Annotated in this window: 40 protein-coding genes, 1 tRNA gene and 10 pseudogenes; 32 read left to right on the forward strand and 19 right to left on the reverse strand. The window is 60.4% G+C overall.

Annotated features, from left to right (window positions below):
• Positions 1-229, reverse strand: a pseudogene (locus tag GIW02_RS15620) (hypothetical protein); the annotation flags it as partial.
• A 262-nt stretch (positions 230-491) separates the two neighbouring features.
• On the opposite strand from GIW02_RS15620, the gene GIW02_RS15625 reads away from it, so the two are divergent.
• The 3 genes from GIW02_RS15625 (at position 492) to GIW02_RS15635 (ending at position 3,894) form a co-directional block, all read left to right on the forward strand.
• Complete coding sequence (locus tag GIW02_RS15625) at positions 492-1,340, forward strand: hypothetical protein (RefSeq protein ID WP_236418884.1); 849 nt, start codon at positions 492-494, stop codon at positions 1,338-1,340.
• The gene (locus GIW02_RS15630; protein ID WP_236418880.1) at positions 1,340-2,770 is read left to right on the forward strand and encodes a hypothetical protein; all 1,431 of its coding nucleotides are present in this window, start codon (positions 1,340-1,342) and stop codon (positions 2,768-2,770) included. Before GIW02_RS15625 ends, GIW02_RS15630 begins: the two co-directional genes overlap by 1 nt.
• A 191-nt stretch (positions 2,771-2,961) precedes the next feature.
• Complete coding sequence (locus tag GIW02_RS15635; protein ID WP_236418878.1) at positions 2,962-3,894, forward strand: hypothetical protein; 933 nt, start codon at positions 2,962-2,964, stop codon at positions 3,892-3,894.
• Between the two features lie 211 nt (positions 3,895-4,105).
• Here GIW02_RS15635 and umuC read toward each other — a convergent pair whose 3' ends face one another.
• Positions 4,106-5,383, reverse strand: a complete 1,278-nt coding sequence (gene umuC, locus GIW02_RS15640; protein WP_236418875.1) for a translesion error-prone DNA polymerase V subunit UmuC — start codon at positions 5,381-5,383, stop codon at positions 4,106-4,108.
• Complete coding sequence (locus tag GIW02_RS15645) at positions 5,376-5,801, reverse strand: S24 family peptidase (protein WP_236418874.1); 426 nt, start codon at positions 5,799-5,801, stop codon at positions 5,376-5,378. Before GIW02_RS15645 ends, umuC begins: the two co-directional genes overlap by 8 nt.
• A 341-nt stretch (positions 5,802-6,142) precedes the next feature.
• Between GIW02_RS15645 and GIW02_RS15650 the strand changes: the two genes are divergently transcribed.
• On the forward strand, positions 6,143-6,769 hold the full coding sequence (locus tag GIW02_RS15650; RefSeq protein ID WP_236418873.1) for a hypothetical protein: 627 nt from the start codon (positions 6,143-6,145) through the stop codon (positions 6,767-6,769).
• A gap of 73 nt (positions 6,770-6,842) precedes the next feature.
• Here the strand turns inward: GIW02_RS15650 and GIW02_RS15655 are convergent.
• The 9 genes and pseudogenes from GIW02_RS15655 to GIW02_RS15695 form a co-directional block, all read right to left on the reverse strand.
• Positions 6,843-7,631 (reverse strand): annotated as a pseudogene (locus GIW02_RS15655) (DNA adenine methylase); the annotation flags it as partial.
• A pseudogene (locus tag GIW02_RS15660) lies at positions 7,595-7,723 on the reverse strand (phage late control D family protein); the annotation flags it as partial. The pseudogenes GIW02_RS15655 and GIW02_RS15660, both read right to left, overlap by 37 nt.
• Before the next feature lie 80 nt (positions 7,724-7,803).
• On the reverse strand, positions 7,804-8,010 hold the full coding sequence (locus tag GIW02_RS15665) for a tail protein X (RefSeq protein WP_236418872.1): 207 nt from the start codon (positions 8,008-8,010) through the stop codon (positions 7,804-7,806).
• A pseudogene (locus tag GIW02_RS15670) lies at positions 7,985-8,299 on the reverse strand (phage tail protein); the annotation flags it as partial. The gene GIW02_RS15665 and the pseudogene GIW02_RS15670, both read right to left, overlap by 26 nt.
• Positions 8,277-8,975: pseudogene (locus GIW02_RS15675) on the reverse strand (phage tail sheath subtilisin-like domain-containing protein); the annotation flags it as partial. The pseudogenes GIW02_RS15675 and GIW02_RS15670, both read right to left, overlap by 23 nt.
• Positions 8,976-9,081: 106 nt before the next feature.
• Positions 9,082-9,543 (reverse strand): phage tail assembly chaperone, encoded by a 462-nt coding sequence (locus GIW02_RS15680; protein WP_236418991.1) that lies wholly within the window; start codon positions 9,541-9,543, stop codon positions 9,082-9,084.
• Position 9,544: 1 nt separating this feature from the next.
• Positions 9,545-11,155 carry a phage tail protein gene (locus GIW02_RS15685; RefSeq protein ID WP_236418988.1) on the reverse strand — a complete coding sequence of 537 codons (1,611 nt, stop codon included), beginning with the start codon at positions 11,153-11,155 and terminating at the stop codon, positions 9,545-9,547.
• Between the two features lie 55 nt (positions 11,156-11,210).
• Positions 11,211-11,354, reverse strand: a pseudogene (locus GIW02_RS15690) (GPW/gp25 family protein); the annotation flags it as partial.
• Between the two features lie 5 nt (positions 11,355-11,359).
• Positions 11,360-11,566, reverse strand: coding sequence for a hypothetical protein (locus GIW02_RS15695; RefSeq protein ID WP_236418986.1), 207 nt, complete (start codon positions 11,564-11,566; stop codon positions 11,360-11,362).
• Between the two features lie 165 nt (positions 11,567-11,731).
• Here GIW02_RS15695 and GIW02_RS27340 point away from each other — a divergent pair.
• Together GIW02_RS27340 and GIW02_RS15705 are read left to right on the forward strand one after the other, a co-directional pair.
• Positions 11,732-11,857, forward strand: a pseudogene (locus tag GIW02_RS27340) (DUF4224 domain-containing protein); the annotation flags it as partial.
• 3 nt (positions 11,858-11,860) lie between these two features.
• Positions 11,861-12,925, forward strand: coding sequence for a phage integrase (locus GIW02_RS15705; RefSeq protein WP_236418983.1), 1,065 nt, complete (start codon positions 11,861-11,863; stop codon positions 12,923-12,925).
• A gap of 155 nt (positions 12,926-13,080) precedes the next feature.
• Here GIW02_RS15705 and GIW02_RS15710 read toward each other — a convergent pair.
• Together GIW02_RS15710 and pvdQ are read right to left on the reverse strand one after the other, a co-directional pair.
• Positions 13,081-13,154 (reverse strand) — tRNA-Cys (locus GIW02_RS15710).
• A gap of 212 nt (positions 13,155-13,366) precedes the next feature.
• Positions 13,367-15,655: a bifunctional acylase PvdQ gene (pvdQ, locus tag GIW02_RS15715; RefSeq protein ID WP_236418980.1), complete on the reverse strand. Its 2,289-nt coding sequence runs from the start codon at positions 15,653-15,655 to the stop codon at positions 13,367-13,369.
• Between the two features lie 250 nt (positions 15,656-15,905).
• Between pvdQ and GIW02_RS15720 the strand changes: the two genes are divergently transcribed.
• Positions 15,906-16,286: a fe2+ zn2+ uptake regulation protein gene (locus tag GIW02_RS15720; protein ID WP_236418978.1), complete on the forward strand. Its 381-nt coding sequence runs from the start codon at positions 15,906-15,908 to the stop codon at positions 16,284-16,286.
• Here the strand turns inward: GIW02_RS15720 and GIW02_RS15725 are convergent.
• Entirely contained in the window at positions 16,283-16,471 is a 189-nt protein-coding gene (locus GIW02_RS15725) for a hypothetical protein (RefSeq protein WP_016978057.1), read from the reverse strand. The two genes, GIW02_RS15720 and GIW02_RS15725, sit on opposite strands and share 4 nt — an antisense overlap.
• 399 nt (positions 16,472-16,870) lie before the next feature.
• Between GIW02_RS15725 and GIW02_RS15730 the strand changes: the two genes are divergently transcribed.
• A complete protein-coding gene (locus tag GIW02_RS15730) occupies positions 16,871-18,325 on the forward strand; it encodes a M91 family zinc metallopeptidase (RefSeq protein WP_236419643.1) in 1,455 nt (484 codons plus the stop codon).
• 27 nt (positions 18,326-18,352) lie between these two features.
• Here the strand turns inward: GIW02_RS15730 and GIW02_RS15735 are convergent, their stop codons facing one another.
• The gene (locus GIW02_RS15735; protein ID WP_236419645.1) at positions 18,353-19,270 is read right to left on the reverse strand and encodes a LysR family transcriptional regulator; all 918 of its coding nucleotides are present in this window, start codon (positions 19,268-19,270) and stop codon (positions 18,353-18,355) included.
• A gap of 116 nt (positions 19,271-19,386) precedes the next feature.
• Here GIW02_RS15735 and GIW02_RS15740 point away from each other — a divergent pair, with 116 nt between their 5' ends.
• From GIW02_RS15740 to GIW02_RS15825, 19 genes and pseudogenes are all read left to right on the forward strand, one after another.
• Complete coding sequence (locus tag GIW02_RS15740) at positions 19,387-20,382, forward strand: aldo/keto reductase (RefSeq protein WP_236419647.1); 996 nt, start codon at positions 19,387-19,389, stop codon at positions 20,380-20,382.
• 133 nt (positions 20,383-20,515) lie between these two features.
• Positions 20,516-21,649: pseudogene (locus GIW02_RS27345) on the forward strand (cache domain-containing protein); the annotation flags it as partial.
• A gap of 342 nt (positions 21,650-21,991) precedes the next feature.
• Positions 21,992-22,510, forward strand: a pseudogene (locus GIW02_RS27350) (methyl-accepting chemotaxis protein); the annotation flags it as partial.
• A gap of 90 nt (positions 22,511-22,600) precedes the next feature.
• Positions 22,601-23,059 (forward strand): SRPBCC family protein, encoded by a 459-nt coding sequence (locus GIW02_RS15750; protein ID WP_236419265.1) that lies wholly within the window; start codon positions 22,601-22,603, stop codon positions 23,057-23,059.
• Positions 23,060-23,141: 82 nt separating this feature from the next.
• Positions 23,142-23,588, forward strand: coding sequence for a DUF411 domain-containing protein (locus tag GIW02_RS15755; RefSeq protein ID WP_236419267.1), 447 nt, complete (start codon positions 23,142-23,144; stop codon positions 23,586-23,588).
• Positions 23,589-23,591: 3 nt separating this feature from the next.
• On the forward strand, positions 23,592-24,035 hold the full coding sequence (locus GIW02_RS15760; protein WP_236419269.1) for a YqaA family protein: 444 nt from the start codon (positions 23,592-23,594) through the stop codon (positions 24,033-24,035).
• 44 nt (positions 24,036-24,079) lie between these two features.
• The gene (locus GIW02_RS15765) at positions 24,080-25,081 is read left to right on the forward strand and encodes an alpha/beta fold hydrolase (protein ID WP_236419270.1); all 1,002 of its coding nucleotides are present in this window, start codon (positions 24,080-24,082) and stop codon (positions 25,079-25,081) included.
• A 26-nt stretch (positions 25,082-25,107) separates the two neighbouring features.
• Positions 25,108-26,061: a D-2-hydroxyacid dehydrogenase family protein gene (locus GIW02_RS15770; RefSeq protein ID WP_236419272.1), complete on the forward strand. Its 954-nt coding sequence runs from the start codon at positions 25,108-25,110 to the stop codon at positions 26,059-26,061.
• Positions 26,062-26,554: 493 nt separating this feature from the next.
• The gene (glgA, locus tag GIW02_RS15775) at positions 26,555-28,108 is read left to right on the forward strand and encodes a glycogen synthase GlgA (RefSeq protein ID WP_236421933.1); all 1,554 of its coding nucleotides are present in this window, start codon (positions 26,555-26,557) and stop codon (positions 28,106-28,108) included.
• Positions 28,109-28,128: 20 nt separating this feature from the next.
• Positions 28,129-29,886 carry a malto-oligosyltrehalose trehalohydrolase gene (treZ, locus tag GIW02_RS15780; RefSeq protein ID WP_236421935.1) on the forward strand — a complete coding sequence of 586 codons (1,758 nt, stop codon included), beginning with the start codon at positions 28,129-28,131 and terminating at the stop codon, positions 29,884-29,886.
• Entirely contained in the window at positions 29,883-31,967 is a 2,085-nt protein-coding gene (gene malQ / locus GIW02_RS15785; protein ID WP_236418083.1) for a 4-alpha-glucanotransferase, read from the forward strand. Before treZ ends, malQ begins: the two co-directional genes overlap by 4 nt.
• The gene (locus tag GIW02_RS15790) at positions 31,964-34,714 is read left to right on the forward strand and encodes a malto-oligosyltrehalose synthase (protein WP_236418082.1); all 2,751 of its coding nucleotides are present in this window, start codon (positions 31,964-31,966) and stop codon (positions 34,712-34,714) included. Before malQ ends, GIW02_RS15790 begins: the two co-directional genes overlap by 4 nt.
• A gap of 24 nt (positions 34,715-34,738) precedes the next feature.
• Positions 34,739-35,008 (forward strand): DUF2934 domain-containing protein, encoded by a 270-nt coding sequence (locus tag GIW02_RS15795; protein WP_236418081.1) that lies wholly within the window; start codon positions 34,739-34,741, stop codon positions 35,006-35,008.
• 120 nt (positions 35,009-35,128) lie between these two features.
• Entirely contained in the window at positions 35,129-37,288 is a 2,160-nt protein-coding gene (gene glgX, locus GIW02_RS15800; protein WP_236418080.1) for a glycogen debranching protein GlgX, read from the forward strand.
• Between the two features lies 1 nt (position 37,289).
• A complete protein-coding gene (locus GIW02_RS15805) occupies positions 37,290-38,288 on the forward strand; it encodes an acyl-CoA dehydrogenase family protein (RefSeq protein ID WP_236418079.1) in 999 nt (332 codons plus the stop codon).
• Positions 38,285-39,043, forward strand: a complete 759-nt coding sequence (locus GIW02_RS15810) for a PIG-L family deacetylase (RefSeq protein WP_236418078.1) — start codon at positions 38,285-38,287, stop codon at positions 39,041-39,043. Before GIW02_RS15805 ends, GIW02_RS15810 begins: the two co-directional genes overlap by 4 nt.
• Positions 39,040-39,639 (forward strand): SAM-dependent methyltransferase, encoded by a 600-nt coding sequence (locus GIW02_RS15815; protein ID WP_236418076.1) that lies wholly within the window; start codon positions 39,040-39,042, stop codon positions 39,637-39,639. The genes GIW02_RS15810 and GIW02_RS15815 overlap by 4 nt, the downstream gene beginning before the upstream one ends.
• Positions 39,636-40,295, forward strand: a complete 660-nt coding sequence (locus GIW02_RS15820) for a glycosyltransferase family A protein (RefSeq protein WP_236418074.1) — start codon at positions 39,636-39,638, stop codon at positions 40,293-40,295. The genes GIW02_RS15815 and GIW02_RS15820 overlap by 4 nt, the downstream gene beginning before the upstream one ends.
• Positions 40,296-40,472: 177 nt before the next feature.
• Positions 40,473-41,237 carry a PIG-L family deacetylase gene (locus tag GIW02_RS15825; RefSeq protein ID WP_236418072.1) on the forward strand — a complete coding sequence of 255 codons (765 nt, stop codon included), beginning with the start codon at positions 40,473-40,475 and terminating at the stop codon, positions 41,235-41,237.
• 24 nt (positions 41,238-41,261) lie between these two features.
• On the opposite strand, the pseudogene GIW02_RS15830 reads toward GIW02_RS15825, so the two are convergent.
• Positions 41,262-42,655, reverse strand: a pseudogene (locus GIW02_RS15830) (amino acid permease).
• A 69-nt stretch (positions 42,656-42,724) separates the two neighbouring features.
• Positions 42,725-43,759 (reverse strand): histone deacetylase family protein, encoded by a 1,035-nt coding sequence (locus GIW02_RS15835; protein WP_236421937.1) that lies wholly within the window; start codon positions 43,757-43,759, stop codon positions 42,725-42,727.
• A gap of 121 nt (positions 43,760-43,880) precedes the next feature.
• Between GIW02_RS15835 and GIW02_RS15840 the strand changes: the two genes are divergently transcribed.
• From GIW02_RS15840 to GIW02_RS15860, 5 genes are all read left to right on the forward strand, one after another.
• Positions 43,881-44,372, forward strand: coding sequence for an Lrp/AsnC family transcriptional regulator (locus GIW02_RS15840; RefSeq protein ID WP_236418745.1), 492 nt, complete (start codon positions 43,881-43,883; stop codon positions 44,370-44,372).
• Positions 44,373-44,558: 186 nt separating this feature from the next.
• A complete protein-coding gene (locus tag GIW02_RS15845) occupies positions 44,559-46,727 on the forward strand; it encodes a TonB-dependent siderophore receptor (protein ID WP_236418744.1) in 2,169 nt (722 codons plus the stop codon).
• A 186-nt stretch (positions 46,728-46,913) separates the two neighbouring features.
• A complete protein-coding gene (locus tag GIW02_RS15850) occupies positions 46,914-48,407 on the forward strand; it encodes a methyl-accepting chemotaxis protein (RefSeq protein WP_236418743.1) in 1,494 nt (497 codons plus the stop codon).
• 145 nt (positions 48,408-48,552) lie between these two features.
• On the forward strand, positions 48,553-49,473 hold the full coding sequence (locus tag GIW02_RS15855) for a DMT family transporter (RefSeq protein ID WP_236418742.1): 921 nt from the start codon (positions 48,553-48,555) through the stop codon (positions 49,471-49,473).
• Positions 49,474-49,617: 144 nt separating this feature from the next.
• Positions 49,618-50,955: an MFS transporter gene (locus GIW02_RS15860; protein WP_236418741.1), complete on the forward strand. Its 1,338-nt coding sequence runs from the start codon at positions 49,618-49,620 to the stop codon at positions 50,953-50,955.
• Here the strand turns inward: GIW02_RS15860 and GIW02_RS15865 are convergent.
• Positions 50,952-51,698 carry a class I SAM-dependent methyltransferase gene (locus GIW02_RS15865; RefSeq protein ID WP_236418740.1) on the reverse strand — a complete coding sequence of 249 codons (747 nt, stop codon included), beginning with the start codon at positions 51,696-51,698 and terminating at the stop codon, positions 50,952-50,954. The genes GIW02_RS15860 and GIW02_RS15865 overlap by 4 nt on opposite strands.
• Between the last annotated feature and the right edge of the window lie 92 nt (positions 51,699-51,790).

Genomic DNA, 51,790 nt, shown 5'->3' on the forward strand with positions numbered 1-51,790 from the left:
CCACGTCCTGTGTGTGGGTGAACGGCAGGGGGCCGGTGCGAACGGCGCCGCCCGAACGTTTGCCGTTTTCGTATTGGTAAATTTCGGCGTGCTGCGTGTAGTCGACGATACGTACCCAGGCAGGGTTAGGCTCGTTTTCGGGCGCGGTAAAGTAGTTGGTATGGGGCAAAAACTGGCAGCCTGCGAACAACGGCAATACAAGCAGGCAGAGCAGAGGGCGTATCGACATGAAGCCTTTCCTTTTGCGGAGTCAGGGTGACAGACCGCAAAAGAGGAGGCGCATTGCGTAAAGGCTGAAAATTTTGTGGCTGAATCGTCGCGACGATATCGGTTTCAACCGGTCGCGACAGGCAGAAATCGGCCAAAAGCGGTCAGGAGTGTCTACGAAGTCTGGGGCGATTCAATGATCTCATCGACGAATGGCAAATTGCTATTACTGTCGAATTTATTAAGATATGGCTCTTTGCCATATTTGATAAGGAAGTCGCTGCATGTTCAACGGTGATCTGAAAAAACACGCACTGGAGCAACTCGACAAGGCTCGCAATCGGTACCAACTAGTAGCCGCCGATGTCGAAAAGGGCTGTACAGAGCTGCACGGTGTACGTCACTACGCCAGCACTGACTTGATGGCCACGGTTGAGTCATTCGTCAGTCAACTAGCCAACTCACCGAAAGAATTCGATAAATCCTACGGCACCTTCAAGGCGGAAACCCAGTCGTTCTGCGGCCTTGTGAAAAAGCTCAACTTTGAAGCGGCTAATGTCGAGTTCACCGCCGGCTCTTCGGCCGTCGCTGGCGTGGCTGCCGGAGTAGGTACCGCCGCTTTCGCACCAACTGCAGCAATGGCTGTTGCGACTACCTTCGGGACTGCGTCCACTGGCGCGGCAATTTCAGGGCTTTCCGGTGCGGCGGCTACAAACGCTGCACTCGCTTGGCTGGGCGGTGGCGCATTGGCGGCAGGCGGTGGAGGTATGACTGGCGGTTCGGCCCTGCTGGCCTTGGCCGGGCCTATTGGTTGGGGTATCGGTGGTGCTGCCATCATTGGCGGCGGGCTGTACGCCCGTAGCAAAAACAAGAAGCTGGCCGAGGAAGCACAAGCCCATCGCTCAGAGATTGAAGCCTCTACCCATACATTGGGCGTCGCCAAGGACTGGGTAACCCGGATGGTCGGCTCCACTCGACAACACGTCCAAGGCATGAGCGAGCTCCTGGGGGTGCTGATCCGCACTGCACCAAGGGACTACCAGCAGTTCAATGGGGGGCAAAAGGAAATGCTCGCCGCCCTCATCAACCACATGAACTCGCTGGCAAAACTGCTGAACAAGGCTCCTGAATAATGGCCGGAGATAAAGGCGGTACCGTCCACGACCAGATCAGCGCAGTACTGGTTGACCGTATCAACAGCATCCGCATTGATACGACCAACCAATTCCTCAACGCCCAGGACAGCGCATTTCGGCATGCAATCGCGCAGATTGACAAGGTCAGAGTCTTTATTGGTTCGCCGGAAAAGATCCTGGGCAATCCTTCCACCAAGCACGGTGAAATTGCCGAACAGGTAGAAGTAGGCATTCGCAACGCCCGCTCCTTACTTGAGCAGAAAGGCTTCGTGGCTACCTTCGAAGGCGTTGGTCGTACCGCCCCCGAAGACTACTTAGTGGACGGCATCGCCGTTCAATCGAAGTTCATCAACGGCGCCAGCAAGGGCCTTGATCATGTGTTGGAGCACATGGACAAGTACAAGAACTTCGGGCGTGACGGTTCGTACTACCAAATCCCCAAGGACCAGTACGAAACCATCACTCGCGTGATGAACGGTGACAACGGCCCGCTAAATGAAAAGTCCGTCAGGGCCATCATGGCCAAGGTCAAGGAAATTGAGCAAGCGTCCGGGCAGCCGTTTCAGAACGTGGTCAATCCCAGCATTCAAAATTACGCCGACCCTCAGCAGGGCAAAGTCGTCGAAACCCTGAACAACGAAGAAGCCCAATTAGCCGAACGCAGCAACCAGCGCAAGGAGCAGATCCTCACCGACAACGGACCATCGTTGGCCGGTGCCGCCCAGGCCGCCGCGATCGCCGGCGCTGTAGGTGGGGCGGTAGGCCTCACAACTTCGTTGTATGCCAAGTATAAGGACGGTAAAAACGTCTTCAAGGGCGACTTCACCGCCGATGACTGGGCAGACGTCGGCATCGACACAAGCGAAGCCGCAATCGGGGGCGTAATCGCAGGTGGATCAATCTACCTGATGACCAACTACGCCGACATGGCGGCCCCATTCGCTGGCGCGGTCGTCAGCGCGGCCAAAGGCGTGGGTACCCTGGTCGCGGACTATAACGCCGGCAAAATCGACTTCGATCAATTCGTCAGTCTGGGCACCGTTGTCTGCGCAGAGTCCGCCATCGTCGGCATCGCCACCGCCGCAGGCCAGGTACTCATCCCCATTCCCGTCATCGGTGCAGTGGTTGGCTCCGTTGCGGGGAAAATGCTCGCTGAGTTCCTCAAGGGCCAGTCTGCACATATCCAGGCAGAGATGGATGCGCGTATGAAAGAATACCTCGGAAAGCTTGATCACCAATGCCAAGTGGTACTGGAAGAGATAATGGGGGAGTTTGATCGTCTGGGCGACCTCATGACGGCTGCGTTCGATGTTGAGCGCAATGCGAAGCTGATGCAGAGCAGCGTGGCTTTGGCGCAGTCGTTGGGTGTTTCTCCGGCGGTGCTGATCACCGGCCATGATGATCTTGATGCGTTTATGATGGCTTGAATGGTTGGGGCGCGTGCGTCGCGACCCAACTATTTGGTCAAGTCGATGGGCTACGCTCTGTACGGAATTCATAGAAATTGCACCGCCCCCATTCCAATCCTGGGACTTTGCACAGTTCTTAGCTATCAAAGGAAAGAAAACCTGCGATCGCAAAGCCTTATGAAATCTCAAATGCGGCTTGGAATCTGGTCGTGGATTTCCTAGTAGAGACGTGTCGTATAGGCCGGTTGAATCCACAGGCGTTATCTGCCTTTCGCGAGGGGCATAAAACGGCCAGCATCGGACACTCAAAGATGTCTACGAAACTAGGGGCGATTGACCTTCCGAAAACTCTTACGAAATGCCACATTGCCATGACAAAAAATATTTTCTATGAACACGCTTTAGATCTTATGGAGAACACAGTTAATGGGTTCTCACTGCGCGTCCCTGCACCAAGACGTGCCCAGTTTAGGCATTCATTTGTTTATCGGCATGTGGAGAAGACGGTACATCAAGCGCTGGTGCAGAAGCTGGCTCGGATGGTGAGCACTCTCCGTGCCGCATGGCTGCTCTTGGATGCAGGATTTGTTCAAGAGCAGGCTGCGCTACAACGAATTCTTGATGAAATCATCGAAGATATTTCGTTTCTTTCCTTCTCGGTAGTATTGGGAAATTCAGAACCGTCACATAAGAATTACCTTGAGTGGTTCTTTCAGGAGGAATTTGATCCCAATAACGCTGTCGTTACGTCCAAACCACGGGCATCGGTTCCGAGGAAAAAGATTCAGGCTTACTTGGATCGATGCGTAAGCGGTCCCAAAGGCTCAAGCAAAGGCCTGGACGCATCCAGAACTGTGAGCAAGGCATATTCTGGTTTCGTCCATGCCGCGTCACCGCAAATCATGGATATGTATGGTGGGGTTCCACCGAGGTTCCATATGCGCGGGATGCTGGGAACCGAGAGGCAAGCGGAGCACAGTGCAGACCTTTGGAACTACTTCTATCGGAGCATTATTGCTTGCTGCTTATCAGCAAAGGCCTTCGGTGATGAAGGACTATTTGTCTCAATTCGAAAATTCGAAGCTGAATTTCTGCGTGAAACCGGTAGCGATTACCAGTCCAATGAGTGGCTACAGATATAATCACCTTAATCTGATCAGTCGTCGTCCGCTTCTGGCCCAGAGTGTGTAAAAACGCTTCACCAAAATTTAAGTGTCCGCGTCTACGTCAAATCTGAAATTTATCGGTACGTCAGCAGATGTGGATTTTGCGTAGAAGCGCGATTTTCGGTTCGGTTTTGAGTACCTGTCGCGCTCAAAAACGTTTTTCCACAGCCTCGGCCGAGAGCCGACTTTACTTGCAGGCTACTGACCAAAGCTGATCGAGCTTTGTCGTGTAACTTCGACTCATGAGCTCGCGACGCATCCCCCAAGCTGGAGTAGATGGGATACTACCTGATCGTAAAGTCCCCCTACCCCATCGTTCGTTAATCTGGTCCAGCACCGTCATCGCCCGAGTTGCCTTAGTCGGCTGCGACACTGCAAATAGGTCGTCGGTATACTCACCTGGCTGACACAGGTTGAGCAACATCACCTCTGCCTTGCTGTACTTGAAGCCGGGTCTAAATATCCGATCAAGCGCCCCCACTGCTGCCTGCGTTAGCAGCCGGACGTCATCAGTGGGATACGGCATATCCACCACCACCCCATTGGCATACTTCGCCTCCTCCGGGTTGAACATGCCAGTGCGGATGCACACACGTACCTTCTTACACAGCGAGTTTTGAGCACGGAGTTTCTCAGAGGCACGCATCATGTAGGTAGCCACCGCCTCTTTGATGGGCGCTAACTCCGTCAACCTCATGCCGAACATACGGCTGCAGCATATCTCCTGCTTTGGCGGATCCGGCTCGTCCAGCTCAAGGCAAGGCGTGCCACCCAGCTCCCTGGCCGTTTTCTCGATCACTACGCTGAACTTCTTACGGAGCGTCCACGGGTCGGCCTTTGCCAGGTCCATCGCCGACTTGATACCAATGGCATCAAGGTGGAGCTTCATCTTGCGGCCGACACCCCACACTTCCGCCACGTCTGTATTGCGTAGCACCCAGTCACGCTTAGCCGAATCGGTGATGTTGACCACCCCACCGGTTTGGGACTGCAGGCGCTTCGCGGTGTGGTTTGCCAGCTTCGCCAAAGTCTTTGTGTGAGCGATGCCAACACCGACAGGGATACCGGTGCAGCGAAGCACCTGGGCACGAATCTGCCGGCCTAACGCATCCAACCCACCGATACCAGTCAGGTCGGCGAACGCCTCGTCGATGCTGTACACCTCAACCGCCGGCACCATCGCCTCGATCAGGCTCATGACTCGCTCGCTCATATCGCCGTACAGCGCATAGTTAGAGGAGAACGGCACAATGCCGTGCTGCTTGAGCTTGTGCTTAATCTGGAAATACGGCTCGCCCATCTTGATGAACGGTTTGGCGTCGTAGCTACGGGCAATCACACAACCATCGTTGTTACTCAGCACCACGATGGGCACCTTTGCCAGATCGGGTCGGAACACCCGCTCGCAACTGGCATAGAAGCTGTTGCAGTCGATCAGTGCGAAGGTTGGCTGCTCCTTAGACATGGCTGCGCACCGTGCTGGTGATCACGCCCCAGATCGACAGCTCGTCGCCTTCGAGAACGTAGCGAGCCGGGAATTTTGGATTCTCAGAAAGCAGCACTACCTCCCGGCCGCGCTTACATAGGCGCTTGCACACGGGCTCATTGTTCAGCAGCGCCACCACCACATGCCCGTGGACCGGTTCAATGGCACGATCTACCACGGCGAGGTCACCATCGAAGATCCCGACGCCTTGCATGCTTTCACCGGTGATAGCTACCAGGTACACGTGCGGCGCACGGATGTTCAAAACTTCATCCAGCGAGATGTGCTGTTCGATGTGATCCGCTGCCGGCGATGGAAAACCGGCAGGCACCTGGAAGGAGCACAGGGGCAGCTTCGCGCCGACTTCAGCGATGGGACCTAAGATTGAGAAGCTCATGAATCGACACTCAAAGCTGTACATACATACAGTTAACGTCATGCGCGAATTGCAGTCAATTTGGGTTCAGATAAATCTGATCGGTGGGCGCGCGTACGTGCAGATTCGAGCGCTAGGGGTAGACGGCAGTTCACTTCTAAGATCTAAAAGGATGAATTGCACACTAATCCAGTGCGTTCAGGTGCCCCCCCTATGACAAGACCGAAAACAGCAACTCTCTACCTGCAAGGGTTATCTTCAACGCGACTCTGGAGTCGACAAAAATCTTAAAATACCGAATAATCACCTTTAGTTAAAAATTAGATCCAGTTACACAGACTAAAAATTTAGAGCCCACTTCAATGTCAGATATAAAATATGTAACAGAAGACTATTCAAAAACATACCTATCACTGATGAAGAGCGCGCTAGAAAACTCACTCGATTTCAACTTTGACAACAAGCCACGAATTTCAATCACTGAAAAAATAGACCAAGAATTACTAGAGTTCATCGCAGTAAAAATTGAACAAAATTTAATCCCGCACTTGCTAAGAATACATCCTACCTATTGGGGAAATAGCTGCCAACTTTTGTCCTCGCATATATTCGCATACCTAGCATCTAAAGGCATAGATGCCGAAATTGTATATGGCGAAGTAGAAATAAACGGAACGTTAGAATTCGACACTACACTGCAAGGACTAAAGCGTGAATTTCACTCTGACCCTCCCCTTGCGGGTGGTCAAGCCCTCCACGCATGGGTATCGCTCGGAGGAGACATAATTATCGATGCCGCAATCCCGGACAGAATGATAAAGCTTTACCAGCTCCCAAGCGAACGACTACCTTTATTCCTTATTGGGCGCGCCTCAGAACTTTCTCGTACATTTAGAACCAGATATCAACCTTTATTAGTAGGGACTGACTTCCTTGCAAGAACAAATCCACCAGACCCACTTAAACTAATTGACTATTACTCCGAGTAACAATCCTTGCATCTTCTAAAGCTTAGCATTCGCTATACTTGAGATCTCCGATAGTGATAATAGTGCTGCCCCATCAAATGCTAAAAAGCCCGCCTAAATCATCGGGTTCCCAACTCATGATCACCAGCTCACCGCTTACATCTGCTTTACCCTGCCGCTGATTGGCAGTGGTGTAGCGAATGTCCAGCGTCTCAAAGTGAAAGCCATCGAACACCCGCCGAATGTCCGGATGATCGTTGATGCTGACCATCACCTTCCCCTTACAACGCCGCATGAATTCGGCCATACGCTCATAGTTTTCAAAAGAAAAATCGACGCCATAGCCTGCCGTCTGCCAGTAAGGCGGGTCCATGTAGTGAAAGGTATGCGCCCGGTCGTAGCGCTCGGCGCAGTCCAACCAGGGCAGGTTCTCAACGTAGGTGCCCGACAACCGTTGCCACGCTGCAGACAGGTTCTCCTCGATCCGCAGCAGGTTGATGGCCGGGCCAGTGGTCGCGGTACCAAACGTCTGCCCCGTCACCTTGCCGGCAAAGGCATGGTGCTGCAGATAAAAGAATCGGGCGGCGCGTTGGATGTCGGTAAGGGTTTCAGGGCGAGTCATCTTCTGCCACTCGAAAACCTGGCGGGAGCTGAGCGCCCATTTGAACTGGCGCACGAATTCTTCCAGGTGGTTCTGCACGACGCGGTACAGCGTCACCAGGTCGCCGTTGATATCGTTGAGGACTTCAACCGGCGCGGCCTGGGGGCGCATGAAGTAGAGCGCGGCGCCGCCGGCAAAGACTTCGACGTAGCATTCGTGGGGTGGGAAGAGAGGGATAAGGCGGCATCGATGCGCAGCTCGAAGTCGTCCGACTCCATGCCAGGTTTGTCAGTGGTTTTCAGCAGTAACAGGCGGTCATTGATCAGCGCAGTAATGTCCTTACCGTCTGCAACGACGCGAAAGCGAGGGGTCATGGTTCACCCAGTTACCCCGCCAACGCGGGGGAATGTTGGCGGCCGTTACGCGTAACGGAAAAAAGGACAGCCAGGCCTGGCTAATCCCACAGCATCACAAGCTCTTCGGTCGGTGCCGGCATGTCCGGCAGGACAATCACCACACCAGGTCGGTACGGCTGAACCTCATCGGCAAGCCCCTGATTGGCATCGAGTACGGCCTCGACTGTGCCGCTCAGGTGACCGTAGTAGTTGTTGCAGATGGTATCCAGAAGATCCCCATCAGACGTTCTGCATGTCGTCGCCATAGCGCACAAACTCCAGGGTAAAACCTTGCTTACGCGGAATGCCGCCTGCCAGCAGCGCGCTTTGTTCTTCATCCACGCTGGTCATGCACCAGGTGCCCAGCACGTCGCCGTAACCGGTGGTCAGTGTAAGGGGCTGCAACTTGCCGCCCAGGGTTCTCAGGGTGTCCAGTTGCTTGATGCCGCCCCTGAAGCCCGGGAAGATGGCGCCCTTCAACGTCAGCTTTTCGTCACCCATACCGATAGCCTGTTGCGCCGGTCGACGCGTCAGCCGCTCCTGAGATGCCGACAAACTCCTTGTTCGACGGGGACGCCCAGAAGCCGTATTCGTTATCGGTCCACGCAAACAGGCCTGCCACCCAGGCCGATGCCGGCGCGTCCACGGTTTCGCTGAGAACGGTGTCCCAGGTCTGAACACCCGGATCGACCAGAAACACGCGCTTGCTGCCGAAGTTTTCAGCGTACGCAATGGCCGCCTCGTCGGTGGTATTCGGGCCGTCGACGATGGCCAAGCCGCGCAACTTGCCGGCGAGCGCGTCCATCGACGTAGCCACGGCCTGGGTCGCGCTATGACCCGGCGCAATCAACAAACGGGGCTGGGCATTAAACCGGCTCTTACCGTCCAACAGCGCCTGCATGCCGGTACGCTGGCCGTCTGCCAGTTCGCCACCGATGATGGCCGAGGTCTGCAATGCTGGGGTGGCCAGCTTCTCGACACCGCACGCCACGATCACCGCCTTGGCGCGCATGTAGATCGCCTTGATGGATTTGGTGATTGCCGCGTCTTCGCCCCAGGCCGCCACCGCTTCGCTTTCGCGAGTAATCAGCAGCACCTGATTAGGCTTGGCCGTCGCCTTTGGCCCCGGGGTGAAGGTGTCGCACAGACCGATGATCGAGGACGAGGGCAGCGAGATAATCCGCGCGCCGGTGTCCACATTGGTGACGGTCACACCGTGAAAGAAACTCATAGGGCAATCTCCAGAAACGAAAAAGCCCCGCATAAGCGAGGCTGTAGGTTGTAAGTGTTACGCGTAACGAGAAGCGAAAAAGAAAACGCCCCGTCAGTACGGGGCGTTATTCGGCTTGGTCTGCGATCCAGGGCGGTGCTACTGGCCGACGCTCGCTCTCAGGGAAATACGGCGATTGCGGCCAGTCGCGTAGTGCCTGCATGTAGATAAGCAGCTCAGCGAATTGAACCTGAGAGAGTGTTGTATCGCCGCCGATTTCCTGCTGATCGCGGTGCCGCTCGCGCAACCACATAACCGCCGCCAGCTCACCGTTACGCCAAGAGCGCTCAGAGCCGGCGATGTCTTCCAGGCTCGGCGCTGGCAAATCAACCCATACCGGACGCCCTCCTTCCGAGCCCAGCGATTTACCGGGCGGGGGTACCTTCCAATATGTATTTACTTCTTCTTCTGACGCCTCCACAGCGTCTGCCGGCCAAGTTTCAGCACTGTAAGTACCGTCGGTTTTCCAGTCTTTCAGAATAAACGTATTTTTCGACGCGGAGAAAAACAGCTCTTTTATTTTTCTCACATCACCACCCTATCGCAAAGTATGAAAATTGTGCGGCCCCAGCCGCACTGCCGCGACTCTGAAACTGGGTCTTACTTATTGGCTCTGCCGCCATAGCAGTCGCGCCGTTACTCACGCTTGAGTCGGAAATGAATACATGCAATGCGCCGTTTGGAAACTCGACAGGGAAGTTGTGCGTAGTGATTGAGGTGCCGTTAACGGCAAACGTCCCAAACTGCACAATAAAGCCCCCCGGCAAATCGGGTAAGCGGAGAATATCGTTTGCCTGAAACGTTCGTTTCGGAAACCACGCCGTTAGCATTGCCAAAACGCCAGCTGGATTAGCTGCAGCGTTTTTTAGCAGCCCTGCAATATGCTCAGTCAGAGTAGCGAAGCGGGCCGTACCCTGCTTAGTTTCAGTCGCCTGCGCGGCCAACAATTCCAGCGCCGCAATATCAATGTTTCCCTGATTGATTGGCGCATTCCATGCCTTTATGCAGTACATAACCGCTAAGTTTCGAGAGCGAGTTTCCGATGAGACTCTAGGAGTACCGTTAACACCATCATCAAGATAACCGGTTACACGCTGCTCGTATCGAGGCGTGTAGTTGTTTGCGGAGTTTTCAACAACTCGCCCATTGGGTGGCTCCGCCGGGGTGCCAGGCGCGCGCTGGGGGCGCTGAGATGAGCCGTTATCCGCAGTCCACCAACCAGAGTTGCGATCATGCCCCTGGAACGTGTCAAGCTGGTAGCTGCCTATCGCCCGCCCGGCATCAACTCCGCGCCCATTGTCCCAGCCCCGCAGGAACTCACCGCGCGAATCAGGCAGACGGAAGTTTCCAGCGCCCTCATCGCCCTTGTTGAACGCCCCGCCCAGGAAGGTGGCAAGGTCTGGATAAGCGCTCACGCTCTTGACGCTACCGTCCAGCACCAGAAAGCCCGGCGCTACCTTGTTCACCGGAAAACCAATCATCGAGCCCACCGGCAACGCCGAGGCCTGGGCGATCATCGCCGTGATTTGGTCCTTGGTGTAAGTGTCAGTAATGCCGTATCCCGCCAGAGTGGTGGGGTTAGATCCAGACACGAAAATGCCCCGGTCATTAACCACGACCTTGGTATAAGTGCCAGCCGGCTTATTCTTCGGCAGAAGGCCGTTAACCGCCTCGTCGACATACTGACGCGTCGCCAACACCACCGAAGGATCGATTTTCAATTGGATGTTCGAAGTGCCGTTGGTGATGATGTGCATCCGCACCACCTGATTGCGCCCCGAGCCCTGGGCCAGCACCGGTTTGTAACTCGGCGGCGCGTTGGCCACCGCAGAAAAAATACCGTCCTTGTCTTCCAGAGCCAGCTCACGCACCCACCAGCCGCCTACGTCAGGCGGCAACACCACCTCGGCAATCAGCACATTGGCGTCAGTCGGAGACACCCGCAGCTGATTGATCTGCGCGCGATAAACCTGATTGACCAGCTTGGTCTGTGAAGGGCTGGGCACGGGATCGGCGCCGTTCGCGTCGCCGATCAACATGTAACGCGGCTCCCAGGGAATACCGAGGGCATCGCAGTTGGTCTTCTTGGCCGCACCCAACGTGGTGATCATGCCGCCAAAAATAGAATTCTTATCAACCATGTGAGTACACATCCAGTTCGTCGAGGGTGTATTCGTTTACGCCCATATGGCCTTGATCCACGTAACGGCGTATCTTGCTGCCGTACTCCGGACGCTGCCGGCGACTGCCAAGCGGAGTGCTCAAAATGTCAGCGATGCTCTGTCGCAAATGCGCAATGCCTGAAATGGGCTGGCCGGTGTGGCGGTCCATTCCGATCATCTAAATCACTCCTGCAACAGTTCGAATTCCTCATGGGCCTTGAGGTATTCCAGCGCCTCGGTATCCGTAGCCGGTACCGACACCTGCGCCTTGAACACCGCCAGAGGGCGGCCGCTATCAGGCAGGATCAGGGTGCGGGAGGTGTAGAGCTTGTCGCGGAACGTTGAGCCATGCTCGATACCGTCGACGGGTTTATCAGAAGTCTTGGCCATGGTTTCCCCCGGGCACAAAAAAACCCGCACGCGGCGGGCCTGTTAAATTGAATGGCTAGTGTTTGTGGTTCGCGCTGTTACCGCCGGCGTCGAGGATCTTGCCGTCGCTGGTGATGTCTTTCACCGCATGCAAGGCGCCTTGGACGGATACGTCTTTAGTGACGGATAACAGGCGCTCGCCGCCCAGTCGTAGGCAGGGTTTATGCCCGACTAAAACTCGCTGGTGTCAGACCTTCTGCGGTCAATGCCGTGACTGAAACCTGGTCGCTCGACCTAGCGAACGTGAGCTAACTGATGCGCCAGAAAAGCATAGCCAATCGCGACCTTCCGCCTCGAATGATACGGCGCACCCGCAAGCGCAAAAGCGGCGCCATCTGGTCGTCGTACTACTACAACGGCAGGGACGCCGACGGAAATCGAAAAGAAATACCGCTGGGCAATGATCTAGACGCGGCGAAGGTCGAGTGGGCTCGGCTGGAACGCCGCGAACCACCTAAGCCCAATCATTTATTGAGTGCGCTGTTCGATAGGTACGAAAAAAAGATCATCCCGACCAAATCCATACGGACACAGTCCGACAACCGCAAGGAACTGAAACAGCTGCGGAAGGCATTTGAAAACGCGCCTCTCGACTCAGTCACCCCCCAAGTGGTTGCGCAGTATCGAGATGCCAGAACCGCTAAGGTTAGGGCCAACCGAGAGATCGCACTGCTATCACACATGTTCACACTCGCACGCGAGTGGGGACTGACTAACAATGCTAACCCTTGCTTCGGCGTGCGCCGGAACAAGGAAAAACCGCGGGACTACTACGCCGGCGAAACCGTGTGGAATGCAGTGTATGCAGAAGCCGTGCAGGAACTAAAAGATGCCATGGACCTTGCCTACCTGACCGGCCAGCGCCCTGCCGATGTGCTGAAGGTGGCAACTACCGATCTGGCCAACGGCTTTGTAGGGGTTCGCCAGGGCAAGGGCGGCAAACTTCTGCGTATTCGCCTGGACGATGCCGGCGAACAATCAGCGCTTAGTCTATTCCTAGACAACCTGCTCGAGCGCAGATCGCTAAACGGGATAAAGACCTCAACGCTTATTACGAACGCGTCCGGCCTTCGGATGAGCCAGCAGATGCTACGCAACCGCTGGGATGAAGCCCGGGAGAAAGCAGCCATCAAGGCCGGTGCCGACGGCGATCCCGCCCTGGCTGTACTAATTCGCCAGTTTCAGTTCAAAGACATCCGGCCCAAAGCCGCCAGCGAGATAGAACTTGCGCATGCAAGTCGGCTGCTCGGCCACTCCACTGAGGAAATGACAAAGAAGGTCTATCGGCGTGTCGGTGAGATCGTTAACCCCACGAAGTAACAGGCCAACCTCCACTCACCCGGCGCTGTTCTCCCCCCCTCATTGCGATCAAAAACACGTAGGGTTGCGGAACACATCCCAATAGTTGCGGAACACTTCTCAAATCACAGGCAATAAAAAACCCCGTAGATCATTGATCTACGGGGTTTTAAGAGTGGAGGCCGAGGTCGGAATCGAACCGGCGTAGGCGGATTTGCAATCCGCTGCATAACCATTTTGCTACTCGGCCTCAAACGATCAATGCCTTGACTGCTGACATTCACCGCGTAAAAACTTGACTGGGCTGTAGAACCCTGCCTCTACTCTAACTCATTGAATACATTGAAGTTTTTAATGCTTCGTTGCGTTCGATGGGCGCCATTATGTACTTATTTGCTTTTACCTGCAACCCCTTGATTTCAAAAATATTTCGCATTGGGATCAAGGGGTTGCGTGCTCGCCCTACTCCTTGATGCGTTGCTGCTGATACTGCGGGTCGGCTTCGATCTGGGATTGGGTGAACGGCAGCGGGCGCAGTTTTTTCTCGGAAAATGCCTGGGTCTGGTCCTTGGCGTATTTCGACGCGGGGTTGCTGGACAGGGAGAATGCCAGCACGCCCAGGGCCTGGGGGCCTTTGTCATCGAAGGTGACGATTTGCAGGTAGCTGCTGCCGCTGACCACTTCGCGCTTGCCGTCGGCGCGCGGCACGGTTTGCATGGCGTTGTAGATGCCGAGTGCCTGCGGGCCGCCGTGGATCGGGGTTTGGCCGCTGACCTGGATATCCGCCCATCGGCTGTCTGCACCCAGGCCCAGTTTGGCGACGCTGGCAGTCGAGGCCAGCATGGCCTCACGCAAGGCCTTCGCCACCGGCTCGCGGTCGATGGCCAGGCCGCGCGGGGTGGTCAGCGGCTGCGCAGGGTCGAAGGCGACGCGCCAGGCATCGGGAATCTGCTGCAGGTGTTCGACCAGGTTGATGAAGTGCACCAGGCCCAGGCCGCTGTCGAGGTTGGCGTGCTGATCCCAGGTTTTCAGGCTGGTGCACAGCGGTTGCAGCGCGATGGCGTCGCCCCCCAGGCGCTTGGCGCAAAACTCAAGCAGGTCCGGCATGACTTGCCCCGCGAGGTACACCTCATTGTCCATGACCATATTTTGCAGGTCGGCGACGCTGATCGGCTGTTTCTCCAGGGATTGCAGGCGCTGTACGGCAAAGCGTGCGCGCGGGCCGAGGCCGATGTGGTCCTCGCTGATCACCGGCGAGAAGCCAGTCAACGGCGCCTTGGGATTGGCCATCCAGGCCGAGTCGTTGGCGTGTTGCACGTAGTCGGTGCGCTCCAGTTGCGGCAATTGGTCGGCGGCAAAGATGCCAGCCTGCGCCGCACGCGGGTCGACGTCCCAGGCGCAGGCGCTGTGGGCGCCATCGAGCATGATCATTTGCAGGCCCGCGCGCGGGTCGCTGCATTGCGCCAGTTTGGCCGCGCTGACGTTGGGCACCACCGACAGGTTCATGTACAGGCTCTGGCCCTGGTCATCGGCGGCCAGGGTGTTGACCCACGGAATGCCTTGCAGGGTGTGCACCGAAGTTTGCAGTTCCTTGAGGCTGTTGGCGCGATTCATCGCGTACCACTGCTGCAACACGCGGTCGTTGCCCAGGTTGGCGTCGCGCAGGCTGAACGCGTATTGGCTGTCCCAATCCAGCTTGCCGGGCCACTGCACCACCGGGCCAAATTGCGAGCTATAGACCGCATGCTCCACCGCTTGAGTGGTGCCGTCAGCTTGTTTGACCTGGACGGTCACCGAGGTTTTGTCCATGGCAATGGATTTGCCGTCGAGCATATAGCGCGTGGAATCCTTGGGGTCCAGGGTCAGGCGGTACAGCGTGAAGTGCTTGGAGGTGTCCACCGTGTGGGTCCACGCCACATGCTGGTTGAACCCGATATTGATCACCGGCAGGCCCGGCAGCGCCGCGCCCATCACATCCAGCTGACCGGGGATGGTCAGGTGCATCTCATAAAACCGCATGCCGCCCACCCACGGGAAATGTGGATTGGCCAGCAACATGCCGCGACCATTGAATGAGCGATCACGCCCCACGGCCACCGCGTTACTGCCACGGTCCAGGCTGAAGCGCTGTTGCTGCACGGCGGCCAGCGCAAAGGCGTTGGCGCTGGGCTGCAGGCCGGCGGTGGCCTGGGGTGGCTTGGCGCCTACCAGGGCTTCGGCGAATTGGCCGACGCCGCCTTCCACCAGCAGCCTACGGGTCAACTTGACCAGGTCTTGCGCCACCAGCGGCCTTACCCAGGCAGCCTGGCACTGGGCCGGTGCGCCCTGCTCTTTCAGATAACGGTTATAGCCGGCCACATAGCCTTCTATACGCTGCTGGATCTGCGGGCTTTGTGCCTTCCAGAATGCGGCCACAGCCTGCGGTGTATTCAGCCAGGTGAAGAACACGTCGCTGGCCAGGTTGTTGCGTTCTTCGAGGGTCGACTGGTCGGGGCCGAAAAACTTTGCACGCTCGCCATTCACCGTGACCACTTCATTGGCCAGCAGGCAGAGGTTGTCCTGTGCGTAGGCGTAGCCAATGCCAAACCCCAGGCCACGCTCATCGGCGGCGCGAATATGCGGCACGCCGAAACTGGTCCGCCGGATATCCGCCGACGCCTGCGCTACCTGCTCCCGCGCCGATGCGGCCAGGCTCAACCCCAGCAACAGCCCCGCCACGCATACCCTGGACAACCCGTTGGAAATAATCACGCAGACTCCACAGTCAAATTGAACACCTTTGCAGGGGGTAGCTATTGCTTCGAGCTACCCCACCGTAAAGACGCACAATGCCGGGAATGATTTAGCCGCCGGGCGCATCTATTTGTGACGTCGACGTTGTGACAAAACCGATACTGACGAAATTTCTACATCGAAAACTTCATGATTTTGCTCGCTCGTACGTCTTACTAATTAAGAGCGCTCATTTTTCCTGATCAGGCTCTGATAAGGAGTTTTTTGCATGTACAACCCGCAAGTGCCCACGGATGGACATTCACCGACCGCCGATGCCGGTTTCGGCAGCGGCGCGCAAGCGTTCGGCAAGGCGCCCGAACAACAAGGCAACCAACGTATTCGTCATCTGCTCAAGTGTTTTGGCTTGCGTACCAGCCTGATACGGCTGAAAGTCATCGACGCCCTGCTCACCGCTGCCGGCAACCAGCGCACGCTGGGTGTGCGCGGCGTGCACAGCCACTTGCTGGAGCTGGGCATACCGCTGTCGTTCTTGAGTGTGCGCGAGGTGCTCAAGCGCCTGTGCAGCGAGGGCGTCATCACCCTCAATGCCGACAAAAGCTACAGCCTCCATGAAGAGGCTGCGAAGGTACTCGAAGGTCGGGCTTAAAGCTTGACCTTGCGACGCATGATGCCGTTGATCACCACCACGACCACTGCGACGGCAATGGCGATGGTCTGGAACGTCTTCTCACTGATAGCCCCGATGTTCTGCAGGTAGGACAGCCCAAACATCGTCGCCAGTACAGCCAGGGCGATCAGAATCGAGTATTTCAAACGTTGCTTTTGGGTCATGACGGGTTCCTGAACTTGAAAAATGTAGCCACTGCTGCGTGGTCGACAGGCGCACATATTACAGGCGATGGCGCACTTTGGCAGGTCAATCAGCCGGCATGCACCCGGCGCTGATGAAACCAGCGTGCAAACGGCAAACTGACGGCTTGCCGATGCAACCCTGACACGCAATATTTGGTATGAACCCCCACGCATCTGGCTGGAACTCCTTCGCATCAGTCCACCACGTACGAGAAGTCTTGGCATGCAGTCAGACACTCGACGTTCAACACGAAGGAAGCCTCGATGCTAGCGCCCCTAACTCCGTCAGCAGTTTCCACTTACTCCGTTCCGTCCAGCGAGCCGGATAAGCCCGCCCCGTCTCCCTATTCCCCACCCAGTGGCCTGGAACCGGGCGTATTGAGCACCCGCACGCACCTGCTATCAGAAAACAATGACGTGAAGTTCAGTCGCGAAATTGTGTGGGACACAACGAACCCCAAAAAAGAACCGACGATCAAATCAAACCGGCTGGTGGTTGAAACCTTTAACAAGGCCGACACCGTCCATGTGCGCAATTGGCCGGGCGACAAGCTGCAGATCACGGTCAATGGCCGGTCGAGCCTGTTCGACGCCAAAGGGCAAAACAATACGCAACAAGGCCTCCTGATCAAGACCAATGGCGGCAATGACAAGGTAATCGTTGAAGACTCTGTAAAGAATCGCTTGGACATTGAAGGCGGTGACGGGGACGACTATCTCCAGGCGGGTGGAGGCAGGTCCAGGGTTTATGGGCAAGGTGGTAACGACTTCATACAGTTAGGCAGCGGCCTGGGTTATGCCGAGGGCAATGACGGGGACGACACGATCAAAAATGGCAAGGGCAATGCCGTGATATATGGCAACAATGGCAATGATCGTCTCTACGCACGCCCTGGTGCGGCGAGCAAACAGACCTATATGGACGGTGGCAACGGCAACGATGTGCTCTTTGCCGGGAGCGGGCATACCGTTTTACACGGCGGTAATGGTGATGACCAATTGGTGGGGGCCGATCGCACAACCTTCTACACCGGGAAAGGCAACGACCGTATCTGGAATAATCAGCCTCAAGATCGCATTTACGCGGGTGCTAACGACCACTTCCAGCGTAACCAGGGCTCGACGTTTACCGAGGTTAAACCGAGCGCTGTTGGTAAAGAGGCTTATAAAGTGCTATTTCCTGCGCAATCCACTTCGCAGCAAGATACGGATTTTGACCAACGCGTAAATGACGACATCGAATTTCTGCGCAGTTCACCGGTGGGCCAGCAGGCCCTTAGAGAAATGGATAAGCTCGCAGCGTTGAATAATGCCCCGATCCACATCAGACCAGCCCAGTCCAGCGGCTCATCCTACGAGTTTGGCAGTAGAGAGCTCAATAACATGACGGATGAAGAGTTCGCCAACACCAAGGGTTCGAACTTTGGCGAAATCACTCAAGGCGTGCCCGGCTCCCGAGCTGATCTCGCCTCGATCTATTATGACAAAGCCTCTGTTCTGGAAAACGCTGAACGCACAAATACCGCAGTTCCCGTCACCGCCCTTTTTCATGAGATGTCTCATGCCTACAACGGCGCCACGGGTACGTTCGTGGCAGGTAGATCTACCGAGCATCCAAAACCGGGCGAATCGCACGAGATCGAAAATCAGGAATATCAAGCCATCGGTATACCCAATGGTGGCCAGGCTTTTGACTTCGACAATGACCCCTCGACGCCGCCGACCAACACTAATCCTAAACCATTCAACGAGAATGCCTTGAGCGAAGAAATGGGTAAACCGTTAAGGCAATTCTATAAATTCAGCAAGAGCGATCAAGGCGACGGTAACTGATACATCGGGCCAGCCTACGCCTGAGCCTCACCTCAAGCGCTGTAACCCCGTCCCCGGCTGCGCGCACAGCTCCACCAGCCAATCCACAAATACCCGTACCCGCTGCGACAGCTGGCGATGCGGCGGGTACAGCGCCGTCAGGGCCATTGTCGGCACGGCCAGCTGGGGCAGCACTTCCACCAGGGTGCCCTGGGCGAGTCGCGCCATGGCGTGATAGTACGGCGCCTGGATCAGCCCGTACCCCGCCTCGCAGGCACAGAAGTAGCCGTCGGCACTGTTCACCGCCACTACCTTTTGCAGGTTGATCGCACGCAGTTGGTTGCCCAGTTCAAATTCGAGGCCAAAGCGTTTACCGCTGGCACTGGAAACGTATTCGACCATCTGGTGCCGGGCCAAATCGTCCAGGCTTTGCGGTATGCCCATCCGCTCCAGATACCCGGGGCTGGCCAGGGTGACTTGGTCCATCATCGCCAGAGGCCGTGCCACCAGCGAGTCGTCCAGCGCCAGCCCGCCACGCAGCACGCAATCCACCCCCTCACGAATCAGGTCTACCGGGCGGTCATTAAGGCCGATTTCCAACTCGATCTGCGGGTAACGGGCCGTGAACGTTGGCAACGCCGGGATCACCAGAAAGCGCCCGATACCCGCAGGCATATCAACACTCAGCGTGCCGCGTGGGTTCTGGCGTTGAGTGGAAAACACCGCCTCGGTTTCTTCCAGATCCGTGAGCAGCTGCACGCAGCGTTGGTAGTACGCGGCGCCATCCAGGGTGGGGCTGACCTGGCGTGTGGTGCGTTGTAACAACTGCACACCGAGGTGGGCTTCCAGTTGCTTGATCAACACCGTCACCGAAGCGCGCGGCAATTGCAGGCTGTCGGCCGCCTTGGCAAACCCGCCCAATTCGACAATCCGGGTAAACACGCGCATGGCGTTGAAACGGTCCACGGGACGGCTCCTCAGAGGATTATTTAGAAATTACGAATAGTGATAGTGCTTTTAGCCGGTTTATCCCGCTTTTGTCGAGGATGACAATGGGCGCCTCATCAACAGGAGTTAACCCCATGCACATTCGTCAACTGGGCAACAACGGCCCGCAGGTTTCCGCCATCGGCCTCGGCTGCATGGGCATGAGCGATTTCTACGCGCCAGGCACCGACACCACGCAAGCCGTCGCCACCCTGCACCGCGCTCTGGAGTTGGGCGTTAACTTCCTCGATACCGCCGACATGTACGGGCCCCACACCAATGAGCAACTGATTGGCAAAGCCATCGCCGGCAAGCGTGACCAGGTGTTCCTGGCGAGCAAATTTGGCATCGTGCGCGATCCGGCCAACCCGGCACTGCGTGGGGTCAATGGCCGCCCCGAGTACATTCGCGCGGCCATCGATGGCACGCTGCAGCGTTTGGGCATAGAAACCCTGGACCTGTACTACCAGCACCGTATCGACCCCAACGTGGCCATCGAAGAAACGGTCGGCGCCATGGCGGAGTTGGTCAAGCAAGGCAAAGTGCGTTACCTGGGCCTCAGCGAAGCCAGCGCCGCCACCCTGGAGCGGGCGCACAAGGTTCATCCGATCAGCGCCCTGCAAAGCGAATACTCGCTGTGGAGCCGCGATCAGGAGGGCAACGGTTGCCTTGCGGCCTGCCAGCGGCTGGGCATCGCGTTTGTACCCTACAGCCCATTGGGTCGCGGCTTCCTGACCGGCGCGCTGAAAAGCCCCGAGGATTTCGGCGCCAATGACTACCGCCGCTTCAGCCCGCGCTTCCAGGGCGAAAACTTCGCGAAAAACCTGCAACTGGTCGAGCAGGTCAAAAGCCTGGCCGCCGACAAAGGCGTGACCGCCGGGCAACTGGCGCTGGCCTGGGTATTGGCCCAAGGCGACTACATCATCCCCATCCCCGGGACCAAGCAGCGCAAGTACCTGGAAGAAAACGTGGCGGCCGTATCGATCAACCTCAGCCCCATTGAACGCACGGCGCTGGAGGCGATCTTCCCCGCCGATGCAACGGTGGGCCTGCGCTACCCCCCGGAGGTCATGGCGATGCTGGATATCTGAGGTTGCGGCGCCGCTCAGCGGCGCCTGCACTTTCTTGCACGAACGTACCTAAAGCTCCTGCGCCCCAAGCCGATAGCCCTACGAAGCTCTAACAAAGCCGCGTCAATAATAAACGCTTCGTAAGGACGACCTCATGCCCCCACTGCGCTCCATCCAAGCCCGCTATACCCTGTTCCTGGTGCTGTTCGTCCTGGTGTTATTCGTGTTGACCGTCGTCGGTATCGGCCAGTTGGTCGCGCCCACGTTGCGCCACACCGAAGAACAGGTGGTGCTCAACCGCATTGCCGAAGTGGCCGAACAGATCAAGGGTGAACTAAACAAGGTTCAAGCCCAGCAACGCAGCATCACCCAGACTATCCCGCTGCTCGACAGCGACGCCATCGACAAGGTCCTGCCCGGCCTGGTGGACCAGTATGGCGAGCTGAAAGTCTTCGGCGGCGGCATCTGGCCACTGCCGAACCAGCGCACCCCAGGTCGCAACAAACACAGCACCTTCTGGCACCGCGATGCGTCGGGCAAGCTGGCGGTCAACACCTTCTGGAACAGCGACCCGGCCCCCAACTACTACGACCAGAGCTGGTACAAGGGCGGCCTCGCCTCGCCGCGCGGCCAATGTGCCTGGGCCGCCGCCTACAAGGACGATGCCAGCCAGGAGCCGCGCACCAACTGCGCCATGGCGATCCAGCGTGACGGCGCGGCGTACGGCGTTGCGACCATCGACGTGACGCTGGGCTTTTTCAACGAGCTGGTAGCCAGTAAAGAAAAAGACATCGGCGGGCAGATGCTGATCGTCGAGGCCGACGGCAAAATCATCAGCAACAGCACACGCCTCAGCAGCCCGGTGGTGCTGAAAAACATCAGCGAGCTGGCCGGCACTTCGGCATTTGCCGCCCAGGTCAGCAAAGCCCTCGCCCACCGCGACCAGGCCTTGCAACGCAGCGAGTTTGATAACCAGGGCGTGGCCAGCACCTTTTATATGCGCCCAATCGAAGGCACGCCGTGGTTCCTCGCCACTGCCCTGCCCACCTCGTTGATCACCGCACAGCGTGATGATGTGCTCGGCAGCCTGGCCCTGCTGCAGATCCCCATGGTGGTGCTGCTGGTGCTGCTGGCGTTCTATGCGATTCGCCAGCTGGTGCAGCGCATGAAAGCGCTGAAGAGCAATATCGATGCGCTCTCCGCCGGCGACGCCGACCTCACGCGGCGCATCACCATCCGCGCGGAAGACGAACTGGGCGCCATCGGCCATTCGGTCAACCGCTTTATCGTCTACCTGCAAAACATGATCGGCGAAGTGACCCAGGCCACCGGCGCCATGTCCTCGGGCCTTGAGCAGTTGCAGAAAACCTCGGCGCACACCAACCAGATTTTGGTGCGCCACGCCTCGGAAACCGACCAGACCGTCACCGCCATCACCGAGATGAGCTCCACCGCCGACACCGTTGCGCAAAACGCGGCGGAAACCGCATCCTTCACCCAGCGCGCCAACGAACACGCCGACCGCTCCCGCGTGGTCGTGGGCGAAGCGTCCAGCAGCGTCAGCGCCTTGATCGGCGAAGTCGCCAGCGCCACCCACACCGTGGAAAACATGCGCCAGGACGCCGCCCGCATCACCGAAACCCTCGGCGTGATCGGCGCAATTGCCGGCCAGACCAACCTGTTGGCACTCAACGCCGCGATTGAAGCCGCGCGTGCCGGCGAGCAGGGTCGTGGGTTTGCGGTGGTGGCCGACGAAGTACGCGCCCTGGCGGCGCGCACCCAGGCCAGCACCTCGCAGATCAATGAAATGCTCGCGCGCCTCACCACCGGCGTGAGTTCGTCGGTGGCGGCCATGGAGAATACCCAGGCCAGTTGCCAGTCGGCGGCGGATGCCACGGCGCGGGTCAACACCGGCCTGGACGAAATGGCCGGTTCGGTCAGCCATATCAACAACCTCAGCACCCAGATCGCCACGGCCGCCGAACAGCAAAGCGCGGTAACCGAAGAGATCAACCGCAGCATGGTGCAGATCCGACATATGGTCGACGAGCTGGTGCAAAGCGGTCACGCCACTGAAACCAATACCCAAAGCCTGCTGGATGCCAATGGCCGGGTGATTGCATTGATGGGGCGCTTCAAGGTGCGCTGATAAATTACTGAGACACTCCCGTGCAATGCGCGGGAGTGGGACTATTCTGAAAGTTCCAAGTGTAAAGCCCCGCCACACAGGAGGTCTGCCATGCGCGCTGTCGAGCAGTCGGTCCGCTTGGAGCGGATCAGTCAGGAACGCTTTATCCAGGCCCCCATCGATGCCGTTTACGACTATGTGACCCAGCCGGATCGCTGGTACGAATGGCACCCCACCTCTCTCAGTGCCGACACCGGCACCACCGGCCCGCTCCCCGCCGGTGCGCGTTTTACCGAAATGATCGACCTGCTCGGCGTGCGCGTGCCCATGAGCTACCGCGTACAGATTGCCCGGCGACCCGCAGAATTCAAGACCGTGTTCACCTCCCTGGCAGTGGATGGCTCCATTCACTACTTCCTGCAACCGTTTCGCGACGGCACGCTGTTCAAGCGCGTGTTGACCTATGAAACCGAATTGCAGCTGACCACCTTGCATGAGCGCATGAGCGAACTGTCGACCATTGCCCTTGACCAGCTCAAGCACCGGTTGGAAAACCCGCCCTTCGTATAATTTGGAAACATTACCGCCGCGCCCCATGGAAAAAAGCAGGGAGAATGCCCGGCTTATCGCCCCGCATTCACTGAGACCGCCCATGAAAAACCCATTGCGACTGGCCCTGCTTTTAACGGTTTTTGCCGCCACGTTCGCCCAGGCCGCCGACCTGATCCCCATCGACGTGCACCGCGACGCCAATTGCGGCTGCTGCAAGCAGTGGATCAGCCATCTGCAGCGCAACGGTTTCCAGGTCAACGACCATGTCGAAACCAATATGAGTGAGGTCAAGCAACGCCTCGGCGTGGCACCGCGTCTGGCCTCGTGCCACACCGCCGTGATCGACGGCAAGTTCGTCGAGGGCCATGTACCCGCCGAACACGTGCTGGCGTTGCGCAAGCGTGACGATCTGCTCGGCATCGCCGCACCCGGCATGCCGATGGGCTCGCCGGGCATGGAGATGGACGGCATGAGCGGTGCCTATCAGGTCATCGGCCTGACCCGTGACGGCAAAGACGTGGTGGTGGCCGACTACCCGGCCCGCTGATCGATGCTCGCCGGTTACCTGGGGCTGTTTTTTGCCGCATTCGGCGCCGCGACCTTATTGCCGTTGCAATCGGAAGCGGTGCTGGTCGGCCTGTTGCTCAGCGGGCATTACAGCCTCTGGCTGCTGCTGGGCATCGCTACGCTGGGCAATGTGCTGGGCTCCGTGGTGAACTGGCTGCTCGGCCGCGGCGTGGAGCGCTTCAAGCAGCGGCGCTGGTTTCCGGTCAGCGACCGGCAATTGGACAAAGCTCGTTACCATTACGCCCGTTGGGGCCATTGGACGTTACTACTCAGCTGGGTGCCGATCATTGGCGACCCGCTGACGCTGGTGGCCGGGGTGATGCGTGAACCGTTATGGCGGTTCCTGCTGCTGGTGACCGTGGCCAAAGGCCTGCGTTACGCTGTGCTGGCCGCGGTGACCGTGCAGTGGCTGTTAATTCCTGCTTAATCCCCTCGCAACAGCATCCGCACACCCTTCTCGGAGACCTGACAATGCCCCTGATCCGTGCTTTTTGCATCGCCGGCCTGCTTACGGCCAGTGCCGCCCCGGTACTCGCCGCCACCTATGGCCCCGAGCTGCAAGGCTTTCAATACCCCTACCCGGTCCAACACTTCACGTTCCAGTCCCAGGGCAAATCCCTGCAAATGGGCTATATGGATGTCCCGGCCAAAGGCAAAGCCAACGGCCGCAGCGTGGTGCTGATGCACGGCAAGAACTTCTGCGGCGCCACCTGGGAGGGTTCGATCAAGGCCCTGAGCGACGCTGGCTACCGCGTGATCGCGCCGGACCAGATCGGTTTCTGTACGTCCAGCAAGCCGGACAACTACCAATACAGCTTCCAGCAACTGGCGAACAACACCCATCAATTGCTCGAAGAACTGGGCATTAAAAAGGCCACGCTGCTGGGGCATTCCACCGGCGGCATGCTGGCCACCCGATACGCACTGATGTACCCCGCGCAAACCGAACAGCTCGGGCTGGTCAACCCGATCGGCCTGGAAGACTGGAAAGCCTTGGGCGTGCCGTATATCAACGTCGACCAGTGGTATCAGCGCGAGCTGAAAGTCAGCGCCGAGGGCATTCGTAAATACCAGCTCAACACCTATTACGTCGGGCGCTGGAAGCCGGAATACGAGCGTTGGGTCGACATGTACGCTGGCCTGAGCAACGGCCCGGGGCACACCCAGGTGGCATGGAACTCGGCGTTGATTTACGACATGATCTTCACCCAACCGGTGTACTACGAGTTCAAGGACCTGAAAATGCCTACGCTGCTGCTGATCGGCACCGCCGATAACACGGCGATCGGCAAAGACCTCGCACCGCCGGACGTCAAGGCCAAGCTCGGCAACTACGCCGTTCTGGGCAAGCAAGTGGCCAAGCTGATCCCCCACGCCACCCTGGTCGAGTTCCCGGGCCTGGGGCATGCGCCGCAGATGGAAGAGCCGGCCCGCTTTCATGCAGCGCTGTTGCAGGGTTTGAACGCCCTTTAATCCAACCTTTTTCGAGGCACTCGTGAATGTCGGTACAGATCGCAGTCATTGATGATTGGCAGAATGTGGCCAGCGGCGTGGTGGATTGGTCGGCGCTGGAAGCCGTGGGCCAGGTGCATTTCCTGCACGACTACCCGGCCGATACAGCGACCATGATTGAGCGGTTGAAGGGATTTGAGGTGATCTGCGTGATGCGCGAGCGCTCCACCTTCGACAAGGCGCTGCTGCAGGGCCTGCCCCGGCTCAAGCTGCTGGTCACCGGCGGCATGCGCAACGCCGCCATCGACATTCCCGCTGCCAAGACGTTGGGCATTCTGGTCTGCGGCACCGACAGCTATAAGCAGGCGGCGCCGGAGCTGACCTGGGCGTTGATCATGGCCAGCACCCGCAACCTGCTCGTCGAAGCCAACTCGCTACGCGCCGGCGGCTGGCAGGTTGGCCTGGGTGGCGACCTGTACGGCAAGACCCTGGGCATCCTCGGGCTGGGCAGCATCGGCCAGAAAGTCGCGCAGTTCGCCCAGGTGTTCGGCATGCGCGTGATCGCCTGGAGCGAAAACCTCACGCCCGAGCGTGCGGCGCAATCCGGGGTAACCTGGGTCAGCAAGCAAGCACTGTTCGAACAGGCTGACATCCTGACCATCCACCTGGTGCTCAGTGACCGCAGCCGGGGCCTGGTCGACGCCGAGGCGCTCGGCTGGATGAAACCCACGGCACGCCTGGTGAACACCGCGCGCGGCCCGATTGTGGATGAACAGGCGCTGGTGCAGGCGCTGGAGAGCGGCCGACTGGCCGGGGCCGCGCTGGACGTGTATGCCCAAGAGCCACTACCGCCCGAACACCCGTTCCGCCGCCTGCCGAATGTGCTGGCCACCCCCCATGTGGGGTATGTGAGCGAGCAGAATTACCGGCAGTTTTACCAGCAGATGATCGAGAATATCCATGCCTGGGCCGACGAGGCGCCCATTCGCGTGCTTGGCTGATGCACCATTAAAGGGCGCCCGCACCCTTCTGGCGAGCGGGCTGGCCCGCATTGGGCTACGCAGCAACCCTGAATAAGGGCTACTACACGGTCAAACAGAAGCTGTCTCCCTCGCCACACCCCTTCCGCCGATTCGCAGGGATCGCTGCACATTCAAACCGTGAATATCGTTACAAGTTTTTTGTCCTACAAAAAAACCTCAGAAACCCTACAGGCTCTAGGATCTGTCCTAGACTGATGACCGATGGGTCCGTTCCAAAACAAAAACCCCGCAAAAAATCGAAACTTTCGAACTCTGCCATAGGTCAGGTTTAGGGTAAGACGTACATGAGTGGTTATCCCCCGCATGCCCGTCCATCCAATCAATTTCAGCTTACCGTGCAACTGGCATAAGCCTTGCCAGATCTGTACAGCGCTTGTGCGCGTGGCCGCAGGATGCGGTCAACGGAGCTAGTGGCAGCGGGCCATTAGCCGACCAACACGTGGAGAGAACTATGATCAGTGCCGCTGCAAGTATTCAGGGAGAGCGTGTTAGTCAGCCAGTTGGCGGGTCGACCTCGTTGGTTGACCTCAACACGGTGCGGCCGGTGTCCAGTCATAATCCAAATCGTAAGAAAGTCCTGTTTGTGACGTCCGAATTCGCCGACCTGGTGAAAACCGGCGGCCTGGGTGACGTGTCTGCCGCCCTGCCCCGCGCCATGGCGCATTTGCATGATGTACGCGTGCTGATCCCCGGCTACCCGCAGGTGATGGACAGTGACAACCCGATCCATATTATTGGTGAGCTGGGCGGCCACGCTGCGCTGCCGCCGTGCAAGATCGGGCGCATGGACCTCAAGGACGGCCTGGTCATCTATGTACTGATCTGCCCCGAGCTGTACGAGCGCGAAGGCACACCCTACGGCGCCAACAACGGTCGCGACTGGCCCGATAACCACATTCGCTTCGCCCGCCTGGGTTTGGCCGCCGCCGACATGGCCGCCAACCTCGCGCAGATCCATTGGTGCCCGGACCTGGTGCACGCCCACGACTGGCCCGCCGGCCTCGCCCCTGCCTATATGCACTGGCGTGGGTCACGCACCCCGACCCTGTTCACCATCCATAACCTGGCCTACCAGGGTGTGGTCAGTCTGGCCTCGACGCCCGAGCTGGGTATCCCGCCGCATGCCCTGCAACAGGAAGGCATGGAGTTCTACGGCAAGATGTCGTTCCTCAAGGCCGGCATGGCGTATTCCAGCCATATCACCACCGTGAGCGCCACTTACGCCCAGGAAATCACCACCCCGGAATTCGGTTGCGGCCTTGATGGCTTTTTGGCCAGCAAGACCCAGCAAGGTTTGCTCAGCGGCATCCCCAACGGCATTGAAGACAGCTGGGAAACCTCCACGGACCCGCACTTGACGCACAACTTCAATATTGGTGACTGGGAAGGCAAAGCGGTCAATGCCGCACAGGTGCGCAACCTGTTTGGGCTGAACGACTCCACCGGCCCGCTGTTCGCCGTGGTATCGCGCCTGGTGTTCCAGAAAGGCCTGGACCTGACCGAAGCGGTCGCCAGTTTTATCGTCGAACAAGGTGGGCAGATCGCGATTATCGGTCGCGGTGAGCCCGAAGAAGAAAACGCCATGCGTGAATTGGCGCTGCGCTTCCCAGGCCAGATTGGCGTGCGCATTGGCTTCAACGAAACCGATGCGCGGCGCATGTTCGCCGGCAGCGACTTCCTGTTGATGCCGTCGCGCTACGAGCCGTGCGGTCTGAGCCAGATGTACGCACAGCGCTTTGGTTCGCTGCCTGTTGCGCGCAACACCGGCGGCCTGGCGGACACCATCGAAAACGGCGTGACCGGCTTTTTGTTCAATGAATCCACGGTCGACAGCTACAAAGAAGCCTTGAACCGCGCGTTCAAGGTGTTCGCCTTCCCTGGCCTGCTCAACGCCATGCGCTGCCGCGCGATGACGCAGCCGTTCAACTGGAGCCAGGCGGTAGAACCCTACGCCGAACTGTATGAGCAACTGGTGGCTAAAGCACTGGGGAAATCCGCTAAATAATCAAAGGGAGGTCTTCATAGATGCCGTTACGGACTTTGGAAACCTGGCCCCACGGCGCAATCATGCTGGACGCGCAACACACGCGTTTTGCCTTGTGGGCGCCAGACGCGTTTTATGTCAGCGTTGAATTGGAAGACGGAAAATCCATCGCCATGCTGCCGCAGGCCGATGGCTGGTTTGAAACAGAAGTGCAGTGCCGCGCAGGCACCCGCTACCGCTTTAATATCGATGGGGAAATGGATGTACCCGACCCCGCGTCCAGGGCCCAGGCCTCGGACGTGCACGGTTGGAGCCTGGTAGTCGACCCGCTTGGCTACCAGTGGCGCAACAGCAGTTGGCAAGGTCGCCCCTGGCATGAAGCAGTGATCTACGAACTGCATGTGGGCGCACTGGGGGGCTACGCCGGCGTCGAGAAACACCTGCCGCGCCTGGCCGAGCTGGGCGTCACCGCGATTGAGTTGATGCCCCTGGCGCAATTCCCCGGCGAGCGCAACTGGGGCTATGACGGCGTACTGCCGTATGCGCCGCAGTCGTCCTACGGTACCCCCGAACAACTCAAGCACCTGATCGACAGTGCCCATGAGCACGGCTTGGCCGTGATCCTCGATGTGGTCTACAACCACTTTGGCCCCGATGGCAACTACCTGGGGCAGTACGCCGGCGGGTTCTTCCAGGAAGACGTGCATACCCCGTGGGGTGCCGGGATTGATTTCGCGCGCCGTGAAGTGCGCGACTTCTTCCTGGATAACGCGCTGATGTGGTTGCTCGAGTACCGCTTCGACGGCCTGCGCCTGGACGCCGTGCACGCCATCGATAACCCCGACTTTCTCTCTCAACTGGCCCACCGCGTGCGCCAGCAAGTAGACACCGGGCGGCACGTCTGGCTGGTGCTGGAAAACGAACTGAACCAGGCGAGCCTGCTCAAGCAGGATTTCGACGCGCAATGGAATGATGACTTCCATAACGTGTTGCACGTATTGCTGACCGGCGAAACCGACGCCTACTACAGCGACTTCGCCCACGAGCCTACGGCCAAACTGGCCCGCTGCCTGAGCGAAGGGTTCATCTACCAGGGCCACACCACCCGCCATGGCCATACGCGCGGCGAGCCCAGTGGCGACCTGCCGCCGAGCGCCTTTGTTGCGTTCCTGCAGAACCACGACCAGATCGGCAACCGCGCGCTCGGCGAACGCCTGCACCAGCTTTGCCCGCCGCAAGCACTCAACGCCGCCACCGCCCTGTTGCTGTTGTCGCCGATGATCCCGCTGATGTTCATGGGCGATGAAAGCAATGCCGATGAGCCCTTTTTGTTCTTCACCGACCACCACGGCGAACTGGCCGAGGCGGTCCGCGAAGGCCGACGCAACGAATTCGCGGACTTTGCCGCGTTCAAAGACCCTGAGCGCCGCGCACACATTCCCGACCCCAACGCCCCGGCGACCTACGCGCAATCGACGCCGTCCTTCGCCGAGAACTTACAGACCCAGCTCTACCACCAGCTGCTAAGCCTGCGCCACCGCCACATCGTGCCGAACCTGCCCGGCAGCGTGGCACTCGGTGCGCACGTACTCGCCGACGGCGCCGTGACTGCTCGCTGGCGTCTTGGCGACGGCCGCGTGTTGCAGATCGACCTGAACCTGAGCACGGCAAGCCTGCCTTGCCCGACAGAGCGCCCAGCAGCCGCACACGTCCTGTACCAAACGCCTGCCGACCAAGGCGCTTCCCTGCCGCCACACAGCGCACGCGTCACCCTATCCCCTGTTGGAGAGCACCCTTGAGCGAAGCGAACCTGGAAATCCTCGCCAGCCGCGCGGGCCTGGCCGTCGATTGGATCGACGCAAACGGCCGCCCGCAACGAGTGACAGCCGACGCCCTGCGCGCCGTCCTCAAAGGCCTGGGTCACCCGGCCGATACCGATGCCGAAATCGACGCCAGCCTGCTGGAGCTTGAGCAGGTGCAACACGACAAACACCTGCCACCCTTATTGACAGTCGACAGCGGCGATGGGCTCGACCTGGCGCGCTACTTCGAGCCCGACACCCTGTGCCGGGTCAACCTGGAAAATGGCGAAACCCTGGAGTTGCGCCTCGACGGCGATGCGGTACTGCCCGGCGTGATCGCCCTCGGTTACCACCAGGTGCACATCAACGACCAGAGCTTCACCCTTGCCGTCGCACCGACCCACTGCTACAGCGTGGCCGAGGCCGTGGACAACCAACCGGCCCGCGCCTGGGGCCTGAGCGCCCAGCTGTATTCACTGCGCCGCCTGGGCGACGGTGGTTTCGGTGACACCCTGGCCCTGGAGCACCTGGCACGCTCCGCCGCCGAACGCGGCGCCGATGCCCTGGCAATCAGCCCGATGCACGCGATGTTCAGTGCCGACACGGGGCGCTATAGCCCGTATTCGCCGTCCAGCCGCTTGTTTCTCAACAGCTTGTACGCCTCACCGGGTTGCATTCTCGGCGAGCGTGAAGTGCGCAATGCCATCGAGGCCCTGGGCCTTGAGGAGGAGCTGCACACTCTGGAACAACACGACCTGATCGACTGGCCCGCCGCCGCCAAGGCCAAGCAACGCCTGCTGCGCGCGCTGTATGAAGACTTCCGCCACGGCCACCACCCGCAACACGCCGACTTCCTGAGTTTCCGCCAGGCTGGCGGCGAGGCCCTCGAAAACCATTGCCGCTTCGAGGCCGTGCAGGCCCAGCGTGCGGCTGCCGGTGAAGACCTCGACTGGCGGCATTGGCCGCAGGAATGGCGTTCGCCGCAAAGCCCGGCGCTGGTGCAGTTCGCCGAGCAAAACCGTGATGAAATCGGCTACTTCGCCTTCGCCCAATGGCTGATCGCCCGCTGCCTGGAACGCGCACAACAGGCGGCACGCGGCAGCGGCATGGGCGTCGGCCTGATCGCCGACCTCGCCGTGGGCGCCGACGGCGGTGGCAGCCAGGCCTGGAGCCGCCAGGACGAGCTGCTCGCCGACCTTACCGTGGGCGCACCACCCGACATTCTCAACCGTGCCGGCCAGGGCTGGGGTATTTCCGCGTTTTCCCCCGAAGGCCTCAAGCGCAACGGCTTTCGCGCTTTTATCGAAATGCTGCGCGCCAACTTCGCCCATGCCGGCGGCCTGCGTATCGACCATGTGATGGGGCTGCAACGCCTGTGGGTGATCCCCATGGACGCCTCCCCAAAAGAAGGCGCCTACCTGTATTACCCGGTGGATGACCTGCTGCGTCTGTTGGCCCTCGAATCCCATCGCCACCAGGCCATCGTTCTCGGTGAAGACCTCGGTACCGTGCCCGATGGCCTGCGCGAAAAGCTCAGCAGCCGTTCGATTCTCGGCATGCGCGTGCTGTTGTTCGAACAAGACCACGAAGGCCGGTTCCGACCGATCCTCGACTGGCCGGACAACGCCCTGGCGACCACCACGACCCACGATCTGCCAACCCTCAACGGTTGGTGGCACAGCCGCGATATCGACTGGAATATCCAGCTCGGCCTGATCGACGCACCCACCGTGGAGCAATGGAGCGAACACCGTCTGCGCGAACGCCAGGCCCTGCGTCAGGCCTTGAGCCAGGACCCGCAAAACTTCGTCGATGAGATCCGCAATGAAACCGACCACATGATCGACGCCAGCGTGCGTTACCTCGGCCACACCCGTGCGCCGCTGGTGCTGCTGCCGTTGGAAGATGCACTGGGCGCCGAGGAACAACCCAACCTGCCCGGCACCACCGACACCCACCCTAACTGGCGTCGCCGCCTGCCGGGCGACGCCGCGAGCCTGCTCGACAACGCCGGCGCCGCCCGCCGCCTCGAACTGCTGGCCGTCGCGCGCAACCAAGCCTATGAGCGTGACCGATGAAAGCACTGCCTCTGCGCGCTACCCAGCGCCTGCAATTCCATAAAGGTTTTACCCTCGATGATGCGGTGCCGCTGGTGCCGTATTTCGCCCAACTGGGCATCAGCCATCTCTACGCCTCGCCGCTGCTCAGCGCCCGCGCGGGCTCGATGCACGGCTACGACGTGGTCGACCCGACCCGCGTCAATCCTGAACTGGGCGGTGAAGCGGCGTTGCGGCGCCTGGTCGCGGCGTTGCGCGAGCACGATATGGGGCTGATCCTCGATATCGTCTCCAACCACATGGCCGTCGGCGGCGCGGACAACCCCTGGTGGCTGGACTTGCTGGAATGGGGGCGCCTGAGCCCCTACAGCGAGTTCTTCGATATCCAGTGGCATTCGCCCGATCCGTTGCTAAAGGGCCAATTGTTGATGCCGTTTCTGGGCAGCGACTACGGCGAAACCCTGCAGACCGGCACCCTGACCCTGCACTTTGACGCCAGCCACGGCACGTTTTACGTCGAGCATTACGAACACCGGTTCCCGATCTGCCCACGCGATTACGCCGCGATCCTGGGCGACGATGAACACCTCAAGCCGCTGGCTGATCGCTTCAGCGCCCTGGCCTATCAAGACGATGCCTACGCAGAAGCGGCCTGGCTCAAACACGCACTGAGCGAGCGCGCCACCGAAGTGCTGCCGGCCATTGAACAGCGCCTGGCCGTGTTCGATGGGCGCCAGCCTGAAGGTTTCAAACGCCTGCACCAGTTGCTCGAGCAGCAGGCGTACCGCCTGGCGAGCTGGCGCACGGCAGCGGACGATATCAACTGGCGGCGCTTCTTTGATGTCAACGAACTCGGCGGCCTGCGCGTCGAACGCAGCGCTGTGTTCGAAGCCACCCACGGCAAGATTTTCGAACTGATCAGTGAAGGCCTGGTGGATGGCCTGCGTATCGACCACATCGACGGCCTCGCCGACCCTCGCGGCTACTGCCGCAAGCTGCGGCGTCGGGTCGATGCGTTGGCACCGGACCGGCATCTGCCGATCTTTGTCGAAAAGATCCTCGGCGAAGGCGAAACCCTGCGCGACGACTGGCAAGTGGACGGCACCACCGGCTACGAATTCATGAACCAGCTGTCGCTGCTGCAACATCGCCCGGACGGTTTTGAGCCCCTGGCGGCGTTATGGACGCAACACAGTGAACGGCCTTCAGCCTTTATCGAAGAAGCTCGCCTGGCGCGTCAGCAAATCCTCAACGGCTCATTGGGCGGCGACTTTGAAAGCGTGGCCCAGGCGCTGCTGCAAGTGGCCCGCGATGACGTGATGACCCGCGACCTGACCCTGGGCGCCATCCGCCGTGCCTTGCAGGAACTGATCGTGCACTTCCCGGTGTATCGCACCTATATCAGCGCGCGGGGCCGCAGCGCGGCCGACGACAAACTGTTCCAACAGGCCCTGGAAGGTGCGCGAACCACCTTGAGCGAAGGCGACTGGCCGGTGCTCGAGCACTTGGACAACTGGCTCGGTGGCCAACCCTGGCGCAACCGCCCGGTGGGCCGCGAGCGCAAGATCCTCAAGCACGCCTGTGTGCGCTTCCAGCAATTGACCTCGCCCGCCGCTGCCAAGGCGGTGGAAGACACCGCGTTCTATCGCTCGGCGGTGCTGCTGTCGCGCAACGATGTGGGCTTCAGCACCGAGCAGTTCAGCGCGCCGTTGGCTGAGTTTCACCGGCTCAATCAACAGCGTTTGCAGGCGTTCCCGGATAACTTGCTGGCCACCGCCACCCACGACCATAAACGCGGCGAAGACAGCCGCGCCCGCCTCGCGGTGCTCAGTGAGTGCGCGCCCTGGTACGTCGAACAGGTGCAAGAGTGGCGCCGCCTGGCTGCGCCGTTGCGCAGCGATGCCAACGCGCCGTCGGCCGGTGACGAGCTGATCCTCTACCAAGTGCTGCTGGGCAGTTGGCCGCTGGACCAGGGTGATGCGTTCGAGGGCTATCAACAACGGCTCTGGCAATGGCAGCAAAAGGCCCTGCGCGAAGCCAAGTTGCAAAGCAGCTGGAGCGCGCCCAACGAAGCCTACGAGCAAGGCGTCGAAGCGTTTCTTTCGCGCCTGTTGCTCAGTGACGCGGGTGAGCCGCTACGCAGCGCTATCGGCCGCGCCGCCCAGGCCATCGCCCCCGCCGGCGCCATCAATGGGCTGGCGCAAACCTTGCTTCGCATGACGGTGCCGGGTGTGCCGGACCTGTACCAGGGTGCGGAGTTCTGGGATTTCAGCCTGGTGGACCCGGACAACCGGCGCCCGGTGGACTTCAACGCCCGGCAACAGGCGTTGGACACCCCGCCGGACATCGGCGAACTGCTGTTCAACTGGCGTGACGGGCGTATCAAGCAGGCGTTGATTGCCCAGGTGCTGGCCTTGCGCAAGGCCCATCCTGAGCTGCTGCGCAGCGGCACCTACACGCCGCTGGAAGTGGTCGGCCAACACGCCGAGCGGGTGCTCGCGTTCTGCCGCGAACACCACGGCAAACGCTTGCTGGTGGTGGTACCACGCTGGTCCCATGACCTGCTTGAAAACGGGGTGTACCCCCAGATCAATGCGCAGGTTTGGGGCGATACCCGGCTGAAATTACCGTTCGCCGCGCCAAGCGAAAACTGGAAGGGACTTTTTCATACGGGTGCAGTCACACCAAACAAGGAGCTGTTGATCAGCGCTGCCCTGGGGGATTTCCCGGTCAATGTCTTTATCAATCCTGATGATCAAGAAAGCTGAACATTTTCTGTGAGGAGCATTGCGATGAGTACTGAAGACAAACGCATACGCGAGTTAGCGCATCAGATCTGGGAGTCTGAGGGCAAGCCCCACGGCGAGGACGCGCGGCACTGGGAGATGGCGCGCAAGCTGGCCGAGGCCGAAGCGCTGACGCCAAGCAAACCCAAGGCCGCCGCCAAGCCCAAGACTGCACCCAAGCCGCCGGCCAAGGCCAAGCCGCCCGCACCGGCCGCGAGCAAGCCGGCACCACCGGCGGCTAAAAAACCACCGGCGCCGAAAAAGCCCAAGCCTTGACCTTCAAGCCTCCTGCCGGCGTTGCCGGCACGAGGCCTTTTCATTTCCCTGATTCTCAGCTGAGCCTTCTTCAGCACGGCCTCGTTCGGCCCGAAAAAAGACCCTTGCAGGAGCAACACCATGAGCAAACCCCATAAAACCCCCTCGACGCCGGGCAACGAGCCGTCGCGGATCCGTGAAGGTTTGCCCTTCCCCCTCGGCGCCACCTGGGACGGCCTGGGCGTAAACTTTGCGCTGTTTTCGGCAAACGCCACCAAGGTGGAGTTGTGCCTGTTCGACGATTCCGGCGAAGTGGAACTGGAACGCATCGAACTGCCTGAATACACCGACGAGATCTTCCACGGCTACCTGCCCGACGCCCACCCCGGGCTGATCTACGGCTATCGCGTGTACGGTGCCTACGACCCGGCCAACGGGCATCGCTTCAACCACAACAAATTGCTGATCGACCCCTATGCCAAACAGTTGGTGGGCGAACTCAAATGGTCCGAGGCGCTGTTTGGCTACACCATCGGCCACCCCGATGACGACCTCAGTTTTGACGAACGCGACAGCGCCCCCTTCGTGCCCAAGTGCAAGGTCATCGACCCGGCGCACACCTGGGGCAACGACCAGCCGGTGCGCGTGCCGTGGGACCGTACGATCATCTACGAAACCCACCTGCGCGGCATCAGCATGCGCCACCCCTCGGTCGGTGAATCGGTGCGCGGCACCTGCGCCGGGCTGATGGAAGATGACGTGCTCAAGCACATCCGCCAGTTGGGTATTTCCTCGGTAGAACTGCTGCCGGTGCACGCCTTCGTCAACGACCAGCACTTGCTGGAAAAAGGCATGACCAACTACTGGGGCTACAACAGCATTGCGTTCTTCGCCCCGGACCCGCGCTACCTGGCCAGCGGCAAGATCGCCGAGTTCAAGGAGATGGTCGCGCACCTGCACGAGCAGAAGCTCGAAGTGATCCTCGACGTGGTCTACAACCACACGGCCGAAGGCAACGAGCGCGGCCCGACCCTGTCCATGCGCGGCATCGACAACGCCTCGTACTACCGGCTGATGCCGGACGACAAGCGCTTTTACATCAACGATTCCGGTACCGGCAACACCCTCGACCTGAGCCACCCTTGCGTGCTGCAAATGGTCACCGACTCGCTGCGTTACTGGGCCAACGAGATGCATGTCGACGGCTTCCGCTTCGACTTGGCAACCATCCTCGGCCGTTATCGCGATGGCTTCGATGAACGCCACAGCTTCCTCGTCGCTTGCCGTCAGGACCCGGTGCTGCGCCAGCTCAAACTGATCGCCGAACCCTGGGACTGCGGCCCCGGCGGCTACCAGGTGGGCAACTTCCCGCCGGGCTGGGTGGAGTGGAACGACCGCTTCCGCGACACCGTGCGCGCGTTCTGGAAAGGCGATGACGGCCAGTTGGCGGACTTCGCCGGGCGCATGACGGCCTCGGGCGAGATGTTCAACCACCGTGGTCGCCGCCCGTACAGCTCGGTGAACTTCATCACCGCCCACGACGGTTTCACCCTGCACGACCTGGTGTCGTACAACGACAAGCACAACGAAGACAACGACGAGAACAACCAGGACGGCAGCAACAACAATCTGTCGTGGAACCACGGCGTCGAAGGCCCTACCGACGACCCGGAGATCAACGAGCTGCGCCTGCGCCAGATGCGCAATTTCTTCGCCACCCTGTTGTTGGCCCAAGGTACGCCGATGATCGTGGCCGGTGACGAGTTCGCCCGCACCCAGCACGGCAACAACAACGCCTACTGCCAGGACAGCGAGATCGGCTGGGTCAACTGGGAGCTGGACGACGACGGCAAGTCGTTGCTCAAGTTCGTAAAACGCCTGATCAAACTGCGCCTGGCGTACCCGATCCTGCGGCGCGGGCGCTTCTTGGTCGGCGACTACAATGAAGACATCGGCGTCAAAGACGTCACGTGGCTGGCGCCTGATGGCAACGAAATGACCACTGAGCAGTGGGAAGACAGCCATGGCCGCTGCCTGGGCATGTTGATGGATGGCCGCGCCCAGGAAACCGGGATTCGCCGCGCCGGTGCCGACGCCACCTTGCTGCTGGTGGTGAATGCGCACCATGACATGGTCAATTTCCGCCTGCCACCGGTGCCGGAAGGTGAGTTCTGGACCTGCATGCTCGACACTAACGACACCGCCGTACGCGGCCAGGAACGCTTTGATTTCGAGCATGAATACGCAGTGACCGGGCGCTCGCTGCTGTTGTTTGAACTGCAGCGCGAAGACGAGGTGTGAAATGGCTTTGCATGGATTCCTCCAGGGCTACCAGGGCTATGCGGATACGCAAGCCCTGGGCGCGGCCCTGAAGGCGCTTCAGGAAGAAGGCCTTGACCAGCTGCCGTTGCCTGGCAGCGGTCAGACATTGGCGCGGTTCAGTCAGTTGGCACAAGTGGCAGGTCACGACCTGCGCTTGTGCAAACTGTTCGAAGGGCACACCGATGCCTTGGCGATCATTGCCGAACTCGGCAGCCCACTACCGCCCTTGGGTAGCACTTGGGGCATGTGGGCCGCCGAGCCGCCGAACGCCAAGGTCCGCGTGTATCGCGAAGGCGAGCGCCTGCGGGTGCAGGGGCGCAAAGCCTGGTGTTCAGGCGCGGCGGTCGTCAGCCATGGCTTGTTGACCGCCTGGGATGAGCAAGACCGCCAGCAGTTGGTCGCGGTACAAATGGATCAACCGGGCATCACCGTCACACACGAGGGCTGGCATGCCGTGGGCATGGCCGCCACCGGCAGCGTTGAAGTGCTGTTTGACGACGCCCACGGGATTGCCGTGGGCGGACCCGGTGACTACCTCGCCCGCCCCGGGTTCTGGCACGGCGGCGTCGGCATTGCTGCCTGTTGGTATGGCGCCGCGCAACGCCTGGCCGAGGTGCTGCGAGAACATTGCCGCAAACGCGCCGAACCGCATGCCCTCGCCCACCTGGGGGCAGTCGACAGCGCCTTGAACAGCGCGGCCTGTGTGCTGCGCGACAGTGCCCAGCAGATCGACCGTGAGCCCAAGGCCGATGCTCGACACCTGGCCCAGCAGACGCGGGCGTGCATCGAAGACACCGTTGAGCAAGTGATGCACCATGTCGGCCGCGCCGTCGGTGCGGGGCCGTACTGCAAAGACCCGCATTTTGCCCAGTTGATGGCAGACCTGCCCGTATATACGCGCCAAAGTCATGCCGAGCGCGACCTTGCCGGCCTGGGTGAACTGGTCGCCGGTGGGCCCACAGGGAGGTGGCAGTTATGAAACCCAACCCGATCGTTGGCCAGGGCACGCCCCTGCAGCACTGGCAAGCCTCAACGCTGATCGCCGACCTGCCGCAGATCAGCGTCGCGCAGCTGGTGCCGGACGGCCACCGCGCCGTCATCATCGCCCCGCACCCGGACGACGAAGTGCTGGGCTGTGGCGGGCTGCTGCAAGGCCTGGCTGAACTGGGTCGGCCCATTCAGCTGATTTCGGTGACTGACGGCAGCGCCAGCCACCCCGGCTCGCTGACCTGGCCGGTGGAGCGGTTGAGCGTGGTGCGCCCGCAGGAATCGGCGCAGGCCCTGCATCGCCTGGGCGTGCCGCTGCACAGCCTCAAATGGTTGCGGGCCGGCTTCAGCGACAGCCAGGTGGCGGCGCGCGAAGACGAACTCGCCGCGTTCATCCAGCGCTACCTCAAGCCCACGGATGTGCTGTTCACCACCTGGCGTGAAGACGGCCATTGCGACCATGAAGCGGTTGGCCGCGCCAGTGCCAAGGCGGCGCAGGCAGTGGGCGCAACCTTATATGAGCTGCCGGTATGGACCTGGCACTGGGCCTCCCCGGAAGACCGCCAGGTGCCGTGGCAGCGTGCGCGCAAAATCCCGTTGAGCTGCGAGGCCGTCGCGCGCAAGCGCCATGCTATCCACGCGTTCGCCAGCCAGCTGGAGGGCGACCCGCAGATCGGCTTGCCGCCCGTGCTGGCGCCCTATGTGGTGGAACGCCTGTTGCAGCCTTTTGAAGTGGTATTTGTATGAGTGTGGCCACGCGTTACTTCGATCAACTGTTTGCCGACAACGACGACCCCTGGGCCTTCCGCCAACGCTGGTACGAACGCCGCAAGCGCGCGTTGACCCTGGCGCTGCTGACCCGCCCACGCTACGCGTCGATCTTCGAACCCGGTTGTGCCAATGGCGAGCTGAGCATAGAACTGGCGCCGCGCTGTGATCGCCTGTTGTGCTGCGACACCGCCGCGGCTGCCGTGGCGCTCGCGCAGAATCGCCTGCTGGGCTTTGCCCATGCCCAGGTCGAGCAGAGCCGCTTGCCCGCGCAGTGGCCGGCGGGCCAGTTCGAGCTGATCGTGTTGAGCGAGCTGTGTTACTACCTCGACGCCGATGACCTGCGCAGCCTGATTGACCGCGCCCGCGCAAGCCTGACCAGCGACGGCCAACTCTTGGCCTGCCATTGGCGCCCGGTTATCGACGGCTGCCCACAAACCGCCGAACAGGTACACAGCGTGCTCCAGGAGCGACTGGGCATGCCCCTGGTGGCCAGCCACCATGAACAGGATTTCCTGCTTGACCTGTGGAGCCGCGACGGCACCTCGGTTGCCACCCTTGAGGGTCTGCGATGATCGGTATTGTGATCCCGGTACATAACGAAGAGGCGCTGCTGGGCGAGTGCCTCAGTGCGGCATTGATCGCCGCCAGCCATCCGCAGCTACAAGGCGAGCCGGTGGAGATTGTGGTGGTGCTCGACAGCTGCAGCGACGCCAGCGCGGTGATTGCCGAGCGCTTCCAGGTTCAGCGCCTGGAAATCCAGGCACGCAATGTCGGGCATGTGCGGGGCGTCGGCGCCCGGCACCTGCTCAACCAGGGCGCGCGGTGGATCTCCTGCACCGACGCCGACAGCCGCGTGGCGCCCAACTGGCTGGTGGCCCAGTTGGCGCTCGAAGCCGACGCCGTGTGCGGCACGGTGACCGTGGATGCCTGGAACGACGACTTCGACCCGGCTGCGCAGATCCTTTATCACCAGGCCTACCAGGCCCGCGATGGTCATCGGCACATCCACGGTGCCAACCTGGGGATCAGTGCCAGCGCCTATGTACGCGCCGGTGGTTTCGAGCCGCTGGCCTGCCATGAAGATGTGCAAATGGTGCGCGATCTCGAGCGCTGCGGCGCCTCCATCGCCTGGAGCCACTCCCCGCAAGTGATCACCAGCGCGCGCCTGGAAGCCCGTGCACAAGGTGGCTTTGGCGATTACCTCAAGCGCCTGATGCTCGCTTCGTGAAAAAACGCGCGCGCGTCATGTGAAAGCCACCGATCCTTGACTATGCTGAACAGGCCTTGCTGGCAATCCGGGATTGGATTGCCACGCAACCACCACAGCGGAGCCCGTGGTGGCGACAAGAGAGTCGTCCCGGCAACGGAGCGCGACCCCGCATCAATCGACAAGGACGTGACACCCATGAAGCTTGCCTCCCTAGGCGAAGGCCGCCGCGGCCCTGCACAAATCTGGAACAACGCCCCGCAGCTCGCGCAGATCCCCGCTGTTTTGCCGACGGCACTGGTGCCGCGTGGCGCACGCGTGGTGGTCATCGCCCCCCACCCCGGAGACGAAGTATTGGCCTGCGGCGGGTTGTTGCAATTGCTCAGCAGCCTGGACCACCCGCTGCAACTGATCTCGATCACCGACGGCAGCGCCAGCCACCCGGGCTCCCATGCCTGGCCGGCCAGCCGCCTGAGTGTGGTGCGCCCCCAGGAAAGCGCCGAGGCCCTGCGCCGCCTGGGCATGCCGCTGCACAGTCTCAAGTGGATTCGCGGCGGCTTCTGCGACAACGCCCTGGCGGCCCGTGAGCCGCAACTGAGCGAATTTATCGCGCGCTACCTGCAACCCGGCGATGTGGTGTTCTCCACCTGGCGCAACGACGGCAATGACGACCACGACGCCGTCGGCCGCGCCAGCGCAGCGGCTTGCCACCGGGTGGGCGCGCACTTGTATGAGGTGCCGATCCGGGCGTGGCACTGGCCCGCTCGCGAGGGCGCGCTGATCCCTTGGCAACGGGCGCGCAAGGTGCGCCTGGACACGTGGTGCGTGGCGCGCAAACTCCACGCCACCCATGCCTATGCCAGCCAGTTGGCCGGGGACCCGCAGATCGGCCTGGCACCGATGCTCGCCCAGGTTCTGCTGGAGCGGATGCGCGAGCCCTACGAGATTGTGTTTGCGCTCTAGGGCCGTGTCGGCGCGAAGCTGCGACTACGCCTTCACCAGGCTGGCCCCTTTAAAGCGCGAGAACTGAAAGGCGATGCCCAGCCAGATAAACCAGGCGGGCATCACATACAGCGCCAGCCGGGTATCCGGGCGCAGTGCCAGCAAGCCCAACACAAAGGCTAGGAACCCCAGGGAAAACCAGGCCATGGGCACACCGCCGGGCATCTGAGGGACTTGGCGTGCAGGTCCGGGCGTTTCTTGCGGTACGCAATGTAGGACGCGAGGATGGTCGACCAGGTGAAAATCACCAGGATCGCCGACACCGTCGACACGATGGTGAAAGCCGTCATCACCTCCGGCACCACAAACAACAGCACCAGCCCCAGCAGCATCAACAGCGTGGTAAATGCCAGGCTGATAAACGGCACGCTGCTCTGCGACAAACGCCGGAATATGCCCGGCGCATCGCCCAGGTCGGCCAGGCCAAACAGCATGCGGCTCGCAGAAAACACCCCACTGTTGGCCGACGAAGCCGCCGAGGTCAACACCACAAAGTTGACGATCCCCGCTGCGGCCGGAAACCCCGCCACCAGAAATAACTCAACGAATGGGCTTTTGCTTGGTGACACGTGCTGCCACGACGTGACCGCGATGATGCACGCCAGAGCCAGTACGTAGAACAGAATGATGCGCAGCGGTATTGAGTTGATCGCCTTGGGCAAGGTCTTTTCCGGTGCCCGGGTCTCAGCCGCTGCGGTGCCGATCAGCTCGGTGCCGGCGAAGGAAAAGATCGCCATCTGGAAGCCGGCGAAAAATCCGAACAGGCCATTGGGAAACGCCGCCTGTTTATCCAGCAAGTGGCTCAGCGACGCAGTGACACCGGTGGGCGAGACAAACGAGCTGGCGATCAGCACCACGCTCACGCCGATCAGCGTGACCACGGCGATGATCTTGATGATCGCGAACCAGAACTCCACTTCGCCGAACAGCCTGACCGTCAGCACATTGAGCGCGAACAGCGTAAGCAACATGCCCACGGCGGGCATCCAGGCCGGCACGTCGGGGAACCAGTACTGGAAAAACCCGCCGACCACCACCGCGTCCCCCACCACCGCCACGCTCCAGCTGAGCCAGTACGACCAGCCCAGGAAGAACGCCGCACGCGGCCCCAGGTACGCGCCGGCAAAGTCGGCGAAGCTTTTGAAGTTGAGGTTGGACAGCAGCAGCTCGCCCATCGCGCGCATCACGAAATACACGAATAACCCGATGATCATGTAGATCAGGATGATCGAAGTGCCGGACAGCGCGATGATCTTGCCGGAGCCCATGAACAGGCCAGTGCCGATTGCACCGCCCATGGCCATCAGCTGGATATGGCGGTTGCTCAAGGTACGTTGCAACGCAGGCTTTTCACACAGCCCGGGCGTGGTTGTTTTCATCACAAAACCTCTTGTTATGTTTTTGAGTTTTGGCAGATAAAAGGCGTTGAGCGTTTGTTGTTATAGGGGTCAGGCGGTCTTGCTTTCGAACCCGTGCAGCACGTTGACGGCGTTGATGCCGATCTCATCGACCATGTAGCCGCCTTCCATCACGAACAACGTGGGTACACCGACGCTGGCGATGATCTCGCCCATGCCGAGGAAGTCCTGGCTGTCGAGCAGGAAATGGCTGATGGGGTCGTCCTTGAAGGTGTCGACACCGAGGGAAATCACCAGGACTTCGGGCGCAAAAGCACGCAGGCGGCGGCAGGCGTCGATCAGCGCGGTTTGGTAGTGGGCCCAGGTGGTGTTTTTCGGCAACGGGTAATTCAGGTTGAAACCCTCCCCGGCCCCGGCGCCCCGCTCACTGCTGAACCCGGAAAAATACGGGTACGAAACAGCCGGCTCGCCGTGCAGGGAGATGAACAGCACATCCGGGCGGTCGTAGAAAATATTTTGCGTGCCGTTGCCATGGTGAAAGTCCACGTCCAGCACCGCCACGCGCTGGGCGCCCTGGGTGATGGCCTGTTGTGCGGCAATCGCGGCGTTGTTGAGGTAGCAATAACCGCCCATGTATTCGCGCGCCGCGTGATGCCCCGGTGGGCGACACAGGGCGAAAGCGCTGTTATGGCCTTCGTCGATCAACGCCAGGCCAGTGAGCGCGATGTCGGCGCTGGTTTTGACCGCGTTCCAGGTGGTGTGGGTGATCGGCGAACCGGCATCCATGGCAAAGAAGCCCAGCTTGCCGTCGATGAAATCCGGCACCTGCTGATTGGCCAGGTCGCGCACCGGCCAGACCAGCGGCAGCGCGTCATGGCTGCGGCCGATGGCAGTCCACTCGGCCCAGGCGGTTTCGAGGAACGCGACGTAGCGCTCGCTGTGGGCATTGACGTAGCAGGCCCGCGCAAAGCTGCGCGGCGCGATGATATCGCCCAGGCCGACGTGCTGGACGCGATCACGCACGGTGTCGGCGCGGCTGGGTTGCTCGAACGAGGGTTTGAGCACGCCGTCCTTCAATTCGGTGCCATGGTGCAAACGGTGGGCATCACTAAAAACAGTCAGCATGGTTGTACATCCGCCAGTAAAAGACAGGGTCTATTTTGTTCTGGCGACGTGGGGCTTTCTTTGCTTTTAGTTGTGACGCTGTTAGGTTTATCGGGCGTATTTACCCTTTTTATGGCCCGATATGAAAAATAAAACCAAGCAGGTCGTTCTCGACGACACCGATCTCGCCCTCCTCGCCCTGCTGCAGGAAGACGCGAGTATTTCCAACGCGCAATTGAGCGAGCGCCTGTCCTTGAGCCTCACCCCCTGCTGGCGTCGTCGCAAGCGCCTGGAGGAAGAAGGCGTGATCAAGGACTACCAGGCCAACCTCGATCGCAAGAAGCTCGGGCTGGACATCATGGCGTTCGTGCATGTGCGCTTCGCGATCCACACCGACCATGCGCCCGACGCCTTCGAGGCCGTGGTGAAGCAACTGCCTGAAGTGCTGTCGTGCCACAAGATCACCGGCGACGCGGACTACCTGCTGCAAGTGCTGGCGGAGGATCTGGACAGTTACAGCGAGTTCGTCGAGAGCGTGCTGCGGCGTCAGTTGGGGATCGCTTCAATCCAGTCGAGCCTGGCGTTGCGCGAGGTTAAAGCGACCAGTCGAGTGGCGATTCCAAAGCGCGGTTGAGCCCCCCCTCGCACGCATTAAATACAGCGTGGATGGCGAAGCGCCATCCACGCGGATGTGAAAAATTCGTTAACTAATTCTCCCCAAAGGCTTTTTTGCGTAGGAATATTCTGCGACACTAATACGAATAATTATCATCAGCTTTATTATTCGCCAGGGACGGCGTTTCAGGGGAGAGTCCGTTCCATGTCTGTGCAACAACACGCCGGTAAGGTTTTTTCACCCAGCTTGATGGCATTGGCCGTCTGCCTCGCCACCTCGCCAGCGGCCTTTGCCGCCGAGACCCCGGCACCGGCCACCACGATTGAACTGGGCGCCACGCAAGTTTCCGGCGAGCAACAGTTGAGCGAGACGACCGAGGGCACGCAGTCCTACACCACCGGCTCGATGAAAACCGCGACCAAACTGCCGCTCACCATGCGTGAGACCCCGCAAGCCGTCACCGTGATCACGCGCCAGCGTATGGACGATCAGGCGATGACCAGCATCAACGACGTGGTCAACGCCACGCCGGGGTTGTTTCTGAACTACTCCAACGGGCCAGGTCGTCAGGCCTATACCTCGCGCGGGTTCGACATCGACAACCTGATGTATGACGGCATCCCCAGCGGCTATAACGGCGTCTCGGTGGGCGCACAGCCCAACCTGGCGATGTTCGATCGCGTCGAGGTGGTACGGGGCGCAACCGGCCTGGTGACCGGCGCGGGCAACCCTTCGGCGGCCATCAACCTGGTACGCAAGCGCCCACTGGACGAGCAGAAAGTCACCCTCACCGGCGCCGCCGGCAGTTGGGACGACTACCGTGGTGAACTCGATGCCTCCAGCCCGCTCAACGACAGCGGCACCTTGCGTGGCCGGGTCGTTGGGTCTTACGGCGACGCCAACAGCTTCATCGATGGCGTCGAGTCGTATCACGGCCTGTTCTACGCCGTCACCGAAGCCGACCTGAGCGAAGACACCACCCTGACCCTCGGTTTTTCCAACCAGAAGGACAAGACCAACTACTTCTGGGGCTCCTCGATGGTCGGCCTGAACGGCCATCACCTGAACCTGCCGCGCTCCTACAACCCAGGCACCGACTGGGAGAACAAGGATCAGGAAATCAACACGGTGTTCGCCGAGCTGCGCCAGCGCCTGGCCAACGACTGGCAACTCCAGGTCAACGCCAACTACGCCCAACAGAACGCCTTGTTCTCCGGTTCCTACCAATCACGCTGGACCAACAACACCCTGGCGCGCACGGTCTACCAGGCCGCTTACGATGAAGACCAGGCCGGTGTCGACGCCTTTGCCAGCGGCCCGTTCCAGGCGTTCGGCCGAACCCACGAACTGGTGGTGGGCGCCAGCCGCCGCATTTACGACATGACCTCCCACGACTACAGCCCGTACGACACCAACTGGCCGCTCACGGCGGGCAAACCGGATTTCGTCCACACCACCGATACGCGCGAAGTCACCACCCAGGACGGTTTCTACCTCACCTCACGCCTGAGCCTGGCCGACCCGCTCAAGCTGATCCTCGGCGCGCGCCTGGACTGGTACGACTACGATGCCCATGGCGGCGTGGACAACTCCAGCGACTACAAGGTCACCCGTAACCTCACCCGCTACGCTGGCTTGATCTACGATCTGGACGACCATCACTCGGTGTATGTCAGCTACAGCGATATCTTCACCCCGCAGACGGCCAAGGATGTGTCTGCCACACCGCTCAAACCGATCGTCGGCAAAAACTATGAGGTCGGCATCAAGGGCGAATACCTCGGTGGCGCGCTGAATGCCAGCGTGGCGCTGTTCAACGTCGACCAGGAAAACCGCGCAGTGGCGGTGGTCGTGGACAACTGCCCGCAGGCTTCCTGCTCGGTCGCCTCCGGCAAGGTTCGCAGCCAGGGTATCGACTTCGAACTGCAAGGCGCCCTGACCGAAAACTGGCAGGTGGGCGGTGGCTTTACCTACGCGCGCACCCACACCATCAAGGACGCGGCCAACCCCCAGGATGTCAACAAACAGCTCGACACCGACACCCCGGAAAAGCTGTTCAAGCTGACCACCAGCTACCGCTTTCAGGGCCCGCTGGAAAAACTTCGCGTCGGCGGCAACGTTTCCTGGCAGAGCCGTATGTACAACGACATCGAGCTGACCGACGGCAGCAGCTATCGCCTCAAGCAAGGCTCCTATGCGGTGACCGACCTGATGGCCGGCTACAAGGTCAACGACCACCTGGACCTGCAGCTCAACGCCAACAACATCTTTGACCGTCGTTACTACACCTCCATTTCCGACTCCACGAAATACGGCGGTGATGCCTACGGCAACCCACGCAACATGATGCTGACCGCCAAGTACAGCTTCTGACCCTCGCCCCCCTGCGGCTGCCCGTTCGGGCAGCCGTTCTTTTTAAAGCCCGCCTGAAAAATGCCGATAGGTAATGGGCAGCCCTGAACCTGCAAAAAACCTGATACCTGCGTTGCTCTGTACCCGCGTGCCGTCGTGGCACGCCGCATGCTTTGTTCCTGGCTCGTCCACATGGAGTAAGAGTGAATGCCTGTCCGCGCGCGTTTCCTGGAGCATTACCGCAAGGCCGACCGCATCATGCTGGCGTTGATCTGGCTGATGACGCTGTTCTCGCTGGGCCTCGCCTTCTGGCACGACACGTTTGCGCAAGCCTTGATCGTCGGCGGCGGCACCAGCCTGCTGCTGACCGTGCTCTATCGCGCCCTTGGCGGCACCCGTGTGATGCGCTGCGCACTGGGCGCGGGCTTGATGGTCATGGCCGCATTGCACATCAACCAGGCCCAGGGCGTGATCGAATCGCACTTCGGGATTTTTGCGTTGCTCGCAGTGCTGACGTTCTACCGGGACTGGCTGCCGATCCTGGTGGCAGCGCTCACCATCGCCGTTCACCACGTGGTCTTCCACGCCTTGCAGCATCAGGGTGTGCCGGTGTTCGTGATGGACCACCACGGCGGCTGGACGATGATTTTTGTGCACGCGTTCTACGTGGTGATGGAGACTGTCGCCCTGCTCTACCTGGCCATGCACAGCCAGGCCGACGCCGTCGAGAGCCAGGAAATGCTCGAAAAAATGCTCGCCGTCACGTCCCAGTTCAGCGCAGAAACTGCCACGGGTGAAGGCAAGGTCCACGTCTCCCTCACCCAGCGTTTCGAGCATTTCCTGCACCAGATAACCGGCCTGATCGACGGCGTCGCACGTGATTCCCATGGCCTTGGGCAACTCGGCCAGGAACTCGCCCACGCCAGTGGCACCCTGGAAACCGGCGCGCGCCAGCAACTGTCCGAAATTGCGCAAATGACCGGCTCCATGCAGCGCATGGAAGATGCCATGGGCCACATTACGGTGCACGTCGAACACGCGGTCGAGCACGCCGGGGTGGCCAGCCAACAGATCCTGCGTGGCCAGCAAAGCGTTGGTCGCGCACAACACGAAATCGCCCAACTGGCCTCGCGCCTGGAAGGCACCCACCACACCGTACAAGGCCTCGCGGTGCAGGCCGAACAGATCGGCTCCGTGCTCGAAGTCATCAGCAGCATCGCCAACCAGACCAACCTCCTGGCCCTCAACGCCGCCATCGAGGCCGCCCGCGCCGGCGAACAAGGCCGAGGCTTTGCGGTGGTCGCCGATGAAGTCCGCAGCCTGGCGCAACGCACGGCGGTATCCACCGAAGAAATCAAAACCATCATCGACGCGTTGCAGCAAGGCAGCCGCGAGGCCCTGCAAGCCATGCGCGACAGCCGCGAGGGCGTGGACCGCTGCGTGGAAGACAGCCAGGTCGCCGTCGACATGCTGCGCGCGGTGAGCAGTGACATTACCCAGATCGATGAGCTCAATGGGCGGATTGTAACCACCACACGCGAGCAGACGGCGGCGAATCTGGAGATTGTCGGCCGCTTGCAGTCCGTGCAAGGCATTGCGCAAAGCACGGCGCAGGATGTGGAAATGCTCGCCAAGAGCAGTGAACAGCTGCCGCCGATTGCGGTGCGCCTGGATGCGCTGGGCAGACGCTTTCATCCGTGAACGGCAGCGTTCCCACGCCCGTGGGAACGCTAATTCGCCCTTGCCCATTCGCCGCAAACAGGCTACAAATCCCTCCGCGAAGTTGTACGACAACTAACAATAAATGCCCATCCCCGATGATGGTGCCCACTGCCGAGCCCTCTGAATGACTGCCCCTGCCCTGTTCTCCCGCCACATCGCCGTATTGATTCTGCTGTGCATGGGCTGCGCCTTCGCCGGAAACCACATTGCCGCGCGCGTCGCCTTCGATGACGGAGCCGGCGTGCTGCTGGCCATCCTTATGCGCTCGGGCGGCACTCTGTTCGTGCTGGCCGTTCTGGTGGTATGGCAACGTCAAAGCCTGCGCCTGCCGCCAGGTGCATGGCGCTGGCAACTGCTGCTGGGCCTGCTGATCGCCACTCAAAGCCTGTGCCTCTACTCCGCCGTCGCCCGCGTGCCGGTCGCCTTGGCGCTACTGGTGGCCAACGTGTTTCCGATCTTGCTGGCGCTGCTCACCTGGGCATTGGGCGGCCCCCGGCCCACGCTGCGCACCGCCTCGCTGATGGGCTTGATTCTGTTGGGCCTGGTGTTCGTGCTGGATGTACCAGGCCGTCTCTTCGCCACTGCCGACATTGGCCCGCAATGGCTGCTTGGGGTGACGCTGGCGTTCTGCGCCGCCTTCGTCTTTGCCTGTGCGCTGTGGATCACCGACCACAAGTTGTCCCAAGTGCGTGGCTCGGTGCGCAGCCTGCTGACGATCTTCATCGTGTTCAGCAGCGTCAATCTCGCGGGCTTCAGCGGTGCACTGGCTGGCGGCATGAACCTGCCCGCGAGCAGCACCGGTTGGCTGGCGCTGGCCACATTGGTGGTGCTGTATGGCACGGGTTTTATCGTGCTGTTCATTTCGGTGCCGCGCCTGGATATGCCGCGCAATGCGCCGGTCATGAACATAGAGCCACTGGCGACGTTGCTGATGGGCTGGATCGTGCTCGACCAGATGCTCAGCGCCGGGCAGATGGTCGGCGGCGTCATCGTGGTGACAGGCATCGTACTACTGACTTACCGCAAAGCGGCCCCGTCTCGATAGTGCCCCGCCGCGCCTGGCCCGATTCCTGCCTCCCTCACTCCCAGCAGGTCGCTGCTGACTACGCGGACGACTCTTTTGGGCCCCGCCGCCGGGCCCTCTGCTCTGATAATCAGGCATCCCCTATCCGCGCCGAGGCCTTCCCCCATGACGAGCCCATCAACCGAACAGGTCAGCCCGCAAACCCTGCGAAAAGTCATCATCGCCGCCGGCATCGGTAACTTCGTCGAGTGGTTCGACTTTGCCGTCTACGGTTTCCTCGCCACCACCATCGCCCAACAATTCTTCCCCAGCGGCGACGCCAGCGCCGCGCTGCTCAAAACCTTCGCGGTCTTTGCGGTGGCGTTCGCCTTCAGGCCCCTGGGCGGGATTTTCTTCGGCATGCTCGGCGACCGCATCGGCCGCAAGCGCACGCTGGCCATGACCATCCTGCTGATGGCTGGCGCCACGACCTTGATCGGCCTGCTCCCCACGTACGCGGCCATTGGTGTGGCGGCGCCCATTCTGCTGTCACTGATCCGCTGCGCCCAGGGGTTCTCCGCCGGCGGCGAATACGCCGGTGCCTGCGCCTACCTGATGGAACACGCGCCCAGTGACAAACGCGCCTGGTACGGCAGCTTTGTGCCGGTGTCGACCTTCTCCGCGTTCGCCGCCGCTGCGGTGGTGGCCTATGCACTGGAGGCGTCGTTGTCCGCCGAGGCGATGGGCAGTTGGGGCTGGCGCCTGCCCTTCCTGATTGCTGCGCCGTTGGGCCTGGTGGGGCTGTACCTGCGCTGGAAGCTGGATGAGACGCCGGCGTTCCAGGCCGTGACGCAGGAGCACGCGGTCGCCCACTCGCCGCTCAAGGAAACCCTGCGCAACCATGGTGCAGCGATCTGTTGCCTGGGCGCTTTTGTGTCGCTGACGGCGCTGTCTTTTTACATGTTCACCACCTACTTCGCGACGTATCTGCAAGTGGCGGGTGGGCTGAGCCGAGCGATGGCGTTGCTGGTGTCGCTGATCGCACTGATTTTCGCCGCAGCGATCTGCCCACTGGCAGGCCTGTATTCGGACCGGGTAGGACGCCGGGTCACGGTGATGACCGCCTGCGTGTTGCTGATGGTGGTGGTGTACCCGTCGTTCCTGATGGCCAGTTCCGGTTCGTTCGCGGCGTCCATTGTCGGGGTCATGTTGCTGGCGGTTGGCGCGGTGTTGTGTGGCGTGGTCACGGCAGCGTTGCTCTCGGAAACCTTCCCGACGCGCACGCGCTATACCGCCTCGGCGATCACCTACAACATGGCCTATACGATTTTCGGCGGCACCGCGCCGCTGATGGCGACATGGTTGATCAGCACCACCGGCAGCAACCTGTCGCCGGCGTTTTACCTGATTGCGATCGCGCTGCTGGCGTTGGCGGGCGGGTTGGCGCTGCCGGAAACCTCAAGGATTTCCCTGCATGACGTGGGCACGCAGGAAAAAGGCGCCGCCGTCCTGCTCCCGCGCTAGGTGCGCTTCACGCACACAAACAAGGCATTGCCGGTGAGGCCGCCCCAGGGCGTGATGCGTTCGTAGTCATGCTCGAAAATGTGCACGTCAAACTGTGGCTGCAACAGCTGCTGCAGTTCGGCAAAACTGAACGCGACCATGGGGTGTTCGTCGTGCCAGGCCTGGGTTACGCCTGCAGTGGTCTTCTCGATACTCAGGCGCAGCGACTGCTGCTCGCCCTCTCCCCGGTAATGCCAGCCGGAGCCGAAGGTGAAGTGGCTGCCTTCACGCTGCACGCTGTGGCGCACCATCAAGCCGTTGTCGATCTGGCGCTTGTCCACCGCGTTGAAACAAAACACACCGTTGTCGGCGAGTGCGCCATGCACGCTGGCCAGGCACGCGCGCAGCTGCGCCAGCCCGGCGTTGTAATGGGTCGAGTAGAGGAAGCAGGTGATCAGGTCCTGCGGTTCATTCACCACAAAGCCAGCCATGTCCTGGCGACTGAACACTGCCTCGGGGCACCGCAACTGGGCGATATCCAGCATCGACTGGCTGATGTCCAGGCCGGCACTGTGGTAGCCAAAGTCGAGAAAATGCCGCACATGCGGCCCGGTCCCACACGCAAGGTCCAGATGCCGCCGCCCATCGTTCCCAAACAACTGGTGCAACCGGCGCACGCTGTGGCTTTGCGCCGGGTAATCGATGTCGGCACACATCAGGTCGTAGTAGATGGAAAGGTCGGTGTACAGCGCGTTGGAGGACATAAGTGGCCAGAGGGTTCGGCGGAAATTTCGCGGCGGCATGGTAACCCAGTCGCGACGGTTATGGTCTCGAACCTGAACACAGGCTCGATGAT

It is taken from the genome of Pseudomonas syringae, from assembly GCF_021606685.1.
Classification (GTDB): domain Bacteria; phylum Pseudomonadota; class Gammaproteobacteria; order Pseudomonadales; family Pseudomonadaceae; genus Aquipseudomonas; species Aquipseudomonas syringae_R.

Excerpts from the sequence above, each read along its gene's own strand:
- GIW02_RS15625 (WP_236418884.1), top strand. The coding sequence starts at position 492 with ATGTTCAACGGTGATCTGAAAAAACACGCACTGGAGCAACTCGACAAG.
- GIW02_RS15630 (WP_236418880.1), top strand. The coding sequence starts at position 1,340 with ATGGCCGGAGATAAAGGCGGTACCGTCCACGACCAGATCAGCGCAGTA.
- umuC (WP_236418875.1), bottom strand. The coding sequence starts at position 5,383 with ATGTCTAAGGAGCAGCCAACCTTCGCACTGATCGACTGCAACAGCTTC.
- GIW02_RS15645 (WP_236418874.1), bottom strand. The coding sequence starts at position 5,801 with ATGAGCTTCTCAATCTTAGGTCCCATCGCTGAAGTCGGCGCGAAGCTG.
- GIW02_RS15650 (WP_236418873.1), top strand. The coding sequence starts at position 6,143 with ATGTCAGATATAAAATATGTAACAGAAGACTATTCAAAAACATACCTA.
- GIW02_RS15665 (WP_236418872.1), bottom strand. The coding sequence starts at position 8,010 with ATGGCGACGACATGCAGAACGTCTGATGGGGATCTTCTGGATACCATC.
- GIW02_RS15685 (WP_236418988.1), bottom strand. The coding sequence starts at position 11,155 with ATGGTTGATAAGAATTCTATTTTTGGCGGCATGATCACCACGTTGGGT.
- GIW02_RS15695 (WP_236418986.1), bottom strand. The coding sequence starts at position 11,566 with ATGGCCAAGACTTCTGATAAACCCGTCGACGGTATCGAGCATGGCTCA.
- GIW02_RS15705 (WP_236418983.1), top strand. The coding sequence starts at position 11,861 with ATGCGCCAGAAAAGCATAGCCAATCGCGACCTTCCGCCTCGAATGATA.
- GIW02_RS15720 (WP_236418978.1), top strand. The coding sequence starts at position 15,906 with ATGTACAACCCGCAAGTGCCCACGGATGGACATTCACCGACCGCCGAT.
- GIW02_RS15725 (WP_016978057.1), bottom strand. The coding sequence starts at position 16,471 with ATGACCCAAAAGCAACGTTTGAAATACTCGATTCTGATCGCCCTGGCT.
- GIW02_RS15740 (WP_236419647.1), top strand. The coding sequence starts at position 19,387 with ATGCACATTCGTCAACTGGGCAACAACGGCCCGCAGGTTTCCGCCATC.
- GIW02_RS15750 (WP_236419265.1), top strand. The coding sequence starts at position 22,601 with ATGCGCGCTGTCGAGCAGTCGGTCCGCTTGGAGCGGATCAGTCAGGAA.
- GIW02_RS15755 (WP_236419267.1), top strand. The coding sequence starts at position 23,142 with ATGAAAAACCCATTGCGACTGGCCCTGCTTTTAACGGTTTTTGCCGCC.
- GIW02_RS15760 (WP_236419269.1), top strand. The coding sequence starts at position 23,592 with ATGCTCGCCGGTTACCTGGGGCTGTTTTTTGCCGCATTCGGCGCCGCG.
- GIW02_RS15765 (WP_236419270.1), top strand. The coding sequence starts at position 24,080 with ATGCCCCTGATCCGTGCTTTTTGCATCGCCGGCCTGCTTACGGCCAGT.
- GIW02_RS15770 (WP_236419272.1), top strand. The coding sequence starts at position 25,108 with ATGTCGGTACAGATCGCAGTCATTGATGATTGGCAGAATGTGGCCAGC.
- glgA (WP_236421933.1), top strand. The coding sequence starts at position 26,555 with ATGATCAGTGCCGCTGCAAGTATTCAGGGAGAGCGTGTTAGTCAGCCA.
- treZ (WP_236421935.1), top strand. The coding sequence starts at position 28,129 with ATGCCGTTACGGACTTTGGAAACCTGGCCCCACGGCGCAATCATGCTG.
- GIW02_RS15790 (WP_236418082.1), top strand. The coding sequence starts at position 31,964 with ATGAAAGCACTGCCTCTGCGCGCTACCCAGCGCCTGCAATTCCATAAA.
- GIW02_RS15795 (WP_236418081.1), top strand. The coding sequence starts at position 34,739 with ATGAGTACTGAAGACAAACGCATACGCGAGTTAGCGCATCAGATCTGG.
- glgX (WP_236418080.1), top strand. The coding sequence starts at position 35,129 with ATGAGCAAACCCCATAAAACCCCCTCGACGCCGGGCAACGAGCCGTCG.
- GIW02_RS15805 (WP_236418079.1), top strand. The coding sequence starts at position 37,290 with ATGGCTTTGCATGGATTCCTCCAGGGCTACCAGGGCTATGCGGATACG.
- GIW02_RS15810 (WP_236418078.1), top strand. The coding sequence starts at position 38,285 with ATGAAACCCAACCCGATCGTTGGCCAGGGCACGCCCCTGCAGCACTGG.
- GIW02_RS15815 (WP_236418076.1), top strand. The coding sequence starts at position 39,040 with ATGAGTGTGGCCACGCGTTACTTCGATCAACTGTTTGCCGACAACGAC.
- GIW02_RS15820 (WP_236418074.1), top strand. The coding sequence starts at position 39,636 with ATGATCGGTATTGTGATCCCGGTACATAACGAAGAGGCGCTGCTGGGC.
- GIW02_RS15825 (WP_236418072.1), top strand. The coding sequence starts at position 40,473 with ATGAAGCTTGCCTCCCTAGGCGAAGGCCGCCGCGGCCCTGCACAAATC.
- GIW02_RS15835 (WP_236421937.1), bottom strand. The coding sequence starts at position 43,759 with ATGCTGACTGTTTTTAGTGATGCCCACCGTTTGCACCATGGCACCGAA.
- GIW02_RS15840 (WP_236418745.1), top strand. The coding sequence starts at position 43,881 with ATGAAAAATAAAACCAAGCAGGTCGTTCTCGACGACACCGATCTCGCC.
- GIW02_RS15845 (WP_236418744.1), top strand. The coding sequence starts at position 44,559 with ATGTCTGTGCAACAACACGCCGGTAAGGTTTTTTCACCCAGCTTGATG.
- GIW02_RS15850 (WP_236418743.1), top strand. The coding sequence starts at position 46,914 with ATGCCTGTCCGCGCGCGTTTCCTGGAGCATTACCGCAAGGCCGACCGC.
- GIW02_RS15855 (WP_236418742.1), top strand. The coding sequence starts at position 48,553 with ATGACTGCCCCTGCCCTGTTCTCCCGCCACATCGCCGTATTGATTCTG.
- GIW02_RS15860 (WP_236418741.1), top strand. The coding sequence starts at position 49,618 with ATGACGAGCCCATCAACCGAACAGGTCAGCCCGCAAACCCTGCGAAAA.
- GIW02_RS15865 (WP_236418740.1), bottom strand. The coding sequence starts at position 51,698 with ATGTCCTCCAACGCGCTGTACACCGACCTTTCCATCTACTACGACCTG.